The organism is Donghicola sp. XS_ASV15, assembly GCF_041224595.1.
Classification (GTDB): Bacteria; Pseudomonadota; Alphaproteobacteria; order Rhodobacterales; family Rhodobacteraceae; genus Donghicola.
Genome location: NZ_JBGFGN010000116.1, coordinates 1 through 56,663, shown reverse-complemented (window position 1 = coordinate 56,663; position 56,663 = coordinate 1). Strand labels below are relative to the sequence as shown.

Annotated in this window: 54 protein-coding genes; 21 read left to right on the top strand and 33 right to left on the bottom strand. The window is 59.4% G+C overall.

From position 1 onward, the window contains the following. Positions 1–64: 64 nt before the first annotated feature. From AB9K37_RS06025 to AB9K37_RS05965, 13 genes are all read right to left on the bottom strand, one after another. Positions 65–871 carry a heme ABC transporter ATP-binding protein gene (locus AB9K37_RS06025; RefSeq protein WP_369836030.1) on the bottom strand — a complete coding sequence of 269 codons (807 nt, stop codon included), beginning with the start codon at positions 869–871 and terminating at the stop codon, positions 65–67. Between the two features lie 12 nt (positions 872–883). Beyond that, positions 884–2,005 (bottom strand): FecCD family ABC transporter permease, encoded by a 1,122-nt coding sequence (locus AB9K37_RS06020; RefSeq protein ID WP_369836028.1) that lies wholly within the window; start codon positions 2,003–2,005, stop codon positions 884–886. Next, positions 1,989–2,852 (bottom strand): hemin ABC transporter substrate-binding protein, encoded by an 864-nt coding sequence (locus AB9K37_RS06015; RefSeq protein ID WP_369836027.1) that lies wholly within the window; start codon positions 2,850–2,852, stop codon positions 1,989–1,991. The genes AB9K37_RS06020 and AB9K37_RS06015 overlap by 17 nt, the downstream gene beginning before the upstream one ends. Then, on the bottom strand, positions 2,840–3,895 hold the full coding sequence (locus tag AB9K37_RS06010; RefSeq protein ID WP_369836025.1) for a hemin-degrading factor: 1,056 nt from the start codon (positions 3,893–3,895) through the stop codon (positions 2,840–2,842). Before AB9K37_RS06010 ends, AB9K37_RS06015 begins: the two co-directional genes overlap by 13 nt. Before the next feature lie 69 nt (positions 3,896–3,964). After that, the gene (locus AB9K37_RS06005) at positions 3,965–5,965 is read right to left on the bottom strand and encodes a TonB-dependent receptor domain-containing protein (protein ID WP_369836024.1); all 2,001 of its coding nucleotides are present in this window, start codon (positions 5,963–5,965) and stop codon (positions 3,965–3,967) included. A 220-nt stretch (positions 5,966–6,185) separates the two neighbouring features. Further along, positions 6,186–6,947 (bottom strand): Pnap_2097 family protein, encoded by a 762-nt coding sequence (locus tag AB9K37_RS06000; protein WP_369836023.1) that lies wholly within the window; start codon positions 6,945–6,947, stop codon positions 6,186–6,188. Next, entirely contained in the window at positions 6,944–8,209 is a 1,266-nt protein-coding gene (locus tag AB9K37_RS05995) for an MSMEG_0569 family flavin-dependent oxidoreductase (RefSeq protein WP_369836022.1), read from the bottom strand. Before AB9K37_RS05995 ends, AB9K37_RS06000 begins: the two co-directional genes overlap by 4 nt. A gap of 8 nt (positions 8,210–8,217) precedes the next feature. Next, the gene (locus tag AB9K37_RS05990; protein WP_072703819.1) at positions 8,218–8,505 is read right to left on the bottom strand and encodes an MSMEG_0570 family nitrogen starvation response protein; all 288 of its coding nucleotides are present in this window, start codon (positions 8,503–8,505) and stop codon (positions 8,218–8,220) included. Then, entirely contained in the window at positions 8,498–9,457 is a 960-nt protein-coding gene (locus AB9K37_RS05985) for a sll0787 family AIR synthase-like protein (protein ID WP_369836021.1), read from the bottom strand. Before AB9K37_RS05985 ends, AB9K37_RS05990 begins: the two co-directional genes overlap by 8 nt. Beyond that, complete coding sequence (locus AB9K37_RS05980; RefSeq protein WP_072703813.1) at positions 9,454–10,005, bottom strand: MSMEG_0567/Sll0786 family nitrogen starvation N-acetyltransferase; 552 nt, start codon at positions 10,003–10,005, stop codon at positions 9,454–9,456. The genes AB9K37_RS05985 and AB9K37_RS05980 overlap by 4 nt, the downstream gene beginning before the upstream one ends. Further along, positions 10,002–11,120: an MSMEG_0568 family radical SAM protein gene (locus tag AB9K37_RS05975; protein ID WP_369836020.1), complete on the bottom strand. Its 1,119-nt coding sequence runs from the start codon at positions 11,118–11,120 to the stop codon at positions 10,002–10,004. The genes AB9K37_RS05980 and AB9K37_RS05975 overlap by 4 nt, the downstream gene beginning before the upstream one ends. Next, complete coding sequence (locus AB9K37_RS05970; protein ID WP_369836019.1) at positions 11,113–12,081, bottom strand: Nit6803 family nitrilase; 969 nt, start codon at positions 12,079–12,081, stop codon at positions 11,113–11,115. The genes AB9K37_RS05975 and AB9K37_RS05970 overlap by 8 nt, the downstream gene beginning before the upstream one ends. Positions 12,082–12,148: 67 nt before the next feature. Further along, complete coding sequence (locus AB9K37_RS05965) at positions 12,149–12,631, bottom strand: MSMEG_0572/Sll0783 family nitrogen starvation response protein (RefSeq protein WP_072703805.1); 483 nt, start codon at positions 12,629–12,631, stop codon at positions 12,149–12,151. A gap of 289 nt (positions 12,632–12,920) precedes the next feature. Here AB9K37_RS05965 and AB9K37_RS05960 point away from each other — a divergent pair, with 289 nt between their 5' ends. Next, the gene (locus tag AB9K37_RS05960) at positions 12,921–14,285 is read left to right on the top strand and encodes a PLP-dependent aminotransferase family protein (protein WP_369836018.1); all 1,365 of its coding nucleotides are present in this window, start codon (positions 12,921–12,923) and stop codon (positions 14,283–14,285) included. On the opposite strand, the gene AB9K37_RS05955 is transcribed toward AB9K37_RS05960, so the two are convergent. The 5 genes from AB9K37_RS05955 to AB9K37_RS05935 all read right to left on the bottom strand — a co-directional run bounded on the left by AB9K37_RS05955 (position 14,282) and on the right by AB9K37_RS05935 (position 18,715). Continuing rightward, positions 14,282–14,662: a DUF983 domain-containing protein gene (locus AB9K37_RS05955; RefSeq protein ID WP_369836017.1), complete on the bottom strand. Its 381-nt coding sequence runs from the start codon at positions 14,660–14,662 to the stop codon at positions 14,282–14,284. The two genes, AB9K37_RS05960 and AB9K37_RS05955, sit on opposite strands and share 4 nt — an antisense overlap. Before the next feature lie 259 nt (positions 14,663–14,921). After that, positions 14,922–15,623 (bottom strand): tellurite resistance TerB family protein, encoded by a 702-nt coding sequence (locus AB9K37_RS05950; RefSeq protein ID WP_369836016.1) that lies wholly within the window; start codon positions 15,621–15,623, stop codon positions 14,922–14,924. 110 nt (positions 15,624–15,733) lie between these two features. After that, positions 15,734–16,900, bottom strand: a complete 1,167-nt coding sequence (locus AB9K37_RS05945) for a DUF2235 domain-containing protein (protein WP_369836015.1) — start codon at positions 16,898–16,900, stop codon at positions 15,734–15,736. Between the two features lie 306 nt (positions 16,901–17,206). Then, the gene (locus tag AB9K37_RS05940; RefSeq protein WP_369836014.1) at positions 17,207–17,752 is read right to left on the bottom strand and encodes a YaeQ family protein; all 546 of its coding nucleotides are present in this window, start codon (positions 17,750–17,752) and stop codon (positions 17,207–17,209) included. A gap of 69 nt (positions 17,753–17,821) precedes the next feature. Next, complete coding sequence (locus tag AB9K37_RS05935; RefSeq protein WP_369836013.1) at positions 17,822–18,715, bottom strand: LysR substrate-binding domain-containing protein; 894 nt, start codon at positions 18,713–18,715, stop codon at positions 17,822–17,824. Between the two features lie 105 nt (positions 18,716–18,820). Between AB9K37_RS05935 and AB9K37_RS05930 the strand changes: the two genes are divergently transcribed. From AB9K37_RS05930 to AB9K37_RS05915, 4 genes are all read left to right on the top strand, one after another. Beyond that, the gene (locus tag AB9K37_RS05930) at positions 18,821–19,501 is read left to right on the top strand and encodes a YceI family protein (protein ID WP_369836012.1); all 681 of its coding nucleotides are present in this window, start codon (positions 18,821–18,823) and stop codon (positions 19,499–19,501) included. 64 nt (positions 19,502–19,565) lie between these two features. Then, the gene (locus AB9K37_RS05925) at positions 19,566–20,342 is read left to right on the top strand and encodes an SDR family oxidoreductase (RefSeq protein WP_369836011.1); all 777 of its coding nucleotides are present in this window, start codon (positions 19,566–19,568) and stop codon (positions 20,340–20,342) included. Between the two features lie 226 nt (positions 20,343–20,568). Next, complete coding sequence (locus AB9K37_RS05920; protein WP_369836010.1) at positions 20,569–21,027, top strand: cytochrome c; 459 nt, start codon at positions 20,569–20,571, stop codon at positions 21,025–21,027. Between the two features lie 27 nt (positions 21,028–21,054). Beyond that, a complete protein-coding gene (locus AB9K37_RS05915; RefSeq protein ID WP_369836009.1) occupies positions 21,055–21,663 on the top strand; it encodes a cytochrome b/b6 domain-containing protein in 609 nt (202 codons plus the stop codon). A 141-nt stretch (positions 21,664–21,804) separates the two neighbouring features. Here the strand turns inward: AB9K37_RS05915 and AB9K37_RS05910 are convergent, their stop codons facing one another. The 3 genes from AB9K37_RS05910 to AB9K37_RS05900 all read right to left on the bottom strand — a co-directional run bounded on the left by AB9K37_RS05910 (position 21,805) and on the right by AB9K37_RS05900 (position 23,991). Then, on the bottom strand, positions 21,805–22,371 hold the full coding sequence (locus AB9K37_RS05910) for a fasciclin domain-containing protein (protein WP_369836008.1): 567 nt from the start codon (positions 22,369–22,371) through the stop codon (positions 21,805–21,807). A gap of 147 nt (positions 22,372–22,518) precedes the next feature. After that, positions 22,519–22,935, bottom strand: a complete 417-nt coding sequence (locus tag AB9K37_RS05905) for a thiol-disulfide oxidoreductase DCC family protein (RefSeq protein WP_369836007.1) — start codon at positions 22,933–22,935, stop codon at positions 22,519–22,521. Between the two features lie 81 nt (positions 22,936–23,016). After that, the gene (locus tag AB9K37_RS05900) at positions 23,017–23,991 is read right to left on the bottom strand and encodes a sodium-dependent bicarbonate transport family permease (protein ID WP_369836006.1); all 975 of its coding nucleotides are present in this window, start codon (positions 23,989–23,991) and stop codon (positions 23,017–23,019) included. A 98-nt stretch (positions 23,992–24,089) separates the two neighbouring features. Between AB9K37_RS05900 and AB9K37_RS05895 the strand changes: the two genes are divergently transcribed. Next, the gene (locus tag AB9K37_RS05895; protein ID WP_369836005.1) at positions 24,090–24,989 is read left to right on the top strand and encodes a LysR family transcriptional regulator; all 900 of its coding nucleotides are present in this window, start codon (positions 24,090–24,092) and stop codon (positions 24,987–24,989) included. Between the two features lie 8 nt (positions 24,990–24,997). On the opposite strand, the gene AB9K37_RS05890 is transcribed toward AB9K37_RS05895, so the two are convergent. Next, positions 24,998–25,822: an SHOCT domain-containing protein gene (locus tag AB9K37_RS05890; protein ID WP_369836004.1), complete on the bottom strand. Its 825-nt coding sequence runs from the start codon at positions 25,820–25,822 to the stop codon at positions 24,998–25,000. A gap of 402 nt (positions 25,823–26,224) precedes the next feature. Here AB9K37_RS05890 and AB9K37_RS05885 point away from each other — a divergent pair, with 402 nt between their 5' ends. Both AB9K37_RS05885 and AB9K37_RS05880 read left to right on the top strand, forming a co-directional pair. Next, positions 26,225–27,991 carry a PHA/PHB synthase family protein gene (locus tag AB9K37_RS05885; RefSeq protein ID WP_369836003.1) on the top strand — a complete coding sequence of 589 codons (1,767 nt, stop codon included), beginning with the start codon at positions 26,225–26,227 and terminating at the stop codon, positions 27,989–27,991. 242 nt (positions 27,992–28,233) lie between these two features. Beyond that, positions 28,234–28,815: a hypothetical protein gene (locus AB9K37_RS05880; RefSeq protein ID WP_369836002.1), complete on the top strand. Its 582-nt coding sequence runs from the start codon at positions 28,234–28,236 to the stop codon at positions 28,813–28,815. Between the two features lie 108 nt (positions 28,816–28,923). Here the strand turns inward: AB9K37_RS05880 and AB9K37_RS05875 are convergent, their stop codons facing one another. Further along, a complete protein-coding gene (locus tag AB9K37_RS05875) occupies positions 28,924–30,102 on the bottom strand; it encodes a hypothetical protein (RefSeq protein ID WP_369836001.1) in 1,179 nt (392 codons plus the stop codon). A 259-nt stretch (positions 30,103–30,361) separates the two neighbouring features. On the opposite strand from AB9K37_RS05875, the gene AB9K37_RS05870 reads away from it, so the two are divergent. From AB9K37_RS05870 to AB9K37_RS05860, 3 genes are all read left to right on the top strand, one after another. Further along, positions 30,362–31,651: an O-acetylhomoserine aminocarboxypropyltransferase/cysteine synthase family protein gene (locus AB9K37_RS05870; RefSeq protein WP_369836000.1), complete on the top strand. Its 1,290-nt coding sequence runs from the start codon at positions 30,362–30,364 to the stop codon at positions 31,649–31,651. 137 nt (positions 31,652–31,788) lie between these two features. Continuing rightward, entirely contained in the window at positions 31,789–32,178 is a 390-nt protein-coding gene (locus tag AB9K37_RS05865; RefSeq protein WP_369835999.1) for an antitoxin Xre-like helix-turn-helix domain-containing protein, read from the top strand. Next, entirely contained in the window at positions 32,175–32,876 is a 702-nt protein-coding gene (locus AB9K37_RS05860; RefSeq protein WP_369835998.1) for an RES family NAD+ phosphorylase, read from the top strand. Before AB9K37_RS05865 ends, AB9K37_RS05860 begins: the two co-directional genes overlap by 4 nt. A 31-nt stretch (positions 32,877–32,907) precedes the next feature. On the opposite strand, the gene AB9K37_RS05855 is transcribed toward AB9K37_RS05860, so the two are convergent. Next, complete coding sequence (locus tag AB9K37_RS05855; protein WP_369835997.1) at positions 32,908–34,398, bottom strand: inorganic phosphate transporter; 1,491 nt, start codon at positions 34,396–34,398, stop codon at positions 32,908–32,910. A gap of 78 nt (positions 34,399–34,476) precedes the next feature. Continuing rightward, a complete protein-coding gene (locus tag AB9K37_RS05850; protein WP_369835996.1) occupies positions 34,477–34,935 on the bottom strand; it encodes an NUDIX hydrolase in 459 nt (152 codons plus the stop codon). A gap of 237 nt (positions 34,936–35,172) precedes the next feature. Here AB9K37_RS05850 and AB9K37_RS05845 point away from each other — a divergent pair, with 237 nt between their 5' ends. Together AB9K37_RS05845 and AB9K37_RS05840 are read left to right on the top strand one after the other, a co-directional pair. Further along, the gene (locus tag AB9K37_RS05845) at positions 35,173–36,246 is read left to right on the top strand and encodes an NAD(P)H-dependent flavin oxidoreductase (protein ID WP_369835995.1); all 1,074 of its coding nucleotides are present in this window, start codon (positions 35,173–35,175) and stop codon (positions 36,244–36,246) included. 229 nt (positions 36,247–36,475) lie between these two features. Further along, entirely contained in the window at positions 36,476–37,825 is a 1,350-nt protein-coding gene (locus AB9K37_RS05840; protein ID WP_369835994.1) for a dicarboxylate/amino acid:cation symporter, read from the top strand. Between the two features lie 79 nt (positions 37,826–37,904). Here AB9K37_RS05840 and AB9K37_RS05835 read toward each other — a convergent pair whose 3' ends face one another. The 3 genes from AB9K37_RS05835 to AB9K37_RS05825 all read right to left on the bottom strand — a co-directional run bounded on the left by AB9K37_RS05835 (position 37,905) and on the right by AB9K37_RS05825 (position 41,675). Then, positions 37,905–38,963, bottom strand: a complete 1,059-nt coding sequence (locus AB9K37_RS05835) for an MBL fold metallo-hydrolase (RefSeq protein ID WP_369835993.1) — start codon at positions 38,961–38,963, stop codon at positions 37,905–37,907. A 227-nt stretch (positions 38,964–39,190) separates the two neighbouring features. Further along, entirely contained in the window at positions 39,191–40,081 is an 891-nt protein-coding gene (locus tag AB9K37_RS05830; RefSeq protein WP_369835992.1) for a DUF6635 family protein, read from the bottom strand. Between the two features lie 169 nt (positions 40,082–40,250). After that, on the bottom strand, positions 40,251–41,675 hold the full coding sequence (locus AB9K37_RS05825; protein ID WP_369835991.1) for a DUF6880 family protein: 1,425 nt from the start codon (positions 41,673–41,675) through the stop codon (positions 40,251–40,253). 282 nt (positions 41,676–41,957) lie between these two features. Between AB9K37_RS05825 and AB9K37_RS05820 the strand changes: the two genes are divergently transcribed. From AB9K37_RS05820 to AB9K37_RS05795, 6 genes are all read left to right on the top strand, one after another. Further along, the gene (locus AB9K37_RS05820) at positions 41,958–42,437 is read left to right on the top strand and encodes a hypothetical protein (protein WP_369835990.1); all 480 of its coding nucleotides are present in this window, start codon (positions 41,958–41,960) and stop codon (positions 42,435–42,437) included. Positions 42,438–43,075: 638 nt separating this feature from the next. Continuing rightward, entirely contained in the window at positions 43,076–45,562 is a 2,487-nt protein-coding gene (locus AB9K37_RS05815; protein ID WP_369835989.1) for a TonB-dependent receptor, read from the top strand. A 75-nt stretch (positions 45,563–45,637) separates the two neighbouring features. Then, a complete protein-coding gene (locus tag AB9K37_RS05810; protein ID WP_369835988.1) occupies positions 45,638–46,321 on the top strand; it encodes a Fe2+-dependent dioxygenase in 684 nt (227 codons plus the stop codon). Position 46,322: 1 nt separating this feature from the next. Then, on the top strand, positions 46,323–47,207 hold the full coding sequence (exbB, locus tag AB9K37_RS05805) for a tonB-system energizer ExbB (RefSeq protein WP_369835987.1): 885 nt from the start codon (positions 46,323–46,325) through the stop codon (positions 47,205–47,207). 3 nt (positions 47,208–47,210) lie between these two features. Further along, a complete protein-coding gene (gene exbD, locus AB9K37_RS05800; RefSeq protein WP_369835986.1) occupies positions 47,211–47,699 on the top strand; it encodes a TonB system transport protein ExbD in 489 nt (162 codons plus the stop codon). A 3-nt stretch (positions 47,700–47,702) separates the two neighbouring features. Then, on the top strand, positions 47,703–48,554 hold the full coding sequence (locus tag AB9K37_RS05795) for an energy transducer TonB (RefSeq protein ID WP_369835985.1): 852 nt from the start codon (positions 47,703–47,705) through the stop codon (positions 48,552–48,554). On the opposite strand, the gene AB9K37_RS05790 is transcribed toward AB9K37_RS05795, so the two are convergent. Next, positions 48,539–49,621, bottom strand: a complete 1,083-nt coding sequence (locus AB9K37_RS05790) for an alpha-hydroxy acid oxidase (RefSeq protein ID WP_369835984.1) — start codon at positions 49,619–49,621, stop codon at positions 48,539–48,541. The two genes, AB9K37_RS05795 and AB9K37_RS05790, sit on opposite strands and share 16 nt — an antisense overlap. A gap of 249 nt (positions 49,622–49,870) precedes the next feature. Beyond that, entirely contained in the window at positions 49,871–50,494 is a 624-nt protein-coding gene (locus AB9K37_RS05785) for a CGNR zinc finger domain-containing protein (protein WP_369835983.1), read from the bottom strand. A 234-nt stretch (positions 50,495–50,728) separates the two neighbouring features. Between AB9K37_RS05785 and AB9K37_RS05780 the strand changes: the two genes are divergently transcribed. Both AB9K37_RS05780 and AB9K37_RS05775 read left to right on the top strand, forming a co-directional pair. Next, positions 50,729–51,358, top strand: a complete 630-nt coding sequence (locus AB9K37_RS05780; protein ID WP_369835982.1) for an FMN-dependent NADH-azoreductase — start codon at positions 50,729–50,731, stop codon at positions 51,356–51,358. 184 nt (positions 51,359–51,542) lie between these two features. Further along, the gene (locus AB9K37_RS05775; RefSeq protein ID WP_369835981.1) at positions 51,543–52,604 is read left to right on the top strand and encodes a site-specific integrase; all 1,062 of its coding nucleotides are present in this window, start codon (positions 51,543–51,545) and stop codon (positions 52,602–52,604) included. A gap of 123 nt (positions 52,605–52,727) precedes the next feature. Here AB9K37_RS05775 and repC read toward each other — a convergent pair whose 3' ends face one another. The 3 genes from repC to repA form a co-directional block, all read right to left on the bottom strand. Continuing rightward, a complete protein-coding gene (repC, locus tag AB9K37_RS05770) occupies positions 52,728–53,789 on the bottom strand; it encodes a plasmid replication protein RepC (RefSeq protein ID WP_369835980.1) in 1,062 nt (353 codons plus the stop codon). A 175-nt stretch (positions 53,790–53,964) separates the two neighbouring features. Further along, on the bottom strand, positions 53,965–54,927 hold the full coding sequence (gene repB, locus AB9K37_RS05765) for a plasmid partitioning protein RepB (RefSeq protein WP_369835979.1): 963 nt from the start codon (positions 54,925–54,927) through the stop codon (positions 53,965–53,967). Between the two features lies 1 nt (position 54,928). Further along, positions 54,929–56,107, bottom strand: coding sequence for a plasmid partitioning protein RepA (repA, locus tag AB9K37_RS05760; RefSeq protein ID WP_369835978.1), 1,179 nt, complete (start codon positions 56,105–56,107; stop codon positions 54,929–54,931). Between the last annotated feature and the right edge of the window lie 556 nt (positions 56,108–56,663).

The window sequence follows — 56,663 nt, the reverse complement described above, 5'->3', positions numbered from 1 at the left end:
CCAAATAAATAAGCAAATATTGCGCAAATAAAATTAGAGAGGTGAATTACGCTTGTCTACAGCTTTAGGGGGCAAAAGCCCGACCATTCGCGACTTGGGGCAAAAGCCAAGCTCCTGTTGCCGGCGCTTGTCGCGTGACCACCGCGCAGCCATAGGCGCGGGACAGCGGCTCATCGGCCAGAACCTCTTCTGCCGCGCCTGACGCCGCAACCTGCCCCCCTTGCATCAGCAACACCTGATCCGCGAACATCGACGTGAGGTTGAGATCGTGCATGACGGCAATCACCCCGCCGCCCTTGCGTGCGAAGTCCTGCGCGATGTCAATCACCAGCAACTGATGGGCGATGTCCAGCGCCGAGACCGGTTCATCCAGAAAAAGCCAGCGGGGTAGATCGTAGAGAGTCGACTCCCAGACCTGAAGCAACACGCGCGCCAGTTGCACCCTTTGTTGTTCGCCCCCAGAGAGCGTCTGATAGCGGCGAGGGGCATAACCCCCAAGTCCAACGCGCTCTAGCGCCCGTTGGACCAAATCATCCGAGGCCCGACCTTTGTCCATCGCCACACCAGAGGTCAGCGCCAAGCTGACGACTTCGTGCACGGTGAACGGGAATGACAGCTCGATGGCTTGGGGCAAAACCGCGCGCCACAGCGCCAATTCCGCTGGAGCATAGCTGTTTATATCCGCGCCATTCAGGCTGATCGTGCCGGAATACCGATATTCGCCGGTCAAGCATTTGAGCAAAGAGGTCTTGCCCGAGCCATTCGGTCCGACAATCGCAGTGACCTCGCCCGCCGTCGCCTGAATGGAAACGCCCTCTAGAATGCGCCGCCCACCAAGATCCAGCGAAAGGTCTTTGGTTCTTAGGTCCATCAGGGCCACTCCTTATAACAGATGCCGGTTGCGCATCAGCACCGACATAAAGAACGGGCCACCAAGGGCCGCAGTCACAATCCCGATCGGCAGCTCTGCGGGCGCGATAAATGTACGGGCCAGCATGTCAGCCCAAAGCAGCAGGATCGCCCCCAAGAGCGCCGCATTCACAAACAGCCCCCGATGGTCAGGCCCCTGAACCAAGCGCAGAAGATGCGGCACCACGATCCCGACAAACCCAATCCCGCCCGTAATCGCGACCGAAGCGCCTGTCGCTCCGGCGACGGTCAGAATGGCGATGCGTTTGGTGGCTTGGGTGTCGATCCCCAAATGCAGGGCCGCCGCTTCTCCGAGCGCCATGGCATTCAGCGCCCGCGCAAGGAATGGGGCGGCGCACAAGGCCCCAAGCATCATCGGCGCAGCGACGAACAGCTGCTGCCAACTCGCCCCTGCGACGGACCCCATGCTCCAGAACGTCAGATCGCGCAGTTGGTCATCGGTTGCGTAGTAAACGACGATCCCGGTCAAAGCGCCGGTCAGCGCCCCCAAAGCGATCCCGGCCAGCAACATGGTCGCCACCGAAGTGCGGCCCCCACGGGTCGCCAGAGCAAACAGCAAAAGGGTCGCCCCCCATCCCCCCAAGAAGGCGAATGCAGGAACGAGCCACCGCCCAAAGAACCCCGCGATCGCGGCAGGCAAGACACCGCCAAGCACGATCGCGACGACCGCGCCCAAGCCCGCACCGGCGCTGACACCGATCAGGCCCGGATCCGCAAGAGGGTTGCGGAACAGCCCCTGCATCACCGCCCCTGATACGGCCAGTGCCGCGCCAACCAGCGTCGCGGTCAGAACTCTGGGCATACGGATGTCCCAGATAATCACGGTGTCACGCAGACTGGCCTCGGACCATCCAAATTTACCAAGGAGTGCGGGGATGACCGCGACCTCGTCTGCGGCCCCCCATCCCAGCGAAAGCGCCATAGTCACGATCAACGCAGCGGCCAAGATCAAACGGAGGAGCAGCGCGACAGCCCTGCGATCCCCCGCCGAAAACAGCGCTCTCGTGGTCTGCGCAATGCCCCAACGGCCGCGCTCGGAACGGTCGAGGGCCACCATCTTACTGCGCCCCGCCATACATGTCCTCTAGGAGAGCGAGAGCAAGCGCCGGAGTGCGCGGACCAAATCCCAAGGCCGCAGCGGGCACTTGTCTGATCGCTGAAGCCGCACCAGCGGCAGTCGGCAAAAGACCGGGATGGGTCTGCAGGTCCGCAGGCGTCAGCGAATGATCCGTTCCCGGTCGCGGCGCGAGCATCAGCACCACGTCGGGGTTGGCGGTCAGAAGGGCTTCGTTGTTCATCAGCTTGTAGCCGTCGAACCCATCAGCCACGGCATTGATGCCGCCCGCCATAGTGATCAACCCATCCGCACCCGTGCCCCGACCCGCGACATTCAAACGCCCCGCATCGGCAGACAGGACAAAGATCACGCGCTTCTTCTCGGTGATTTCGGCCCGTCTTTCGGCCAGCGCGTCAAGATCGGCCTGAACGGTGGCCGACAGTTCTGCCGCCTTGGCCGGCACGTCCAGCGCAGCACCCACCGTGTCGATCGCGGACAGGATGGCATCTGGGTCAAAGGCATCGTGCACCAGAACCACGGGGATGCTCGCGGCTTGAAGCTGCTCCAGCACTTCGGGCGGGCCAGAGGTGTCCCGCGCGATAATCATGTCCGGCCCGACAGACAGCACACCCTCGGCAGACAGACGCCGCATGTAGCCAACATCGGGAAGCCCAAGGGCCTCGGGCGGATAGACCGAGGTCGTATCGCGGGCGATCAGTCTGTCCTGTTCTTCAAGGGCAAAGATAATTTCAGTGATCGGACCGCCAACAGAAACCACAGCATCCTGAGCACAGACACTGCTGCCTGTCATGCCAAGAGACGCTGCCCCGCACAGCAGAATGGCAGAGAGTGTTAAACCGCGCATTGTGCGACCTCGGACAAAGTGGGCAGGGCGGACACAAGCTCGGCCCATTTCTGACCATGGGGATCGCTGTCGGTCTTGCGGCCGAACACCTGTAGGATCAGCGCGCCCTCGGCGTCAAAGGCTTCGACGCTGATCGCGGGTCCGCGTTTGGTCGGCTTCTCGATCGCATAGACCTCGGCCACGTGGTCACTGCGCAGATGCAAGTTGAAGCGCGGATCGAGGACATTCATCCAAGGGCCCATCGCCTTGACAGTTTCGAGTCCGCCCCAGTGGATCTGGATGTTCCCCTGATTGCCGACAAACAGGATCGTCTCTGCCCCCGCCGCGCTGACGGTCTCGATCAAGCGGTCGGTGGCATCAATGGCCAAAGGACGCACCCAACGGCCCCCAGAGGCCATGCGATAGGCCCCGAGCCGGTTCATTCCCAACTTCGAGGTCAGGCGCAGGAACTGATGCGTGTCGGTCAGCTTGGCCCATTCATCGAGCAGGATGTCCGACTTGGCGGGATTGGTCTTTGCGGGTTCAACAGGCGCGCGCTCTGCCACATCCAGCGTTTGCGCCGGATCATCAATCATCAAAGACCCGACCACGTCGATCCATTCTGACAGTTCCGACGTCTCTCGCAGGAACACCTTGTGGACCGCGTCCCCCGCAGCATCGAACACCTGCAAACTCCGGCGGCGTCCTTTGTCTGTCTCTTGATCGATGGCAAATCCATAAACCCAATGCCGCGGGAATATCCGCAGGTCGATTTCGTCTCCCAATACCATCGAAGCATGGGGACCGGCGCGATATTCGCCATAGGTGCCAACCCGTTCGTGGACCGCAGAGGCATTGCGGGTCAGGGCCATCACCTCTCCGAGCCGCGAGATTTGGGGCATCAGATCGTCAGGGTTCGCCGAGATGCGTGTCACCCCGTGGCCCACATGGGCGGCCACAAGCTCTGCCTCGGAGATGCCCAGAGACTCGGCAAAGTCGCGATCTCTGGCGTTCGGGGTTTCGGCGCGCGCAGCGCGGATCGCAGAAGGATCGGGTTTGGTCATAGCAATTCGTCCTTGATGGAAACACAACTGTGACCGGCCCACGTGTAATCGCGGGCCGGTTCTGGTCGATCAAAAGGTCTTGGCGATCGACAGCTTCAGATTCCGCCCTGTGGCGTAGCTGGACGCGTCGGTCAGATAGGGGCGATAGGCCTCGTCCGTCAGGTTCTCGACCGAGGCACGGAATTCAAAGCCCTCCAGCGCCCCGCGATTGGGGGTGTAGGCCGCCGCGACCCCATAGGTCGTCCAGTCGTCAGAAGGCGCAACCGCGCCGCTGGTGCCGCTGGTCCGGTCATTGCCCCAAGCGTGCTTTGCCTCGAAGCTCAGGTCCAGTTGGTCGTCAAACAGCCGCTTGCCCAAAGTCAACTGCGCCGTATCCGCAGGCGCATAGTTGAAGTTATCGTCGGTGCTGTTGATCGTGCCGCGGGTCATGGCCGCGTTGAAGTCCGCGTAGAAGGCAGGGTGGGCATACGATGCTTCAAACTCGACGCCGCTCAGGTCCACTTTTTCGATGCCTGAATAGGTTGTCCCGTCCCAGATCCGTGTCTGGAATGCTGTGAGTTTGAACCGAAGCGTATCACCGCCCGCAAAGGCATCCATCCGGTCGAAGGACAGGCCGACTTCTTGGGTCACACCCTTTTCTGACTGCTCGATGTTGTCCTCGTTCCGCAGGTCATCAAGAATGGGCAGGTTTTCGTTGTAGGCCACAGAGCCGAACACCGCGAGATCGTTCGAGAAGGCATAGCGGCCGGACAGCGCCCCGGTCCATGCTTCGCTTTCCCAGCTCGTGCCATCCTCGATCGCGGGGGTTGTCACGCAATAGGTCGGCCCATAGCAGGTCTGGGAGTCGTTGTTGTTGTCTGACGTCAGCGTTTGCTTTTCAAAGCGGATCTGCGGGGTCAGGGTCAGGCGCTGCCCAATCTCCATCCGGTCTGCCAGATAGACGGCGTAGCTCTCGTCGGTCCCACCCGGTGCGCTGGAATCGTTGTCGCCCTGATAGGTCCCTGTGCTGATCGTGCTGGCGCGGCGGCGTTCTTTGACTTCGACACCGGTTGTCAGGGTATGGTTCACAATTCCGGTCGCAAAGAGCGCTTCGTTTTCAAGGCGCAGGCCCCGCGTTTCGGTGCTGTGATGGGTGTTATACAAATTGCTCGACACCGTGTCCGAAGACAGCTCCATATCCTCGTACTTGTAGGTCAGACGCGCCTCTAGGTTCACAAGGGCATTGTCCACAGGGTTGAATCGGTAGGCCAGATAGGCTGTCGTGTCCTTGGTGTAACGGTCAACGAGCACGTCGCTCCAATCCGGATTGTAGACGTCATAGGGCACGTCGGACTGGGGGATTTCGTTGTAGCTGTAGCCAAAGGTCAGGGTGCTGGCGTCGTTCACGTGGTAGTTCAGCTTGACCAAAGCAGAGGGCGCATCGAACCCGGACGCATCCAGAGTATTCCCATCGCCGTCGGTCCGGTCCCCAACCGAGCGCTTGCCATAAAAGACCAAGGCATCGAATTTCTCATCCGGCGCAAAAGCGAGGATGGTCGAGCTAAGCCAGCCTTCGCCATTGCTTTCCGACCCAATCTTCTGGCGCAGAGCAAAGGCGTCCCCGCCCTCTAGGAAGTCACTCGCATCTTTGGTTTCCGCCTCAATCGTCCCACCCATCGCGCCGGACGCATAGCCAAAGCTTTCACCCGGTCCGCGGGTGACGGTCACTTCGCGGAAAAGCTCCGGCTCCAAAGACAGCATCGAGCCGTTGCGGTAAATTTCTTCGGCACCGCTGCTGACACCATCAACGATGACGGCGACCTTGCCGTCGGTGCCATAGGTTCCTGCATAGGTTCCCAGACCACGGATGGAGACCGCCGCGCCTTGGGGGCTTGATCCGTTGACAAGGCTGACATTGGGCGTGGTGTCCAGCAATTCGACCAAGGTGCTGGCCTGACGGGCCTCGATCTCTTCGTCCGTGACAACAGTCGTAGAGGCCGCCGTATCCGTCTGAATCCCGCGGCGGCTGGTCTCCAGTTCAATCGTGCCAAGGTCGGTGCTGTCTTGTGCAATCCCTGCACCCGCTACCATCGTTACCCACATCCCACTCAGGACTGTGGTTCTCATTAATGAGCCACGCGTCATCGTACCCTCTTACTTCAAGATGATGTTTGACGCTGGCTGAGAGATGCGGGCTGATTTTCTGCGGAATAATATTACCTACTTTTTCTGTCAAGTATTCTTGGGGCCGTTTTGGCGCGGTCGAGAAATTGTGATCAAGGCTTAAGGGTGCTCGTGCGATCTCTGGTCTTTAGGCGCGGCACGACACAGCCCCTATCAAGCGATCTCCGGTGTACAGAAGCAAACCACTCTCCGATTTGAACGCACAAATACGGTCGTCCAGATCGACATTGCCCATGTAAATCACGTCCCGTTGCCTGAACCCCTGCGTCGGAGACGCCAACTCTGCGATCTTGGAAAATGTCGGAAAGTAGAGAAGCCCAACCGCATTGAAGTCCAGAGCGGGGTTTGGCGTGTAGTCAAATACCCGATCACCTCGGGTGCTGGACCGCGCCTCTCGCGCTGTTTGCCGCGCGGTCTCGCTGAACTCCATCAAGCTTTCTGGCGCAGGCGGCAGGTCTTGCAGACCATTCAGGCTCGTGCGCAGGAGTTGCCTGTTAGAGCCGCTTTCGTCGTGCCGCAAAAAGCAGGTGATCATTTGAACGCGCGCGAGTGTGCCCTCTGACCCGACGAGCAGATGTTCCGAGCCGATGCGCTGAGGGGCCACTTGAAACAGCGAAGACAGAATACGCGCCTGCCCGCCAAGCGTTGGCGCGGCGTCATAGGCCACCGACGTCGCGCAAAAGGCGGCATAGACAGGATGCCCCGTCTCGTCGCGAAACGCCATGGATCCGCCAACGGACTCTGCGATCAGACCCCAGTGGCGATCCCCGCAATCCCGCAGCAGCCATTGTTCCGACACCCCAAAAGGCGAGAGCTGCGCCATGCCAAGGGTGATCTGCTCCGAACGGGTCGGAGCAGTGCTCGCGCGATCCAGTCGTACAACGTTCATGCAGAAACCTTGGTCATTTGAGCGGCGATCTGATCGGCCAAGTAGCGGCTGTCTTCCTCGATTCCCAAGAAGCGGCCAGAGCCCCACGTGTTCAGCCAGCCAAGCCCGATAAAGTGCAGACCCGTTTGGGCCGTGACGCCGCGATTAAAGACGGGTTTGCCACGGTCGTCGAACACGTCTGCCTCGATCCAGCTGTAGTCCGGACGAAAGCCAATGGCCCACAGGACCGATGTGATCCCAGCATCCGCCAGATCCAGATCGGTGCGTTCGGCCTCCGGTTGCCAGACCTTTTCAAAGGGGGGCTCGGTTGGGGCATCGATCCCGTTCTTCTCGATATAGGCGTCGATCTGGTTGCGGATGCCGACATAGGATTTGTCAGCGTCGTCCAGATTTTTCGCCAGATCGGGCAGGAAAGACACCTGCGTTCCGTTCATATTGGCCAGCGACCCGTACAGCTCGACCCCGTGGTCCAGATGCCAACGGCGCAGGTCGATCTCTTTGCCGCCATCGCGCCCTGACATGTAGTGGTTCGTCTGGGTCATCGCCTTGTGCGGGTCGGGGTGGGTGTCGATGGTGATCGCGTAGTGACCTGCGTCATAAAGCCAATCGGTCGCGTCCCGACCGCGATATTTGCGGGGGCTGCGGGGTGCGGGGCCAACGGCCAGATGCACGTCGCGGCCGGCGCGGGTGAAGTCCTCCATCAACTGCACACCGGACTGACCGGTGCCAACGATCAGCACGCCGCCATCGGGGAACTGGTCCACGTTGCGGTAGTCCACAGAGTGCATCTGGAAAATCTCGGGCGACAGATTTTTTGCGTAGTCCGGCTCGATCGGGCTGTCATAACCCCCCGTCGCGATCACTACCTGCTCGCACTGCCATGTCCCGACCGAGGTTTCGACAACATAGCCGTGGTCCATGGGGGTGACGCGGGTGACCTCGACCCCTTCGCGCAGGTCGGGCTGGGTCATCTCAGCAAAGGCGTCCAGATAGTCGGTGATCTGATCTTTTAGCATGTAGCCGTCAGGGTCGGTGCCGCCGTACTCTCCGGAATAGTGAAAATCGGGCAGGCGGCATTGCCAGTTCGGAGTCACAAGGCAAAAGCTGTCCCAGCGGTTTTTGCGCCATGAATGGAAACGGGCGTGCCGTTCCAACACGACACTTCTGATGCCCTTTTGCTTCAGGCACCACGCCACGGACAGGCCTGCCTGTCCGCCGCCCACAATCACCACAGGAACTTCGTTGGTTTGCGTATCTTTCATCGGGGGCCTCATTGGGTGATTTTCAAGCAAGTGACTTCGGGGGCCGCCGCCATGTCGAATTGGGCGACGCGGGCTTCGATCCGGTCTAGTTGTGCCATCGCGGACGAGCAGGCGAAGCCATATTTTGCCGCGACGCGATTTGACGCGCGCTCCATCGCGATGCGGGATCGGTGTAGGAAGTCCGGCAGCGGATAGGCGGTGCCGGGCGTGAACAGTTCGGCCACGACCGAGGACGGGGAATAAAGCGCCTCTTCGGTGCCGTCAGGCCAGCGGACGGTCCAGTGGGTTTCAGGCATTTTGGCCTCCGAGATTGAGGTATGGGGTGACGGCGTGATCCCAGAACAGCGCAGCCTCAGACCCTTGGGTCAGGGTCAGAGCAGAGCCATTTGTGATCCGTCCGATGGGGGCTGCATGGATATCGCGATCGGTGAAGTGGGCGCAGACTTTAGCCACATCATCAGCGCGCACGCAGAGCAGATACCCAAAGCTGGGAAAGCTGTGCAGCCAGCGTTCTTTGGCGATGCAAACGGGCGGCGCGATGGCGGCGAGGTCAATGTCGATCCCCACGCCCGAGCACTCGGCCAGCATGAGCGCTGTGCCGACAATGCCCCCTTGGCTGATGTCTTTGCCCGCTTTGGTCAGGCCGTTCTCAGCGAGGGTTGGCAGGATCTCCAGATCACCGCGCAGGCGCTCGGGCGGCGCCTCTAATGCCGCACAAAAGTTGTCAAAATTCCGATAAGCCCCGCGATGATCGATGGCGGCGATCAGGATGTCATCCGGCGCTGCGTCAAAGCTGGTGATCAAAGCGTTGGCACGTCCAAAAACCGATGCAGACAGGCCCAGTTCTGCGGCGTTCAGATTAGTATGCCCCCCGACCAGCGGCACACCGTACGCTGCGGACGCGTCGCGCAGACCCTTTAACAAAGGCGCGGCGGCGTCGGCATTCGGGGCCCAAATGTGATCGACCATCGCAACCGATCGCCCACCCATGGCGGCGATGTCCGACAGGTTCACCATCATCGCGCACCAGCCTGCAAACCACGGATCATCCTTGACGAACGCAGGGATAAAGCCTTCGCCCGCGAGCAGGTCATATCCGCCTGCGCGTGGCAGCGGCGCAGCATCGTCCCCAGGGCGCCCCGCCGATTGAGCATTCAAGCCCAAAGCCAATGTGGCCTCAGCAATACCGGTTTTCGACCGGATCGCAGGATGTGTGTTCAGGCGCTGCGCGAGGTCTTGGAGGCTCATTTTCGGACCTGACGAAAGGATGGTCGGTGATACCAGCCCGCCACAGGATCGGCGCAGGGCGGGTAGTGGTTCAGGTCAGCCTCCATCTTCATATGGGGGGTGCCATGGATCATGACTTCGCCAAGGGGCTTCCAACGCAGGCGGCGGAACAGGATCACGTTTTGCATCTGCACATGGGCCAGAAACCGGTCACAGCCGCGGGCATTGGCGGTGCACACAGCGAGCCGGATCAGTTCTGCCCCAAGGCGTCCCACATTGCGAAAGGTCTGGTCGACCGCCAGACGTGATCCCCACCAAAGGCGCGGCGTCTCTTCGTGGATGCGGACGGTCCCAACGACCTGATCGGCCTCATGGGCATAGGTGGACAGAGCGACCAGATGGGTGGCGATCAGGTCTGTCTCGTCGCGGTCGTGGTCGGGGAAGATGCCTTGTTCCTCGACGAACACGCGATGGCGCAGGGAGGCGGCGCCTGCGGCCTCGAACGGTTTGCTGGCCGCCCGAATGTAATAGCCGGGGCACTGAAATTGACGCGGTTCAAGCTCGATCATGCGCTGGCCCTCGCCGGAACTTTCAGCTTTTCGTAGGTCGACAGGGCCGAACATGCGCCGCAGCGTCCGCAGCCTGCCTTCATGTCTGATGACAGGATGCCGGCCTCGGCGATCATCTGGCCTAGGGGGCGCAGGATCGACGCCATGAATTCTGCACTCGGGGCAGGGTGGCTTTCCAGCGGGGTGCCCGAGATCGGCACAAAGGGCACAACAAAGGGATAGACCCCCATGCGGCACAATTTCTCGCTCATCTCCAGAATGGCTTCGGGTGTATCGCCAAGACCCGCGAGGATGTAGGTCGAGACCTGACCCCGTCCGAAGACCTTTACCGCGGCCTCAAAGCTAGAGAAGTATTTTTCCAACGGCACACTGGCTTTGCCCGGCATGATCCGTTGACGGACCTCTGGCGTCACTGCCTCTAGGTGCATCCCCAAGGCATCGATCCCTGCGTCGAACATGCGCTGGTGCCATGCGTCGTCCTCGGGCGGTTCGCACTGGCCTTGCAGCGGCAGATCGACCACCGCCTTGATGGCACGGGCGCTGTCACACAGGACCTGCGCCCCCCGATCTTTGCCTGCGGGTGTGCCGGTCGTCAGGATCATGTGCTGCACGCCGTCCAGAACGACGGCGGCCTTTGCGACCTCGGCTAGTTGTTCGGGGGTTTTGTGGGCGATCGTGCGACCCGCCGCCAAACTTTGCCCGATGGAACAGAACTGGCAGGTCTTCTTGCGGCTCTCGTAGCGGATGCAGGTTTGCAGGACGGTCGTGGCCAGAACGTCCTTGGAATGCAGGGCCGCAATGTGGCTATAGGGAATGCCGTCTGCAGTGGACAGCTCATAGAACCGCGCCCGCTCTGGGAAACGGATATGGGCGACCTCGGCCCCGTCACGCAGCAGGCGGGACGCGCCAGAGCTATCGGGCTGTTCCGCCAGAAATGGGCTGTCAAAGGACGGCGCGGTGTGAACGGGGATCATCACGGTGCGGTCGGCAATCGTCACCGCCTTGTGGTCCGAGGGGCCCGCCCCGCCGCGGCGGCTTTGCTGCCCCGCGCGAGGATCGACAAGGCGCATCCCGTGGGTTTGCAGTTCGTTGATCAGGGTCGCGGTGTCATACATCCTCGTCTGCCTCTTCGGGGGTGGATAGGTCATCGGTCACGTGGCGCGTCAACGCGGGCCGCATGTCGTGGTTCAGGCTCAGAAGTTCGGGGCGGGCATAGTGCCCGACGCTGTCCATCATGCGTTTGCGCTTGGCAATCAGGCGCATGTCCAGATCGGCGATGGCGATACCTTCGCCCTCGGTAATTGGGTCGGTCAGATGGCGGCCTTCGGGGCTGATGATGCAGGTCATGCACCCGTCACGCATGGCCTTTTGCAGCTTGGGATCAGGGTGCAGCGAAGTGATCTGTTCCTCGGTGAGCCAACCAGTGGCGTTGACGACGAAACAGCCTGCCTCTAGCGCGTGGTGGCGCATGGTGACCTCGATCTGTTCGCCAAATATCGGGCCGACCAGACTGCCGGGGAAATGACCTGCGTGGATTTCTTCGTGCTGGGTCATCAGGGCGTAGCGGGCCAGCGGGTTGTAATGCTCCCAACAGGCCAGTGCGCCCACGCGGCCCACGGCGGTCTCCACCACCTTCAGGCCCGCGCCGTCGCCTTGGCCCCAGACCATGCGTTCGTGATAGGTGGGCGTGATCTTGCGCCGTTTCAGCGCCAGCGTACCGTCTGCGTCAAAGATTAATTGTGTGTTGTAGAGCGAGCCATGATCCCGCTCGTTCACCCCCAGAACCACCACAACACCGCGTTTGGCGGCGGCATCCGCCACGGCCTGCGTCTCCGCAGAGGGCACGACGACCGCCTCTTTCATCAACTCCAGATGGGGTGCGCCTTGCTGCACGGGGGGCAGGACAAAGCTGAAATAGGGGTAGTAGGGCACAAAGGTTTCGGGAAAGACGATGAACTGCGCGCCTTTGTCTGCGGCCTCGGCGATGGCGTTCAACACGCGCTCGATGGTGCCGGCGCGGCCCGTCAGGTCGGGGGCGATCTGCACAGCGGCCGCGCGGATGGTGTCTGTTCTCATGGGCTTGGCTTTCAAGGCTGGGGTCAGCAGGGGCAAAGCGGTCGGGGCCGCTTTGCCGGTTCGCGGATCAGACGGTCCAAGTGTCGAGGATCACCGCGTTCGCCTTCTTGTGCAGCAGGATGCAGTCCAGCACGTCTTGCGGCGCGATGGGCGTGATGCCGGGCAGAAGCGAAGGCTCGCCATGGCCATACAGAGCCTGAAGGGCAAAGCGGCAGGCGTAGACCTTGCCGCCTTCGCCCATGAATTTCTTGAGGTTCACGGCAAAGTTCTGATGCCCGGGGAAAGCCTCGTCCCCGAGGGTCGGGAAACCGCGTTGAATGCCCAAGGTCACGCCGGGACCATACAGCAGGATCGAGGTCTCGTACCCTTTGCGGTTCAGGCGGATGGCGTTCAGGATGTTGACCAGCCCGATCGAACCTTCGAAGGCGACGGTATGGAAGGTGACCAGCGCCTTTTCGCCTTCGTCGGCTTTGACATCTTCAAAGACCTTTTCCTCGTAGTTGACGAAGAAATCGCCGTCTTTGTGCATTTCTTTGGTGACTTCGGGCATACCCTTGCTCCTGTCCTAGTATTGCGTTCGTAGGGACAGGCTGACGCGTCTGGATTGATGGAATCAAATTGCAGTCTATTTTGCATACAATAATTTGGCTCCGATTTCGCAAAGACTCGGCCGGTCTGCACATTTTCCCAGCAAAATCGGTCAATCTACATACATTGACATTCGAAATACCGAATGCATGAGGACAAATTTTGCCGCTCTGACGATCCATACAATTTCCGCTTCATTGCCGAATCAATTTGATCTACAGAGGGGCACGTTCCAACCGAAGGGCCATCTGATGCATTGGACTCCGAACACCTTGGAAAGCGGTAAGCCCCGCTACCTCGCTATCGCCGACGCCATCGCGCAAGATATCAAAGAAGGCCGGCTCAAGGATGGGATGCGTTTGCCGCCGCAACGCAAACTCGCCGATGCGCTGGGGATCGACTTTACCACGGTCTCGCGCGCCTATGCCGAGGCGCAGGCCCGCGGCCATGTGGAAAGCCATGTGGGGCGGGGCACGTTTGTCCGCGGCAGTGTGGTGTCGAACCGGCCCGATCCGGCGCGGTCCAGCGATGCGGATCTGTCGATGAACATGGCGCCCGAACCCACGGACCCCGAATTGCTACGCAAGATGGAGGCGGGTCTGGGATATGTCTCGGCCAACCTGATTGATCTGTTGCGCTACCAGTCGCCCGTGGGGGCCGAAAGGGACAAGGTCGCGGCCTCGAGCTGGCTGTCGATGCGCGGCATGGTTCCGTCATTGGAACGCGTCGCCGTGACACCCGGCGCTCATGCAACCATGGCGGCGATCTTCTCGATCATCACCAAACCCGGCGATGTCGTGCTGTGCGAAGCGGTCACCTATCCCGGTGTCCGCAACGTCGCAGGCCGGTTCGGCGTGCGCTTGGTCGGGGTTGAAATGGACGACGATGGCGTGATCCCCGAGGCGCTGACTGCGGCGATTGCCGAACACAAGCCCAAAGCGCTCTACCTGAATCCGACATTGCAGAACCCAACGACCCTGACGGTTCCCGCGCAGCGGCGCGAGGCGATTGCCAGCGTGATGCTAAAGCACACTCTCTTTCTGATCGAGGACGATGCCTACGGGTTCATTCCCGCCAAAGCGCCTGCACCAATAGCGCTTTCGGCACCGGAATTGACCTGGCATATCGGAGGCTTGGCCAAGTGCATCGGAGCAGGACTTCGGCTTGCTTACACGATTGCGCCGACAGCACGATGCGCAATGCATCTGTCTCAGGCCATTCGGGCGCTTTCGGTTATGCCGTCGCCGCTGTCGATCGCACTGACCACACAATGGATCGAGGACGGCACAGCAGACAGCATCCGGCGGTTCATCCGCGCCGAAACTGCGGCCCGACAGTCCATCGCAGCAGAGGTTTTGGGGGACTTCACATACCGCTCCGCGGACAATGCCTTCAATCTATGGCTCACCTTGCCCAAGGGCGCTTCGCGTGCGGACATCGTTGCACGCATGGCACGGCGCCAGATCGGCTTGATGCCGTCTGACGCATTTACCGTCCTCGGAGCCCCGAAAGAGCAGATTCGCGTGGGCCTAGGGGGCGCGATCACACGCGACGCGCTACAAGAGGCCTTGCACGGCCTCTCGAACGCGTTGGTTCCAAACACATTTATGGGTTAACTGGCAGGCTTTGCCTTGCCAAAGCCGTGCATCCCTTTGGCCCATTGCATCGCCACAAAGGCCCCCTTCACGGGCGGAAGCATAGCCAAAGACAGCGCTACGGCACCCAGACTGATGATCAAAGCAGGCACCAGCGGATTGTCCAGAAATGGTTTGTACATCAAGTGCATCGCGACGCCCGCAATGTGACAGACCAGCAGGATAACCACATAAGCTGGCCCGTCATCAGCGCGCTGGGGCGTGAGGTCCAACCCGCAAGCGTCACAGCTGGCCTTCACCTTGAGGTAGCTTTGAAACAGCTTGCCTTCGCCGCACTTCGGGCAACGCGAACGCAGGCCGTTCTTGAGGGCTAATTTGGTATCTCTGCTATCGCACATGGGCTGTTTCCTTTGCCTTTGACGCACGAACCATACATCGCTTTATGTCTCGCGCCCTGTTTCCCCGCTCAGATATGCGCACGATATGATGCAATCAATGCGACATTTTTGATCCAATCAATTGTGCAGTCAATTATCTGACGCGCCAACTGGACGCACACAGCCCGATGCCAAAGCTCGGGACGTTCGGTGAAACGCGTGCGCCCGCCATGATGACGGGCGCTTGGGAACCAAAATCAGCGTTGCGAGAGCTAGGTTGTTAACCCACTTCGCTACGCACAGCGGCGGCTTCGGCATCCAAGTGACCCCGCAGACCCTGAGGGAGCGCCATGTGATCCGCGAGCGCCTTCAAATAGGATTGCTCCTCGGCGGTGTCGGGATCAATGGACAGGCAAGACGCCAAGTAAATCTCTGCTTTCTGCTCATTTGTGCGCGCCAGCGCGGCAATCGCCGCCGGATCAGAGGGCTGAGCGAAATACTCATAGAGCATCGCTTTCTCTTCTGCTCCCAAACCCAGAGCATCCACCTGCGCCCGAATGCGTTTGTGTTCCTCTGCATCAATGTGATTGTCGCAATTGGCGGCAGAGATCATGGCCCGCATCAGTCCAAGGCGTAGGTCATGTCCCGTAGCATCATGGTCATTCTCGACATCGAACCCAGAGTCCGGAGCCGGTTTGGGCAGAGCCATGGGAGAGGGCTCTGTACCCGACGGTTTCTGGGTCTGCCAGTCATTATAGGCCTTGTAAGCAAGGCCCGCGACCGCTGCCATGCCGCCGTATTTGATCGCCTTGCCGCCGAGTTTACGGGCCTTCTTGTTTCCGGCCAAAAGCGCGATCAATCCACCGGCGGCCGCCCCACCAACAAGACCCGAAGGCAGACCACTTTGCCCACCCGTGCTTTTGCCCGGGTTTGCGGCCCCTTGACTGCCCAAAAAGCTCTCGACCAGTTTCGATACATCCATGACATCGCCTCCAAATCAATTCATCACAAAGATGTGGACGCAATGCGGTTCGAACAAGTTTTGAACACGCGCCATGGCGGAGTTGTGATCACGCCAGAGGCGCGCAGGGGCTATGCGAATTTTCGCGATCGCTCTTCGGCAAGGGCGGCCAGTTTCACCTCGACCCTTTTCAGACTGCCCGGACGATAATCGGGATCGTCTAACCATCTGATCAGCGGCGCGTCATGCATTTCAGATGTATCTGACGGTCCTTCGCGATCCTTCTGGGACCGCCGCAGCACCTTTTGGAAAATCCCGTCCGCGGGGGTGCTTGTATTGATCAACGGGCCCATGGCGTCCGTTTCGCGTTCAATCACCTCTAAATGCTGTTGGTCAAACGACAGACCTCTTAGCCGCGCCCCTTCGAGCACCCAGCGCAGAGCGATATTGGACAGGTGTGTCAGATCGCCTCCGCCCCCCACAGACCCATGATCGCCCGCGAAATAGAGCTGTTGATAGTTATGGATCGGTGCGCGATTGCGCTGGTTCAAATTGTCCAAATTCGACCAGAGGGTAGGGGGGAATGTCGCACGTCTTTCATCCAGAGCAACCGCATGGCGCGCCGCGTGGACACTGCTGGACAGCTCCAGATCATGAAATCCGTACTGACCACGGTTAAAGAGCCCGGCAATCGACAGATGAGAGGGGACACCCAATGCCCCAACCGTGTCCCAAATGCCGACATAGGTGATGCGCAGCAGGTAGGGTTCCTCCAGACCTTGTGCCGCGCGCCACGCGACCTCGGCCTCACTGGTGGCAACAGACGGAGAGACTTCGGCTCGGAACGCGTGGCTTTCTTCGCTGCTTGGCTTGGTGGTCGGATCGCCCACGGTTTTATAGCGCAAGACCGCGCGAGGGATGTGATCGAGCCTGTCTCTGGGGATAATCCCCGTAGAGCGGATCATTCCGGCCAGAGACCGCGCCGTGTACGCCCCACGCGAGAACCCAAAGATATAAATCTCATCACCGGGCTCGTAGGTGAATACCAAATGGCGATAGGCTTCGGCGATGTTGTCGAGCAGGCCCCATCCCAGCGCCCCGCCCAATGTCTTGTCCGCAAACCGAGAGAGCGCCGTCACACCTTTGCCGGTGCCGACCCCCGGAATATAGATGGGCACCTGACACACACCATCCGGCCCCGCTGGTTCAAGACATTGCGCGGTCTTTACCACGTTGGTCGGATGACGGCTGTCGGCGGAATTCCAAGTCCCATCGCAGAGTAGAACAATACGTTTCACGAATGCCTCTTAGGAAGAGCGGATCAAAAAATTTACTGTGTCTCGTGGAAATTGAGCACTGAAATGGAAATGGGATGTGCTCCAAAGTCTTGGAAGACACCCGTTACAACTAATATCACAAGGGAACTAAATAGCGCCCAAACAGTCAAGCAAATAAGGCGACTGGCACGTAGCACGGTGGGCGATGCCAAGCCATGCAGCGCATCGGGTTTTGGCCTGTAATCTGAATTATGTTAATAATTTTGCAGAACCCGCGTCATCCAAGCGGAAAATTCGAAGGCGCCTGTTGGACGCCCGTGACCGCGCTCAGGCGCTCGCCTTCCAGCGGGTTGGAGTGACATAAACGATGGAGTCGCCCACGCTCACCATCACTTCGCCATCTTGAATGTTGACCTGCATCTTCATGGCACGGCTCGCCATTTCAGACAGCGCGTGCACGTCGTTGTCGGAAAATGCGGTGACGTCCAGATTGTCGAACCGTGTCGTGCTGCCCTTGACCTTGTCCCACCAGATGTCGGCAGCGCGCCCGCCATAGGGATAGACCGCGACTTTGGCAGATTTGCTGCAAGATTGGCGGATGACCTTTTCACTCGGAAGGCCCAAGGCGATCCAAAGATCAATTTCGCCGCTCAGGCTTTTCTGCCAAATATCCGGTTCGTCGTCGGTTGACAGCCCCTTGGTCATCTCTAGGTGCTCGTGAGCATTCAACGCAAAGGCAACAAGACGCAGCATGAGCCGTTCGTCCGTCTCCGAAGGGTGCTTGGCAATGGTGAGCTTGTGGGTCTCGTAGTAGTGCCGGTCCATGTCAGAAACAGAGAGCTCTACTTTGTAGATTGTCGCGTTGAGTGCCATCGTCTCTGCCTTTGCTCTTGGGTGTCGGGCTTGGCCTACCCTGTTGCCGCAGGAATGGAAAGCAAACCGTCACACGCTGTCGCGGATGTAGTCCAGAAAGGCACGCAGCCGCGCCGACACGTAGGCGCGACTGGGATAGACCGTCCAGACGGCCGTGTCGAAGTCCATCGCGCTGCCTTCGAAATCGGGGAACAGATCGACCAGTTGACCGGATTCGAGATCCGCTTGGATCGTCCAATCGGCAAGCAGGGCGACGCCCAAACCCTCTTGCGCGGCACGGCGCAAGGCGAGTGCGTTGTTCGTGCTGAGCGCGGGCTTGGGAAACACCTCTTGCGGAGCGGCATCAGCCGCGCGTCGAAAGCGCCAACGCATGCCATAAGACGGCAGGGAAAAGAACAGGCCGTCATGCGCAGCCAAGTCAGCTGGGGTTTCAGGGCGCCCGTTCCTGCGAAGATAGGCAGGCGATGCGACCGCACGATATCTGACGTCAAAGAGCTTGGCCGCGACGAATGTGCCCCGCACCTCTGGCCCTAGGCGCAGGGCGACATCAATCCCTTCGGCCGCAATATCGATTTGCGCGTCAGTCAGGATCATCTCGAGCTGAATCGCCGGATAGGCTGCCCGAAATCCCGCCAAGCGCGGTGTTAGCCAACGTTCCCCAAAGGCGACCGACGTGGTGACGCGCAAAAGGCCCGAAGGCGATGCGACCATGTCACGTGCGGTGTCAGCGGCTTCGGTCAAGGAGTCCAAGATGGCGTCGATCCGATCTAGGTAGATGCGTCCAGCCTCGGTCAGGGACAGCCTGCGCGTGGTCCGCTCGAACAGGACAAACCCAAGCGCCTGCTCCAACGCCGCGATGCGCCGTGACACGGACGACGGATCAACGCCTTCTTCGCGCGCGACCGCTGCAAAAGAGCCGCGCCGCGCCACCTCGGCAAAAGTCTGGAGCAGGGACAGATCCATAGGGTCAACATTCGTGCAGATGATGCACGAGAGAATGTCATTTGGCCTGATTTCCCGCAAGCCACTCATGAGCAAAAAAGGCTCTATCGAAACAGGAGCCCTCTTATGCTGAAAACGTTCTTGCCCCCTTTGATTGCGCTGTGCGTTGCCGCGCCAGCCTTTGCTGAACCACAGGAATGGACCCTTGATCAGGGTCATGCCCATCTAGGTTGGGAAATCGATCACATGGACCTGTCCCGCACCGTGGGTCGGTTCGACCGCTTCACCGGCACCTTTTTGATCGACGAGGATATGCCCGAAAATTCGCAGATTTCGGTGGTGGTCGATGCCGCTTCGGTCAATTCAAACCATGTGGGACGGGACAACCATATCCGCAATGCAGACTACATGAATGTCCCTGCGTTTCCGACGGTGACCTTCACCTCTGGCCAGATCACCATGCTCTCCGAAAAGGCCGGGACCATGGAAGGCACTCTGTCGATGCTGGGGGTCGAAGCCCCGGTCCTGCTAGAGTTCACACTGGTCACGGACCGTGCCTATCCTGACTTTATCCCGAACTACAACGAGATCCGCACCCTGTCTTTCGAGGCGACAGGAACGATCAACCGCACGGACTGGGGCATGGATTTCATTGCATTCCCGAACTCCCCGACCGGAACAGAGATCGACCTCGATATTCACTTCGACCTTGTGGATTGTGCGGGGCTGCCCGAAGACGCGGCGGCCACCAACGTGCCTTGCAACTGGGGCTATGTCTACGGTTTCAAAGGTCCGAACGAAGGCTGATCCCAGCCATCCCCGCCGCCCGTTCTGTCGGGCGGCACCCTCTCTCTGACGATGAAAGACTTTCATGACACATTCACCTGATCTTTCGGGCCAAACAGCTATTATCACAGGCGCCTCTCGCGGCATCGGCGCGGCAACCGCCCGTCATCTTGCGTCACTCGGCGCCCATGTTTTTCTGGCGGCACGGTCACCGGACGCGATTCAGCAAATCGCGGACGAGATTATGCAGGACGGCGGCAAAGCAGAGGCCGCTGCGACCGACGTGACCGATGCCCAAGCGGTAGAGCAGCTGGTCCACTCCGCGACCCGGACAACAGGGCGGCTGGATCTGATGGTCAACAATGCCGGCCGCATCGACCCCATTGCGCGCATTGTGGACAGTGATCTGACAGCGTGGAGCAACGTGATCGACGTGAATGTCAAAGGCGTCTTCTACGGTCTTCACGCTGCAATCAACGTCATGCGCGAACAAGAGAACGCCGGCACCATCGTGAACATTTCGTCGGGCGCTGCGAATTCATTCCTCGAGGGATGGTCCCACTATTGCGCCTCCAAGGCCGCTGTGCAGCGCCTGACCGGCGTCGCCCACAAAGAAGCACACAAGATGGGGGTCAGGGTTTTTGGCCTGAGCCCGGGCACGGTCGCAACAGAAATGCAGGAACATATCCGCGCGTCCGGAATCAATCCGGTCAGCAAGCTCGCTTGGGAGAGCCATATATCGCCGGACTGGGTGGCCAAGGCGATTGCCTACCTGACCACCCCCAAAGCGGATCGCTGGCTTGGAACCGACTTTTCGTTGAAGACAGAGGAAGATCGCGCTGAGATTGGAATGACGGGATAACAGGCAGCATCATGTGCCAATTCTGACGCGAGACGCCCGATCCCGCGATGGCACGCGGTTTCGCGGCATACTCACGGAAATGGGATGGGCTGTGACTATCTCTTGTTACAGACTGCCCCTAAGCTGAAAATATTGGACGAGGCGACTGGTTGTTTTTGGTCGCCGGTCCCTTTTGCAGCCTCTGAGAATTTCCAAGAGATTTTTGGACAACCTACGGATATATGCCATGTACAAGCTTCTATTGACCACAGTGACGATCGGCGCTCTCGCCACGTCTGCTCTGGCCCAATCGGCCACGGACACAGCCAAAGCCCGCCGCGCGTTTTTCACCTTGATCGGCTACGAAATGGGGACGGTCGGCGCGATGGCGCAGGGCAAGATGGACTACGACGCCGAGGCTGCCTCGGCCGCTGCCGCAGACATGGTCGCACTGACCAAATACACCATGTCGGATCTGTTCGCGCCCGGCACATCCTCTGATGACGTTCCCGGCGAGACCCGCGCACTGCCCGCAATCTGGGAGGATATGTCCGGTTTTCAGGCCGCTGGCGAAGATTTCACTGCCGCTTTGATGGAGCTGAACGCAGTCGCGGGCGATGGTCTGGATGCTCTGCGCCCCGCCGTTGGCAAGCTAGGCGGGACATGCAAAGCCTGCCACGATGAATACCGCGCCAAGAGCTTCTAAGCTGGCCTGCCCATAAGGAGCGTTGTGATGTCGGAGCCTTTGCACAAGACGTATGTTTGGGATCCCGTTGTCCGGATTTTGCATTGGGCCCTTGTGATCGCCTTTGCGACCGCGTGGGGCTTGGGAAAGTTCGGGCCGGACATCATGACGCTTCACTTCTATGCTGGATATACAGTCGCGGGCATCGTGGTTCTGCGGATTCTATGGGGGTTCGTCGGCTCGTACACGGCGCGCTTCCGTAGCTTTGTGCGGGGGCCTTCTGCGGTCCTGAAATACGCCAGTTCCTTGCCGTCGGCCAAGCCGTCTCACCGATATGGACACAACCCGGTCGGAGCCCTGTTTGTGGTTGGCGTCCTGCTGGTTTTGCTGATGCAGATTGCGTCGGGCCTGCTCGCTGATCCCGAAGATTACATCAATGCCGGACCTTTGTCGCAGTACGTTTCATCAGACGTTGCACGGCAGGCTCTGGCCTTGCATGAACCGCTGTCGACGCTTTTGTTGGTGATGGTTCTCATTCATATCGGCGCGGTCGCCTACTACAAGCGGCGCAAGGGCGAAAACCTGATCAAGCCGATGGTGACGGGATATGCGGATCTGCCCCCGAACGCTCAGGGGCTGCCAAAACAACAAGGGTGATGCCGCGCTGCTTTACGCGGCGAAGCGAAGGCGCTGCGCTACGATTGAGGTTCATAGCAAAGATGCCTGCCATTCGTAGCGTGCAATAAAAAGGCCGCGGCAGAGCAATCTGCCACGGCCTTTGTTGATTGGATTTACGCCTTATTTCGGCAGCAGAACCTTGTCGATCACATGGATCACGCCGTTCGACTGACGGACATCGGCGGTCGTGACTTCTGCGGCGTTACCGCTTTCATCATAGATGAACACGCGCCCCGAGGGCGTCAGCTGCGCGGACAGTGCATCGCCCGAGACCGCGTTGAAGTGGTAAAAGCCATCCGACGACATCTTCACCGCAGAGGTGATGTCCTCGGCGCTCCAGTTTCCAGCGACCACGTGAGCCGTCAGAATTTTCACCAGCATGTCTTTGTTTTCAGGCTTCAGCAGGGTCTCCACCGTGCCCGCGGGCAGCGCGTCAAACGCACTGTTTACAGGGGCAAAGACGGTAAAGGGGCCTTCGCTTTGCAGGGTGTCCACCAGACCGGCAGCTTGAACGGCGGCAACGAGGGTGGTGTGATCTGCGGAATTCACAGCGTTCTCGACGATGTTCTTGTCCATGAACATCGGCGCGCCGCCAACCATCGGGTTTCCGGTTTCCGAATGGGACGCGGCAAAGGCAGCGCTTGCACATGTCAGGGCGAAGGCGGTTGCTGCAATTAGGGTTTTCATCGAATGTCTCCTCCAAGGTTCGTGCTTCTTATACGGCGGCAACCGAGGAAAAGATGTGGGCGTCCGATCACATTAAAGTATTCTTTTTCAGTGGATATTTTTGTAGGCCGGACTAACGGGTTTATCCCCTGCCCGACGCTGCTCCCTTTAGCGTCGGCACGCGCACTCATTCGCAGGACGCGCCCCAAGACGCGTTGCGATCTGTGACAGCAATGGCCGCACTGGCAGAAACAGGCGATAGGCAACCTCCATCACCGTGGGGACACCGGGCAAACTGCCGATCCGCGCCGCCCACCGCCAGCGGGGCAGAACCTGCCAGATCGCGACAAAGCCCCTTGCCCCTGACACCAGCCCTCCATCGGCCCGCCGCACGTGGAAACGGCGCATGGCATCACGCGGGCTTAGGTCCGGACCCGGGTGCGTGCCCTCTTGGGACACGTCGACAAAGTTCAGGCAATCCGCCCCCTCTTGCCGCTTGTAGTGATTGATCTCGGCGGTGCAGAGCGGGCAGGAGCCATCGAAGTAGACTGTCAGCGTTTCGTTAGGTGCAGCAGGGGTCGGCACAGCGTTTCCTTGGGCTTAGGGATGTCCTTTGGACTGAAGCTGTGCCCCGACATGCGATTGGCAAGTCCTGCGGCGATTTGATCAGCCCCCAAGCCCCGCGAGCCACAGGTACAGCGGCAGCCCCAACGTGATGTTGAAGGGGAAAGTCACGCCAAGCGACAAGGTCAGATAAACGCCCGCCTCGGCTTGCGGCAGCGCGATCTTCATCGCCGCAGGGACCGCGATATAGGACGCCGACGCCGCCAGAACCATCAGCAGAAACAAGCTGCCCGTTTGCAGACCGATCACCGACCCAAGGCCCCATGCAAGCGACGCCCCGACCACTGGCATCACCAGTCCAAAGGCAAAGAGGCCCGTGCTGAGCATGTGCTTGTTCTTGAGCAGACTACGCCCCGCCGACAGCCCCATATCCAGCAGGAACAGACACAGAATCCCCGTGAAAGGTGTGACAACAAAGGGCGCGATCATCTGCATACCTTTGTCCTGTGTCACCGCTCCGATCACAAAAGCACCGCTCAGCAAGACGATAGAGCCGTTCGCGAACAACTCGCGCATGGGCACGCACTTCGTGTCCCCTTGGGACCGGCCAAAACGCGCGGCAATCCACAGAGCTGACAGGATCGCCGGAACCTCCATCGCGGCGGCGACCGCCACCATGTAACCGTCTGCGGCAATCCCCGTCAGGTCCAAGAGGCTTGAGGCCGCAACAAAGGTCACGATCGAGATTGACCCGTAGTGCCCTGCCACCGCCGCTGCGTTCATGGCATCTAGCCGCGTCATCACCCGCAGCAGCATAAACGCGATAAACGGGATCAGGAACGACAGGATCAGCCCCGCCCCGATTGCCAGAAACAGATCAGCGCGCAGTCCGTGCTGCGCCAGACTGTGACCGCCTTTGAATCCGATGGCGAGCAGCAGATAAAGCGACATGAACTTCGCCGCGCCTTCGGGGATGGACAGGTCACTGCGGACGACTGCGGCCAGCAATCCAAGGGCAAAGAACATAATTGTCGGCACCATAAGGTTGCCAACCAGGCTGTCGAGAATAAGCGGCATATGCGGTCTCCTGATCTGAGGGCTGCCGCCTCTTGCCGGAAATTCTGCGATAGCATAAATACAATCTGGTCTTCATTTTTATAGCTTGAGGCTATGATATGCGCCCTACCCTGCGTCAGATGGAATACGTGGTCACGGTTCACCAGCTCGGGAATTTCGGGTTGGCCGCTGATGTGCTGCACGTCAGCCAACCCAGCCTCTCGAACCAAATTGCCACGGTCGAAGCCGAGCTTGGCGTCCGCCTGTTCGAACGGGGCCGCAGCGGTGTGACGACGACGTCCCAAGGCTTGGAATTCGTTTCGCGGGCACGGCGCATTCTGTCGGAAGTCGAGGCGCTTAATGCCGCTATGACCAGCAACCTGCCCTTTGGCGGGCGTCTGCGTCTGGGGGTTCTGCCCTCGATCGGGCCATATTTGCTGCCTCAGGTCGTGCGCAGCCTGCACCAGAGCCAACCTGACCTGCGCGTCGCCGTGCGCGAAGAGAATACGTTGGGCTTAGATGAAGGGATCCGGAACGGGCGCTTTGATGCCATTATCTCGACCCCCGAAGACCACCCGAACACTCAGCAACATTTTCTGTTCACAGAGCGGCTGTGGGCCGCTGTGTCCCATGACCACCCCTTGGCTGGAATGGCGCAGATCACATCGGACCATCTGAACGGCCAACGCTTGCTGACATTGGATACGGGCCACCGGTTGGCGCGGATCGTCTACTGGATTGCGGGGCAGAACGGCGGGATCGTCTCGAACGATTACGAAGGGACCAGTCTGGACTCGATCCTGCTCATGGCCGCGACGGGTGCGGGTGTGGCGGTCCTGCCCGATCTGTTCGCCCGCCGTCAGGCGGTGCACCGGGAAGAGGTCAAGGTTATTCCCCTTGCCGTACCCGACGCCGACCGCGCCATTAGCCTGATGCTGCCAGAGCGCACGACTGGCGGCCAAAGCACTGATCTACTGATGACCGCTTTGAAAGCGGCCGCAACACAGTTCGGAATGTAACGGCGCGCCTAGAGCCGCGCGAGCAATTCCGTCTTTTTCGCCGTAAACTCCTCGTCCGTCAGAACGCCCATCTCTTTGAGTTGCCCCAGCTTTTCTAGAGCAGAAAAGATCGCGTCACTCTCCATCGAGGGGCCTTCGGATGCGGGTGGAAGAGAGGCTGTCGCCGCAGGCTCGGGGATCGGCGCAGCGACCGGTGCGTCTGGCTCAGCCTCGGTTGTTGGCACCTCTGGTTGCGCCTGGTGATCCGCTTGCGGCGAGACGACCGGCAGTTCGGCCAAGCGCACCGTTCCGTATTGACTGGTGAAGGTCCAGCTTGCGTCACCCGATTGCTGTTGGCTGATGCCACTGATGTTATGTTCCAAGGTGTCGTACACCGTGACACGTCCCTCTAGATTGACGGCCAACCGACGGCTTTGGGGAAAGATCGCGTAGCTTAGCGTATTTTGACTGCCCGACGACGCAGGCTGTCCCAGCTCTGCAGGCCACCACGTCCCGCCTGACCAAGTCAGCGATGCCCCGTTGCCCTGAGCCTGCCAATTGCCCGCCGAAGGGGGCTGCTTGAACAGAGGCTCTTGCCAATACGCGTTGGAAATTTCGCCGCACAGGTTTGCCACCGTGGCCTGCAAACCGGTGTTGAACATATCCCCAACCATGGTCATGCCGCCCCGGGACCACTGGCCCATGCCCCCCAATTCGGGGATCGAGAATTGCGCCTGCGAGCCCCCACCGCGCACGACCGCGTCGGTCATCGCGCGGACCGAAGCTTCGGAGAGCCCGTAGCGCTGGCTTAGGTCAGAAACGAGCGCAGCGCCTGCTTGTGTCAGTTGATCCATAACGACTCGCCGTCGCAACGGCGCCTTTCTCCTATGAGACGAGTAGACCTCTAGCATGTTGACCCTATGGCGAACACCCTGCCTTGGGATTTGCAGGACATGGGCCGCGCTTTTCGTATCGCGTGCAATCAAACGGCCTTTGGCGCGGCACGTATTTCTCCTCTGGAGAGTGGGCGATAAAATGTTACAGTCGTAATGGCTTATTTGAATCGATTATCTGATGTGCCCTGAATTGCCGTGCGGCGTGGGGCACATGACACCAGACAATCCGAGCATCTTTGGCAGCAGGCAAAATGCCTGTGATCACGCGAAAGCACCCCATCGGGTCCGCTGCGCGCGCAGGTCAAAGGTGATGGGTTGGCGGGATTTGAAGGTCTAGGAATTGGTCCTTGGGAGGGGGCGATGAGCGATACAACAGAAGAGATCAGAGATCTGACGGCCAGTCAGCGCGAAGCCGCAGAGCGGTTGTTAAACCTGACGCAGCGGATGATGACAGCTTTGTCGCGGCGCAAGGCGCCAAACCCCGGCATCGAAGCGCCCGGTCCGGATTTGTATGCCAAGACCGCCGCCGCTTGGTGGGAACAGGTTCTGACCAATCCGACCCGAACAGCAGAACAGGCCGCCGGATTTTGGGAGAACTCCTTTAATGCTTGGCTTGGCGCAATCCAGCACTCGACCGAGGGGCCCGGAACCGAAAAGGACAAGCGCTTCGCCGATGAGGGGTGGGAAGCTAATCCGTGGTTCGACTATCTGCGCCGCCAGTACAAAGTGACCTCTGGCGCGATGCAACAGGTGGTCGCAGATCTTGATACGATGGATGAAACCGACAAGCGCCGGCTGCGGTTTTTTACCGACCAGATGGCGAACATGATGGCGCCAAGCAACTTCTACAACACCAATCCGGCGGTGTTGCGACGCGCCATGGAGACCGAGGGCGAGAGCTTGCTCGATGGTCTTGAGAACCTGGTGAACGACCTCGAGGCCAATGATGGCGAACTCTTGGTCAAACTGGTCGATGACAGCGCCTTTGCGGTTGGGGAGAACATCGCGACCTCTCCGGGTCAGGTCGTTTTGCGCACCAAGATGATGGAGCTTATCCAGTACGCACCTTCGACCGAGGACGTTCACGCCCGACCGATCGTGATCTTCCCTCCTTGGATCAACAAGTTCTACATTCTGGATATGAAGCCCCAGAACAGCATGATCCGCTGGCTGGTCGACCAAGGGTACACCGTGTTCGTCGCGTCTTGGGTCAATCCGGATGCGTCGCTCAAGGATGCCGGTCTCGAAGATTACATCACCGATGGCTACCTGCCCGCGATCGAGACCGCCAAATCGATTTGTGAACAGGATCAGGTGAATGTCGTCGGCTACTGTATCGCAGGCACGACCCTATCACTGACGCTGTCCTATCTGCACCAGATCGGCGATACCTCGGTGAACGCGGCAACATTGTTCACCGCCCTGACGGATTTCTCGGATCAAGGAGAGTTCACGCCCTTCCTCCAAGAAGATTTCGTCGAAGGGATCGGGGTCGAGGTTGACCGAACCGGACTTTTGCCCGCGCGGGTCATGTCGCGCACGATGTCCTTTTTGCGGTCCAATGATCTGGTCTACGGACCTGCCATCAAATCCTACATGATGGGCGAGACCCCACCCGCGTTTGATCTGCTGTTCTGGAATGGGGACAGCACGAACCTGCCCGGCCGGATGACGATGCAGTACCTTCGCGGGCTCTGCCGCGCGAACCAGTTCTCCGAAGGGCATTTCGAATTGATGGGGCGCAAACTATCACTGGCCGAGGTGACAGTCCCCCTGATGGCCATCACAGCCGAGAACGACCATATCGCCGCATGGAAAGACTGCTATCGCGGGGTTCAGGCCATGGGATCAGCGGACAAAACCTTCGTACTGTCCGAGTCGGGACATATTGCGGGCATTGTGAATCCGCCATCCAAAAAGAAATACGGCCATTACACCAACGCTGATCTGTCGCTTCCTGCCGCAGACTGGCGCAGCTCTGCTAAATTCCACGAAGGGTCGTGGTGGCCACTCTGGGAGAGTTGGCTTGCACCGCGCTCTGGCGAGTTGGTGCCTGCGCGCGAACCCGAGAAGCTGGGTTTGGGCGCCGCCCCCGGAAGCTACGTGAAATCGCGGGGCATTTCGTGATTGGTCTGATTGACCGTATGTGCTGACAGCAGGTCGGTTCGGGACAGACGCCTCGGTCGTGCAGACGATCGGGGCATGTTTCTCCCGAACCGATCTACCTTGCCAAAGCCATCCGCACAGTTGGTGATCGCGTCTGCGCCCCGCCAGAAATCTGCGGCACATTCGGTATGATCAATATTGTGTCCGACCGACCATGTGTCTGGTAGCCTCTGTTTCATTGATGTAGAAAACGGACACGTGACATGAAGGTATTCCTGATCGCTTCGGCGCTTATCAGTGTTGGGGCAATCGCTGCGGCCCAAACAGACCATTCTGGCCATAAGCACGGGATGGATCACAGCATGGAAACGCCTGCACCCGCCGATGCGACTGCCGTGCTGACCGAACCGGGCCAAGGTGCGTTTGCTGCGCTGTCCGAAGTTGTCCGTGTCTTGGAAGCCGATCCAGAGACCGACTGGACGCAGGTCGATCTAGACGGTCTTCGGGCGCATCTGGTCGATATGGATCGTCTGGTTTCGTATGCGCAGGTCGAAACGACCCGGTTGCCAGAGGGCCTTTCTGCCTTCGCAACCGGAGACACCGAGACGCTTGGCTCTTTGCGCCGCATGGTTCCGGCACACGCGGCCCAACTCGCGATGGACGACCGCTGGCAGGTCGAGGCGACAGATCACGGTGACGGCGTCGAACTCAAAGTCACGAGCAGCGATCCCCAAGTGGCCGCGCGCATCAAAGGGCTTGGCTTTTTCGGACTGATGGCAAGCCAAGATCATCACCGCGAACATCACCTGATGATGGCAATCGGCGAAGAGGCACACGCGCACTGACGACAAATCGCCGAGCGGGGTGAACTTCTCGACCTACTCGGTGCGCGCACGAGGTCAGACCACAGATGCTTGGTCGACGACCGCCCCGTCGACAGGGGCGTATAGTGATCAGAGTTTCCGAGCGCTCAGGACCTCATCAGCGCGGGCAAGCGCTCTGTCCAATTCGGCCAGAACGCTCTCTTCGCGAGCGGCTGCAGCATCGGTATCGTAGCGCATTCCAGGACGGACGCTCAGATCGCTCTCGGTCCCGCTCTGCCCCTGTTCTGCAAGCCGTGCGGCTGACATGCGGGCACCGGGCATCGGACGGCTTTTGATCCGGTCGGCCAGAAAGGGAACCGCCCATACCCGATAGGTCTTGCGCGCTGTGATCCGGCTCAGGATGCCCGCCTCTTCGGCCTCGTCCACCAGATTATACGCCGCCCGCTGCTTGAGCCCGAGCCCATCCCGGATCATGCTCACCGTCAGAACAGGACAGTGCGTGCTCAGGGTGACCACGTCCTTCAGGCGGGATTTCCCATGCTTGCCCGCAGCATATTCCGTCGCGCGCGACACCCACCGATCCAATTGCGGGATCGCGCCCAACGTTCGGGCTTGCTCTGCCAGCAAACCACCTATCAATTCCCGAACACCCACAGGTTGCATGGGCGACCAACTGCGAAAGCGCCCTTGGCTGAGTGCGGTCGCGGGCAAGTATGTCCACCGCGCGCGCATCCCACTCAAGAGACCAAAACCAAAGGGATTGTCCTGCTCCGCCTCGCCCCACGGGCGGGTTTCCGTCTGGCGCACCGAATGCTCTGCCGTCACAAAGATCAACCGATCAGACGTCGGGCTCCAGCTTTCGGTCAACTGACGAAACCGGATCGTCGCCTTTAGGGCGGCCAAGAAGGGCGTCGGGCTTTCTTTGACGGCTGCCCTTATGGACTGGATGTCGTCGGACCCAAGCGTCAGGGGCGCGTCGCCGTAAGAAACATCTTTGATTTGCACCGATGCCCGACAGGCCCGCGCCACCGCGCGTTCGGGATCATCCAGCAAAGACCCCGGCGCGCGCAGTACGGCAAGGGTGTCTCTGGCGGCATCGACACCGCGTGCAGTCTCGGCAGAGGTGGCCTGATTTTCCGCCAGACGCAGGACCAAGTCCCCCTCGTGGATCTGGATATCTTCCATGGCGACCGTCCGGGCCGCCTCGACCAAAGCGGACTGGACACGCCACAACCGCCCGATGTCAGGGCGGGCACTGAAGATCCCCTCGATCCGGCCAGCGTTGGCCTCTAGGGTTATCAGGTCCATTGGGTCGAACATTACAAATGCCAGTCTTTTTCGAAGGCTCTGGCACGAGTATCTGCAAATCCGAGAAAAGGTAAACTTGATTAGCACGTGGTGTCGGGGGACGCGCGGCCAAAAACACGCCAATGCGCAAGCATCATTTACGCATATCTCTGCCTCACTTCGGCGCTGTGCCGCCCCTGACATCGTTCTATGCGAATTGCGATTGCGAAGATGCAATCCGCTCGTCTACGCTCGTTTCTAGTAGAGGAGGAGTTCTCAAATGTCCGAAGAAACACTGGGCCTATCCACGCTGGCCGTACATGCCGGATACGAGCCTGATCCCGCCACCGGCGCGCGTCAGGTGCCGATCTATCAGTCAACGTCCTACGTGTTCAAAGACGCAGAACACGCGGCGCGTTTGTTTAACCTCGAAGAGGTTGGGTACATCTATTCGCGCCTCACCAACCCCACGGTGAATGCTCTGGCCGCGCGCGTCGCTGCACTCGAAGGAGGGGCCGGTGCGGTTTGCTGTTCTTCGGGGCACGCAGCGCAGATCATGGCCCTGTTCCCGCTGATGGGTCCGGGATGCAATGTGGTGGCGTCCTCGCGTCTGTATGGCGGCACAATCACCCAGTTCAGCCAGACAATTCGCCGGTTTGGCTGGTCAGCAAATTTTGTGGACACCGACGATCTGGACGCGGTCAAAGCGGCGATCGACGAGAACACCCGCGCCATCTTCTGCGAAACCATCGCGAACCCCGGCGGCTATGTCACGGATCTGGACGCCATGGCCAAGATCGCTGACGACGCAGGGCTTCCGTTGATCGTAGACAACACAACGGCCACCCCCTACCTGTGCCGCCCCATCGAACATGGGGCCACGTTGGTCGTGCATTCGGCCACGAAATATATGACGGGCAATGGCACGGTCACCGGCGGTGTCGTCGTGGACTCGGGCAAGTTCGACTGGTCGGCATCGGACAAATTTCCGTCCCTGTCTGCGCCTGAACCGGCCTATCACGGTTTGAACTTCCACGGCGCTCTTGGGCCGATGGCGTTTACCTTCCATTCGATTGCTGTCGGGCTCCGCGATCTGGGGATGACCATGAACCCGCAGGGGGCGCACTACACACTCATGGGGATCGAAACCCTGTGCCTGCGCATGGAACGCCACATCCAGAACGCCAAAGCTGTCGCAGAGTGGCTCGAGTCTGACCCGCGGGTCGAGGCAGTGACCTATGCCGGGTTGCCAAGCTCTCCTTCCTATGACCGCGCACAACGGATCGTTCCCAAGGGGGCCGGCGCGCTGTTCACCGTCGCGGTCAAAGGCGGCTACGATGCCTGCGTGAAGCTGGTCGAGAGCCTGAAACTCTTTAGCCACGTGGCCAACTTGGGGGATACACGCAGCCTGATCATCCATCCTGCGTCCACCACCCATCGCCAGCTCGAAGAGGAGCAACAGATCAAGGCCGGGGCCGCCCCCAATGTGGTCCGAATTTCGATCGGCATCGAAGATTTCAAGGACATCATCGCGGATCTGGACCAAGGGTTGGCCGCTGCAACGGCCTGACGCGCTGCTGTGCTTTTATGAAATCCAAGAGCGGGCGCCATTTGGGGCCCGTTTTTTATCTCTGCCTGACTCCATCCGCTCATATGGTCTTGCATTTCAGTCCATATGACCCATATTGAGGTCAGAGGAGTGCCGAGATGCAAGTCGCCGCGAAAACCCGAGAGCCATCAGACCTGACCACCGTCGCCCTAAAGGCTTATGCGCGCATCGCCGAAGCGTGGGGCCTGAGCGTCCGAGAGGCGGCGAGCCTTGCCGATATGTCCGAAAGCACTTGGAAGCGCGCCAAGAAACCCGACTTTGCAGGCGAGTTGACCAAGGATCAGCTACTTCGGCTCAGTGCAGTGATTGGCATTTACAAGGCTCTTGAACTCTACTTCTCCGACCCTTTGGCCAAAAGCTGGTTCACACGCCCCAACACAGGCCCTCTGTTTGCAGGGCTGCGCCCGCTCGACAGCGCGATAGAGGGCGGGCTGCCCCAAATCCTATCGATCCGGACCTATCTGGACGCGCTGCGCGGTGGTGCATGAAACAAACAGAGATTTCCGATCGCGGTCTCTCGCGTCTGTTGCCTGCGACCTATCACAAGCCCCCTGCCCTGCGCGGACTGGTCGACAGCGACGAAGAGATGGATCTGCTCTCTGAAATCGAAGGTTTGACCAGTGGACGGTTGCAGGCAGAGCGTGGCAGAAATCCCCATCTGGACCCACGCGAATTGGCGTGGCACCGCCGCAGCCGTGATCTGCGCATCTACGGGGAGAGCCACGTCAATGCTGCTTTTACCTACACGCGCAAGGGCGGCAACCGCTTCAATTCCGATGATCGGGGCGCATGGTATTGCGCTTGGGATGTGATGGTTTCCGTCAGCGAAGTTGCCTTTCACAGAACCCGCGAGCTTGGCTTTACCGGCTGTTACGAAGACACCGCGCGTTATGTGGAACTTCTGGCCGACTTTATCGGAGTGTTCGACGACCTGACCGACGAGCCGGACCACCCCGCCCTGCATGACGTCCCAGAGGTCGGCTACCCCGAGGGACAGCGTCTCGCTCAGGATTTGCGCCGCAACGGCTCTCGGGGGTTGATCTACCCGTCAGTCCGCGCCCCGGCACCGGGCGGCAATTGCCTGGTGTGTTTTGAACCCAGAGCGATCCAGAATGTGCGGCCCGGCGCCTCTTGGGATCTGATCTGGGAGGGATCGCCCGACTATACGCTCTGCGCTGTGGGGTGACAGGACGGGCCGCACCCCCCATTGCATGGGTTTACGACGTTCCCATCACGCCGTTGATCACGATGAAAATCCCCGCCGACAGCAGAGCCGCCGCAGGCACAGTGATCAGCCACGCGGCAATGATTGTCATGAAATGGGAACGACGCACCAATTTGCGACGGACACGCTCTTCGGGTGCAAGCTCGTGACCTTTGGGAATGGTCGCTCTGGCAGCACGCATACGGCGCGCGGCATCCCACTCGCGGAAAAAGCCAACGCCAAACACCCCGCCCACCGCAATGTGGGTCGAGCTGACCGGCAGGCCAAGCCAACTGGCGACGATCACCGTGATGGCCGCTGACAGAGCCACGCAGTAGGCGCGCATCGGATTCAGCTTGGTAATCTGGTTGCCCACCATGCGGATCAACTTGGGGCCGAACAGGAACAGACCGAACGAAATCCCCAGTGCCCCGATGATCATGACCCACATCGGAATGCCAAAGGCATGGGTAAAATCACCAGTGGTTGACGCTTGGACGATGGCCGCCAGCGGGCCGACCGCATTCGCCACGTCATTCGCACCATGAGCAAAACTCAAGAGCGCCGCGGACACGATCAACGGAATGCCGAACAGGACTTTCAGGGATTTATTGCGGTTCTCCAGACCTTCGGATTGGCGTTTAACAACGGGGATCATGACCAGCCAGATCACCAGACCCGCCGCCAAACCGATCATAAGCGCATCTGTCATCTCGATCTTTACGATCTTTTTCACGCCTTTGACCGACAGATATGTGGCAAACGCTCCGCCCATAATGCCCACGAGCACCGGCACCCAGCGGCGCGCGGCCGCGATCTTGTCTTCTTTGTAGACGATGTTCGACTTGATGAACCACAAGAAGCCCGCCGCGATCATCCCCCCCAGCAACGGAGAGATCACCCAGCTGGCTGCGATTGCGCCCATTTTGCCCCAGCTTACAGCGGCAAAACCAGCGGCCGCGATCCCTGCCCCCATGACGCCGCCCACAACAGAGTGGGTGGTCGAAACCGGTGCACCGATCCACGTCGCAAGGTTCACCCAAAGCGCAGAGGCCAGCAAAGCCGCCATCATCGCGGTGACAAAGGCACCGGAGGCGCCCATGCTTTCGGGGGCGATGATCCCTTTCGCAATGGTCGAGACCACGTCCCCACCCGCGATCAAGGCGCCAGCGCTCTCGAACACCACTGCGATGGCAATTGCGCCGCCCATGGTCAACGCATTCGCTCCGACCGCCGGACCCATGTTGTTTGCGACGTCGTTTGCCCCGATGTTCAAGGCCATATATGCGCCAAAAGCTGCGGCAATCACGACAACCAGCGTGTTGCTTGCATGGCCAAAGATCACTGCCGCCACAAGCGCGGCGAACACCACAAACAGCAGACCGACCCCTAGACCGATCATCGGCCGACTGACATAGGCCGTGGCTTGTTCCAGCGTGGACAAGCGCCCAAGGTCCCGATCGAGTGTCTCTAGGTGGCTGGGAGCAAAATTGTCGTTCGACATAGGTCCTCCTGACTACGGGAGGGGCGCTATTCCAAATGTAACAGTTTTACAACTTTTTTGTTACAATGCGGCATCCCGTCAGAAATCCCTAAAGATCGCCTGAAGCCCCGGCTCTGCCACCATCTTTTCGGCCTCTCGGGGGCTGACCCATCGACGTCGTCTTTGACCTGCTTCGGGAAATTCATCCTCTAGCGTTTCCACTTCGACCGCATAGACCAACACGTTCACGCGGACCGGCAACCCGCTGCCTTTGATTTTACGATAGAGAAATTCCCCGATTGGCGCATCGGGCGTTGCGACGGGGCGCACACCGGCCTCTTCCCACGCCTCGACGACTGCGGCGCTCGCAGCGTCCAAACCACGCATGGTCCACCCCTTGGGAATGACCCATCGGCCCGTCCCGCGACTGGTGATCAGCAGGACCTGCTTTTCGCCCTTTTCGATCCGGTAGCACAACGCCGCAACTTGCAAAGCGTCGGGCCGCTGGACCAATGGACGAACATAGTTTTCGACAAAGCCGCCAAACGTGTGCTTCAAAATTGAACCTCTGAAATTGCGTTAACGCATGAAGATAGCCGCGGGCCGCCGACATGCAAGCTGCGCCACCCTAACCACGATCTTCTCAACGGATTTTTCGCACAACCTTACCTCATGTGATTAAGAATTCATCACTGATCACTCCCAGCGCGACCTTTCCCTGCTCTTGATCGCGCCCCTCAGATGATCAAATCTGCCGTGAACCGCAGCGGCACCGGCGCAATGGGAGCATACAGGATGACCTTTCTTTCGGATTTGGGGCTGTCCCTGCCTTTGATACAGGCCCCGATGGCGGGTGTTGCGACGCCCCAGTTGGCGGCGGCTGTCAGCAATGCAGGGGCGCTTGGGTCCATCGGTGTCGGCGCTACCGATGCAAACGGGGCCAGCCAGATGATCGCGGCCCTACGGGATCTGACAACCGCGGCCTTTAACGTAAACCTATTCGTTCACAAAAACCCAGAGCCGGACCCTCTCATCGCGCAGAGATGGTGCGCAGCCATGTCCGCCGCATTTCACCAGTTCGAAGCGCAACCGCCATCAGATTTGCAGATCATCTACCAAAGCTTTGCGACAGACGATGCGATGCTGCGGGTGTTGCTGGACCACGCGCCTGCGGTCATCAGCTTTCATTTCGGACTGCCGGATGAGAGCAGGATCAAAGCGTTGAAAGAGGCCGGATCGATCCTGTTTGCAACCGCCACAAGCCTGACCGAAGCGCAGAGGGCGGAACGCGCTGGCATCGACGCAATCGTCGCACAAGGCTACGAAGCCGGAGGACACAGGGGACTGTTCGACCCGTCCCAGCCAGATGAGCGCCTTGGGACCGAGGCATTGACGCGCTTGCTTGTGGCCAACCTCCGGTGCCCTGTGATTGCGGCGGGTGGGCTGATGAACGGTGCGGACATTCGCAAAGCATTGGACTGGGGGGCCGTGGCGGCGCAGCTTGGCACAGCGTTTGTCGGCTGTCCTGAGAGCGCAGCAGACACCGGATATCGGCGCGCTCTGACCCAAGCGGCAGAGCGCGGCACCATCATGACCAAAGCGCTGTCAGGACGTCCGGCGCGATGTCTGGTCAACCGCTTCACCACATGGGCCCAAGACCAAAATGCGACAGTGCCTGCCTACCCGATGGCCTATGATGCGGCCAAATCCCTACACGCAGCCGCCAAAGCCAAAGGCGAATTCGGCTTTGGGGCGCAGTGGGCCGGAGCGGGCGCAGGGCAGGCACGTTTCATGCCCGCAGCAGAGCTTGTCGCGACCTTGACCAAAGAGTTTCAGGCCACTGGCAACGCAGCGCCCCAGACACCGTGACATAGGATCAGGCAGAGAGTCCGTGTGCATCAGCGCACGCTGCAAACACACACTCAAAAATCATCATACTGCGACAATCCCCCTGAATCTCGCCATATAATTGCACCGCAAACCCGTAGTTGCGCCAAAAAGTGCGCCCCATGCCCCCCGTCCGCTTTGCATTCACGTCCCGCGCGTCCTTCAATGAATAGGCCGCATGGCAGATGTTTTCACAGCGCGGGAGTTTCCGATGAGTCAGACAGCTACAGGGATCAAGGGGATGTCCCTGACCACAAAAGTCCTGATTGGCATGGGGGCCGGCTTTGTTCTCGGGGTGATCCTGAACGCGCTCCAGATTCAGGCGATCAACACGCATTTCGTCAGCGGCTTCTTGGGGATGATCGGGCGGATGTTCGTGAACGCCCTGTCGATGCTGGTGGTGCCGCTGGTGTTCTTCTCTTTGATCTGCGGGGTCGCGGGCATCGGGGATATTCGCATTCTGGGACGCGTAGGCGGCAAATCCTTTGGCCTGTACCTACTGACAACGGCGACGGCGATTGCCGTCGCGATCGTCATGGCGCTGGTTGTCGGTCCCGGAAATGGTTTTGTGATGGAGGGGGTCGACACCTCTGGCGTGACCGCACGCGACGCCCCTTCGGTCTGGGAAACCTTTGCCGCGATCGTGCCGCGCAATCCGGTGGCCGCGTTTGCGGGCGGCGAGATGCTGCAAATCATCTTTTACACCATCATCCTCGGCGTGGCTGCGCTGATGCTGGGAGAGCGGTCAAAACCCTTTGTCGAAGCCTGCGAATATATGAACGAACTGATGATGAAGGTCGTTCAGATCGTGATGGCCTTTGCCCCGATCGGGGTCTTCTGCCTGATCTGCAAGACATTCACAGAGCAAGGCATCGGGCTGTTCATCCCCGTGCTGACCTATGTGCTGGTGCTGGTGGCCGCGCTGCTGCTGCACCTGTTCGGCACGCTGATGCTGTATCTCAAACTCTTCTCGGGTCTGAGCCCAATCATCTTCCTGAAGAAGATCCGCCCCGCGCAGATCTTTGCCTTCTCGACCGCATCGTCCAACGCCACCATCCCTGTCACCCTGCGCTGCGTGACCGAACGGATGGGTGTGAACAACTCTGTGGCCTCGTTCACCGTGCCTTTTGGCGCGACGATCAATATGGACGGCACCGCGATCATGCAGGGTGTCGCAACCGTGTTCTTGGCCAATGTCTATGGCATTGATCTGGGGGTCGGTGGCTATTTGACCGTCATTGCTATGGCTGTTCTGGCCTCTATCGGTACCGCGGGCGTGCCCGGTGTTGGCCTTGTGATGCTGACTATGGTGCTCAGCCAAGTGGGCCTGCCCCTCGAAGGGATCGCCCTGATCCTAGGCGTTGATCGCCTGATGGATATGATCCGCACCGCCGTCAATATCTCTGGCGACGCGGTCGTGACCACAATCGTGGCCAAAACCGAAGGCAAGATCGATATGGATGCCTATCTCGATCCGGCCACGGGCGAGCGCGTGGATGACAACCTAGAGATTGATCCCGCCGTCGAGGCCGAATTGGCGGAACTCGCCAAGCCGCATTAACCATTCTCCAAAGCGAAAAGAGGGGGCAGTTCGGGTCAATCTGAGCTCCCCCTTTTGAATTTAACGCGCCCCAAGGCGGTCACACTGGGGGAATCTCCCAGAACTCTCCGGCCTCTAGCGCCCGAAACCGGTCCGCGCGAAGCTCATGCTGGATCAACGCCGCTTCCAGCGCGAATTTGGGATCGTTCCGCCCCTCGTTGGTCAACTGGATCGTGCCCCAATGGTGCCCGATTGCATAAGCCGCTTTGGACAGCAGAAACCCTTGGACAGCCTCTTCGGGGTTTTGGTGCTGGTCGGCCATAAACCAGCGCGGATCATAGGCCCCGATCGGCAACAGCGCCGCGCGGATCGGGCCGAATTGACGATCCAAATCACGATACGGGCGCCCCCTGTCAAAGCCCGTATCACCGATAAAGACAACCGCACCGCCGGTCCCGGTCAGCACGAACGTGCCCCACAGCGCCATAGAACGATCACCAACCCCGCGTGCGCCCCAATGATGACAGGGCGTGCAATGCACTCCGAGTCGCCCGAATGTGGTGGACTGCCCCCAATCCAACACTTCCGTCCGCAAACCCGTCTCGGCGATAATCGTGTCGTTGCCCAAGGGCGTGATCACCAGCGGGTCATGCTCTGCCTTCAGGCGCGTCAGCGTGGCCAGATCCATATGATCGTAGTGGCAATGGCTCAGAAGAACGAGGTCAATGGGCGGCAAATCCTCGAACGGAATTCCGGGGACTGTCACCCGTTTGGGCCCCGCAAAAGACACTGGCGATGCCCGCTCGGACCAAACCGGATCGGTTAGGATGTTCAAACCCTGCATCTGGATCAGCATGGTCGCGTGTCCGACCATGGTGATTGTCAGATCCTCGACCCGCCTGGCAGGACGCACCGTGACAATGGGCACGTCGCTTGGCCAGTCGGCAGGAGCCTCGCCCATGCGCCACTTCAACAGATCGCGAAACCCTTTGGGCGGGCTTCCATCGGGGTTAAAGAACCTGACCCCGTCAAAATGATCGGAAACCGGCCCATCGTAATAGCGGTTTTTGCCGGTGCGCACTGCGGCCGCTGTGGCCCCGCCGACCGCCGAAACCCCAAGCACCGCCGCCACGGATTGAAGAAGGCTACGTCGATTCATTTCGGACTCCGGTTCTGTGCGGCTATGGCGCGGGCTGGTGCTACAAGGCCAATGTATAGGCACTCTCTTAGCGGATGACCTGTGTTTGCAGCATAGGCAGCCTGTATCTTTAGTCCTAATTTTCTGTTGCCAAGAGCCACTTCGGACAGAAACCAGTGATCAAGAACGCCTATGCCGGGCCAAAGGTGCTGCGGTTTAGCGACAGCCAGACCTGTCACCCAGGCACATTACCCCCGCAGCATCTTGAGCAGGGACATGGCAGCATCCCAAATATCGAAAACACGGGCTAGAAAATGCTCTCTGGCGACAAAGCGTTTTTCCTGCTGGCCGCCGATCTCTGCCTCGAATGTTTCGACCAAACGTCGCAGGCGCCTGTGATGGATCCCGAGCCGGCTTTGGACCGGGTCCGCAAACACACCTGCGAAACTGGTCACCAGTGCGCCGAGTGCCATCAGCACACAGACCGTTACACCCAGTTGCAGCGGGGTGGGGTCCACCGAAAACACCCCGTACCACCCTGCCCCCAAGGTCGCACCCAACGGAAAATTCGCAATCGCATCGCCCCGCGCGACCTGAGCTGCCACGCCAGGCGCCATGGAAATTACGCCGGGGGTCAGGGTTTGGAACACAAGCGCACCGATCCCGAGCGTGACAAGAGCCGTCGAAAACTCTGCAATCGCAGAGCGCGTCCCCGAGTACTCGGTCACGGCATCCAAAAGGCGGTCCGCCAAGGCGGGCCCCTTGTGACGGATCGCAGAGCGAAGATGCGGCGCGCCAAGGATCGCCTGTTGCAGATCGGCCCGTTCCAGTGGTCGCCGACTGGCAGGCATCGGGATCTCCAAAAGCTCGGACAGGATCAGCGTTTCGACCCGCGCCGCCACCGTGGTCCGCAACAGAAGCCGCCGGCTGGCCAACCAACGCGCTGCACGGCGCAAACCGATCTTTGCCAGTGCCCAAGACAGCAGACGTACGATCAGCAGAACCGGCGAGAGCAAGGCGTTTGCCGGCGCGCGCAACAGATCCAAACCCACCGCCGACCGGTGCAACCGCAAGCTGCCCCAGACCGAAAAATGCCGTGCAACAAAGCGATCCACACGCGCGTCTTGCGCAGCGAACATGCTGTGCCTCTCTGGCTGCGAAGGAGAGTCGATCTGTCTCACGGTTTGCGGGATATCAGACAAAAGCCTCTGCGCCATCAACCTAAGGTGGCTGGCCAGAACAGGCAGGCGATCAAAGGCGATTTTCCGCTCTTTCGCGGTTCCGAACCGTCCGACCTCCAGTTGGCATCTAGGGGTCCAGCCGTTCCCAGAAGGCGGCTTTGCGCCCGTGGTTCCGGCGCAACCCCTCGACATAGTCGAAATGGGTCGGGTGGCCTTGGTAGTCCACGATCTGCATATCCGCAGTAGCACAGCTTTCCAGATGCTTTACCGCATGGCCAAACCGTGCAGAGCGCCCCTTGCGGAGTGCGAAATCGATCATCGACCGCCAGATCACCACAGCCGCGAGCGGGTGATGCGCCTCTAGCCCCTCTGCGAGCGGCGAAAGAAGCTCATAGGCCTCGCCATCAATTTCGGTATGCCGCTCCATGACCAATTGCGCCGCCAAAGTCATGTCCTGTGCCCGCTGAGAATACAGAAGCGCAGGCGCAATCGGACGGTACGCCAAAACATGGGCACGGGCGCGATCTGCTGCTTCGATGTCATCAAAGTCTGGCAGAAGCTTCAGGTGACGTTGCAATGCATCAGGGCATAGATGGGTCTCGAATCTCTGCCACAAAGCCTCCTGCAAATCATCCTTGCGCCCCAGCGCATCGAGGCAGGCGAAATATGCCTCGTCCAAATCGGGCCGATCCCGCCCGTTGTCCCGCGATCTGGCCTCGAGAACCAGCCCCAAGGCTTCTTCGGCACGGCCCGCCAACCGCAAGCGATCTGCCGCAGCGGGCGCCACGGTCGGGCTTACTAGTTGCGCTTCTGTGAATTGGTCCAGCCAAGCGTCCACGTCCCCTTCCAGATCGGCCAGATCCTGAAGCAGCAGATGCAAGCGCCTTTGACGTGCGGCCTTGGCGCGCGCTTCGGACCGAGACGCGCCGGTCAAAACGGCATAGAGCGCGATTTCAGCCTCTGGCGCGGGCGCTTCGGCGGCCTCGGAAGCCAGCGTTTTCAGACGCTTTAGCCCTGCGGTGCCCAACGCCTCGGACACAGCCCGAACCCCGTACTCGAATGTCCCGAACACGTCAGAGACAACAGCGTCAAACACATCTTCGGCCAGATCCTCTGCCGGTTTTGACATCGACGGAGTCACCCGCGCCACGGCGTCCATCGCCTGAGTCATCACATCGCGGATTGCGCTCCATGCGTCATCCGTCCTTTGGTAGATCCCGTGGGCCAGATGCAACTGTTCCCACAGCAGCTCAAAGGCCAGATTGGGATCAGCCTCTGCGATCCGGGCTTCAATCATCTCGGTCAACTCAGCCAATTCCTTGGCCAAAACCCTCTGCTTTTTCCGAGAGATATAGCTGCGTCCTTTGCGGATCGTGGCAAAGCGTTTGCGCACATCCATCGCGATCGCCTCTGGCCCCTGATCCGCAGCCAGCACCAGACGGACCCGCCGCTGACGTGCGGCATCCCCTTTGACAGCCTCCAACAAAAGCTCTGCCAAGGTTTCCTCTCCCAGCGCGATCAAGTTCGCTTTGTTCAAAGCTTTTCCAGCCATATCCGCCCTATTCCAGTCCTCGTGCCAGCCAGCCCGCCGCAGCGCTCGTCGGTGCCTCGGGCAATTTGCCTAAGCTAGTCTGCCGGGTGTGCAACGCCAAACTCTTCTAAACCGCCCAAATCTGTCAGGTGTCGTTCGGGGTCTGGAAATCCATACAAATTGCAGGACAGCCGTATTCTTCATTGCGTGCAAATGCATGCGGTCTCTACACCTTGGACCAACCGGTGAAACGGACCCTGCCATATCTCCCCCGATGCCCAGAGGGGGTTCATAGGACAAAATATGAAACAGATCTTCCTTGCCCTCGTATTTTCTGCCGCAACAACGACAGCCGCTCTGGCGGGCCAATACTGCACATTGGACGAAAGCGTTATGTTTGCCTGCACCTTCAATGATGGCAAAAAAGCCGTTGAGGTGTGCGACACGACCTACTGGGCTGAGGGCGACAATGCGGCCTATGCCTTTTTCAAGACCACTGGCGAGGTCGAGAAAGAGATCATCACCGACAAGGCCAGCCTGATCGCCACGCCTTGGAACGGGGTCGGAAATACAATCTGGGAGACTGTGACCTTTTACTCGGACGACTACGGTTACGAGGTATGGTGGTCCATTGACCGAAATTCCGACGCTGTGCCTGTGGGCGGCATCAACGTCTTGCAAAATGGGGCGACGCTCGCGGAATTGACCTGCGACGCTGGTTCGGTGCAGCAGAATCTTGGCACCTTGGTCGAAGCTGTTGAGGCCGCTCAAGTATCACCTTGATATATTTTAGGGCTCTGGGAATCAGCAGGACTCACAGGGCGGACCCGCACTCAAGGCGCTTTGGTCTGCTACCACCGCGCTTGGCTGCTGAAGAAACGCCTCGTTGCAGCCCTTGGGTCAGGGATGCGCTTAGGGGTTAAGCCTCTGATAAAATTATGAAACCTACCTGATTGATCCGAAAACCCGTACTTTTGATTGATATTTAGGCACTAATTTAGATATTCCGCTAGTGCATAGCCGCACTGCAGCATTGTCCATTGTCAGAATGGACGGGATCGCTCATGTTAGAGACATAAGCCGTCGCCTCTCCTCCTCCCTGGCGACGACTTCGAATTTTGGCGGCACACATCTCCTCCTCCCTTGTGTGCCGCCTTTTTCTTTCCCGAACCAAGATTTTGAGCAGAGATGCGGCAGCCCGTGTGGGCCGCTTCTAGGACAATAATGTCTTGGCCGGTGGGCAGATCCCCCATTTCGCCCGATGGCGCGAATGTGCTGCTTCGCTGCAACGGCACATCAAGCACAGGTAAATTTCAGTCACGAAATCTTTACACGACTAAAAGACTCACCTAATAGGCGGCCAACCGCTAGCCAGATCTTATCAAGCTCGCCGATAATCTTATCAAAATTTGTGAGCGACCATGAAAAAGGATCTCCTGACGGTCTCTGCGCCTGAGCAGAGCAAGTCATCCACTCTCGGCGAAGTTCTGGGTCTATCGATTGCTGCTGCGTGTTTCGCGACCGCAGGCGCAAGCAGCGCCTACGCGCAAGAAGAAATCGTCCTGCCGACTGTAAACGTCGAAACCACCGAAGAAACCCCAGCAGCGCCTGCGGCCCCCCGTCGGACCACCAACACGCGCCGCGCTGCGGCTCCGGCTGCACCGCAGACCTGTACCCCCGAATTCGCGGGCACACCGGTCTGTGCAGCCCAAGAAGCTGCCGAAGCACAAGCGGCCGCAGAAGCCGCTGCCGCAGCCCAAGCCGCAGCTCAGGCATCGGCCGGCACAAACCCCTATGCTGACCCCGATGCGCCCTTCAAGGCCGACACCCTGTCGAACAGCAAACTGCCCGGCGAGATCATCGATACTCCCCGCACCGTGACCGCGATCACCAAAGAGGTTCTGGACACCACCGGTACCACCAGTGTTCGTGAAATCGCGCGCAGCACCCCCGGCATCTCTTTGGGCTTTGGCGAAGGCGGCAACAGCTACGGCGACAACCTTTACATCCGTGGCTTCAAGTCGACCAACGACCTCTATCTGGATGGCGTCCGTGACCCCGGCACCGCGATCCACGAGACCTTTAACACCGAGCAGATCGAAATCGTCAAAGGTCCGGCCAGTACCGTTGGCGGACGCGGCACCGCTGGTGGCGCTATCGACGCTGTTTCCAAGAAACCGCAGGACGTCGATTTCAACAAGGTGACCGGCGAAGTCACCAGCGCAGGCACCAAGCGCGTCACCGCTGACGTCAACCGCGCTGTGAACGACCGCTTCCAGTACCGCCTGAACGGCATGTATCAGGACGGCGCAGTCGCGGGCCGCGAGAACGTCGAAGATGATCGTCTGGGTGCGTCGATTGCGACCCGCTACAAGGTGATGGACAACTTCACGCTGGAACTGGACTACAGCTACACCAAGATGGACGGCCAACCTGACTGGGGCGTTCCATACATCGCAGGGCGCGGCCCGATCACCTCTTTGGGTGTGGATCGCGACACGTGGTACGGCATCACCGATCGCGACTTCCAAAAGAGCACCCAGTCGGTCGGCACTGCGCGCGGGATCTTTGAATTCGACAACGGCATGACCCTGACGAACACCCTGCGCTCATCGACCTCGATCCTCGACTACGTGGCTTCGGTTCCCAGCGGCATCGAAACCAACGACTCCAAAGACCCCGATGACTGGCTCGTCGCGGTTGGTGGCAAATCGGTCTATCAGGAAACCTACGTGCTGTCCGATACGCTGGAACTGACCGGCGAACAATACTGGGGCGGCCGCAAGCACGCGCTGACCTTTGGCGCGAACTTCACCGAAGAGAACGTCAAGAAGTGGGGCTATGACAACCTGACCTCCGAGGATTATCAGGCGCCCGACGGTTTCCGCGGCTGTGCCGTCTCGGCCACCGACCCTGACCAAGAAGCCGAGGGTTGCTGGAATGGCGACGATCCTGTGCGTAGCTCCAACGGGACCGAGACCAACGTGATCACCCACTCGCTCTATGCGATGGACACCGTCGAACTGAACGACCAGTGGCAGATCAACGGCGGCGTTCGCGTGGACATGTATGACATCACACGCAAGGGAACCGACTTCCGCTCTGGCGAAGCCTACGAGTATGATCGCAAAGACACCATGTGGAACTGGAACGCAGGCGTCACCTACAAGCCGCAGGACAACCTGAGCTTCTACGGTGCGGTTGCGACCTCGACCACGCCCATGGGTCAGGAAATCGCGTCGGGCGGCAGCTCTTTCTACGGCGGTCTGGATGAAAACGGTCAGGACCTGAAGCCCGAGCAGAACACCTCTTACGAGATTGGCGCGAAGTATTCGTACAACGACAATCTGCTGCTGACCGCTGCGCTTTTCCAGACCATTCGCGAGAATGGCCGCGAGGATGTGACCACTGTCGATCCCGTGACCTTTGAGCGTTCGAGCACCACTGACGATACCCTGAAGTACAAAATGGAAGGGATCGAACTGGGGGTCTCCGGCCGTATCGGCGACAAGATCGGCCTGTTCGGTGGCGGCACCTGGATGCGCAGTGAAATTCTGGACGCCAGCACCGACGACTACAAAGGCAAGCGCCTGCCCAACATCTCGCACTCGCAGTTCAACCTGCTGGGAACCTACGACTTCACAGACGAGCTGATGCTCGGCCTGCGTGCGAACTTCCAGGGCGAAAAAGATCTGGGGACCACCGTTCCCAACGGCAACACCCTGCAAGAAGCGTGGACCTGGGACATGGTCGGTTCGTATGACATCAACGATCAGGCAGAGGTGCGCTTTGGCATCACCAACCTGACCGACGTCACCTACTACGACTCCGCCTACCGTTCGGGCAGCCCGTTCACCTACGTGGCCCCCGGCCGCGAAGTCTCGGTGTCGATCGACTTCCGCTTCTGATCTTGTCCTAAGATTTCCCTCGGTGGGGCTGCCCTTGCGGGTGGCCCTACTCCAGTTTCACACAACAGGTGCACCATGCTGATCACGATCCCCCAAGTGCTCTCGAAGGAAGAAGTTGCCCACTGCCGCGGACTGCTGGACGCTGCCGACTGGCAGGATGGCAAATCGACCGCAGGTGCCCAATCCGCAGAGGTCAAAAAGAACCAGCAGCTGGACCCCACCAGCGAACTCGCGCAAAAAGTGGGACAGTTCATTCTGCAAAAACTGGGTCAGAACCCGACCTTCGTGTCGGCGGCTCTGCCCAACAAGATCCTGCCGCCCATGTTCAACCGCTACGCCAGCGGAGAGACCTTTGGCCTGCATGTGGACAATGCAATTCGTGTAAACCCCCTCACGCAGGACCGCCTGCGCACAGACTTGTCCATGACCCTCTTTTTCGCCGAGCCCGACGAATACGACGGCGGCGAACTCTACATCGAGGACTACTACGGCACCAAAGAGGTCAAACTCCCGGCCGGCGACATGGTCCTCTATCCCTCAACCAGCCTGCACGAAGTGCGCCCGGTGACTCGCGGTGCCCGCGTCTCCAGCTTTTTCTGGCTGCAAAGCATGGTCCGATCCGACGAGCACCGCCGCGTTCTCTTTGATCTGGACCAGACGATCCAGACATTGGCGATGCGCAACGGCGCTGACGATCCCGAAGTCGTCAAACTGACAGGCATTTATCACAACATGATCCGCATCTGGGTGGATACCTGATATGAAACGCATTCTCCTCATTCTTGCGGTGTTCGCCGCTCTTTTCGCAACGCGCGCGGTCGCTGCGGACCTGTCCGCATTTGCCGACCCACAGCAACTGCCCGCATGGGCCAAGCCGATGTATTTCGACATTCTGACCTGGCTGGACGAAAACAGTCAGGATCACATGTCCCCGGTGGGCATGTTCATGGCCGCCGACTGGGTGGTCAAAGGCGTGATGCTGTCGCTCGCCTTTGCCTCTGTGGTCACCTGGGTGATCTTTATCGGCAAGATGGCGTCCCTGATGCTGGCGCGCCTGTCCATGACCCTGAACTACCGACGCCTGGACAAACTGGCGACCCTGTCCTTGGGCGATCAGCCGCGGCTGCGCGGTGTCGTGGGCCGCATGGCCAAGGCGGCCCGCAAAGAGCGTGACGCCTCTGAAACCGTCAAGGCCACCAATGTCGGCGGCATCAAGGAACGCGTCTCCGCCGTACTTGTCCGGATCGAAGCAGGCTCTGCCCGCCGCATGTCATCGGGTACCAGCATTCTGGCGAACATTGGCTCGACCGCGCCTTTTGTTGGCCTGTTCGGCACGGTTTGGGGCATCATGAACAGCTTTATCTCGATCGCAGAAAGCCAGACCACCAACCTTGCCGTTGTGGCCCCTGGGATCGCCGAAGCGCTGCTGGCGACCGCGATCGGGCTGGTTGCCGCGATCCCTGCGGTGATCTTTTATAACGTCATCACCCGCAGCCTGAGCGGCTACAAAGTCATGCTTGGCGATGCGAGTTCACTGGTAGAACGGACCCTGAGCCGCGATCTGGACAGCGCTGCCCCTGCCGTGCAGCAGACCCAATCCGAGCCGGCGATGCCCCATAACGCAGCCATCACAGCGGCGGAATAACCCATGGGAGCCAAGCTGTCCGATACGGACGATCTGTCCGAAAACCACGACATCAACATCACGCCGTTCATCGACGTGATGCTGGTGCTGCTGATCATCTTTATGGTGGCCGCGCCCCTGTCCACCGTCGACATTCCCGTCGAGCTGCCCGTCGCTGTGGCAGAGCCCCCGACACGCCCCGAAAAGCCGGTGTTCATCACGATCCAAGAAGACCTTTCGCTTTCCGTGGGCGAGGTCGGCATCACGCTGGATGAACTGGTGATGGAGGTCGGCATCGCGACCATGCTCAAGCGCGACACACGCCTCTACATCCGCGCGGATGCGTCCGTCCCCTATGGCGAGTTGATCAAGGTGATGAACATGCTCAGTTCCGATGGTTACCTAAAGGTTGGTCTGGTGGGGCTTGACCCTGCATCCGCCGGCCCCGAAGCCGCCGAGGCCGCAGGCGCCCTGCCCCCGACGCCCCCCGCTGCTGCGCCGAGTGCCGAGTGAGCCATGTCTCTTGCTGATCCCATAACCCGCCCTGCCCCGCTTCTGTGGTCTGGCGCAATCGCTGCGGGCGTCGGTCTGCATCTGCTTGTGGGGGCCGCGATTTTTCGTCAGGCCCCCGAAGCCCCGCCACCTGTTGTCGAAACCGCAGAGGCTTCGATCGAGGGGGCCATGTTCTTTGACCTGTCGGATATCATCGCAGCGCCCGAAACCACCGGAGAGGACGCCGCCGCAGTCTCTGCCGCCGAGGATGCCCCCACCGTCACCGAAAGCGCCGAGGCCGTTGATCCCGCCAAGGCCGCAGACGAACCGATCCTGAACCAAGTCCCTTATGACGTCGAAGATGACGAACTGAAATTCGGCGTTGCCAGCCCCGACCCTGCAACGGACACCGAAGAGATCGCACACGAAACGGCAACCGAGTTCGATGAAGAACAGATCGAAGCCGAGAGCCAACTGGGGTCCGAGGCACGCGATGCCTCTGCCGGTTCGGTGTCGGGCGTTGACGCCCCCGAGGTCGCCGAAAAGGCTCAGGCCAAAGAAGAGGGGCTGAGCGCTGAAGCCACCGCAGAAATCATGGACTGGCAAAAAGACGTGGTGCTGCGCATCGGCAAAGCGCGCAAATACCCCGCTGAGGCCCGCAAGCAAAAGATCACGGGGACGGTCAAAGTCCGGTTCACCATTGATCGCTATGGCAACATCCAGTCCAAGGACATCGCAGAAAGTTCGGGCCACACGGTACTGGATAATGCTGCGCTAAAGGTTCTGGAAGACGTGGGCAAATTGCCGACCCCGCCGGTGCACCTCCGCGGGGACAGCTTCACGCTTGTCGTGCCCCTGAACTACCAGTTCAAATGAACCTTCTCTGGCGTGATGTCGGCACATGTCCGGCATCCCGCCAGCATCATGGCAATCTCGAACTCGTCCTGTAGCAGCCGCAGGACATGAGAGGCCCCCGCCGCTCCGGCAACGGCGAGCCCGTGGATCACAGGGCGCCCCACCATGACGGCATCTGCGCCCAAGGCCATGGCCTTGAACACGTCGATCCCGCGGCGCACGCCCCCATCCATCAGAACCGTGAACTCCGCGCCCACAGCTGCCCGCACCGCAGGCAAAGCACGCAGGCTGGCAATCGCCGCGTCCAGAACACGCCCGCCATGGTTGGACACAATCACCCCCGTTGCCCCGATCTGCTGTGCCTGCTTCGCGTCGTCAGGGTGCAGGATGCCCTTGATCATCACAGGTAACGGGGATGCCTCGATCAGCCACGCGACGTCCTCCCATCGCGGTGCGACATGGGCAATACGGTCGAAAATCGCGCTTTCTCCGTCATCAAGCGGCGCAAATTTGGGCGGCTCCACCCCCTCCAGATTGACCGCCCGCGTGCCTTCGGGCAGTACAAAGCCCGCTCGGATCTCTGAATCCCTGACGCCGTGGACAGGGGCATCCACTGTCAGGACGATTGCTTGAAATCCGGCATCCGCCGCACGCTGGCACAGCCCGAGCGTCGCCTCTCGCGTCCCAAGCCAATAGAGCTGGAACCAGAGGCAGCTTGCCCCGGCTTGGCGCACCATTCGCATGTCACAGGCAGATTGGGCGCTCAGGGTCATGAGCGTCCCTTGCGCCGCCGCTGCTTGGGCGGTTGCGACCTCTCCGTCCGGACAAAGCAACGTCTGATAGGCAAAGGGCGCTATGATGATGGGATGACTCATCCGAAGAGAGGCCACTTCGACAGCGGCACTCCCCGATCTAAGGTCACACAAGTGGCGCGGGATCACCGAGACCTGGTCAAAGGCAGCACTGTTTGCAGCCAAAGTCTTCTCGTTGCCCGCACCGGCAAGAAAGTAGGCTTTCACATCAGGGGCAAGGCAGTCGGCCGCTTTGGCCGCGTAGTCCGCAAGGGTGGGTTGCAAGTGTGTCGTCACCGCGTCCTCGGAAACTGGATGAACTTTGTTGGGCCGTCTTTAGACCCTTTGGGACCTAGCACAGGGGGTCGGCCACTTTAACCCTGCCCTCTTCGGTTGACTGCATTTAATGGCGCCCCATCGTCTCCAGCGGTACAGCCGCCAGAACGGCGTGAACGGCAAGGGAAACACCAGCGGGTTTTCGGTGCATTTCGCCTCGGCCTGAAATTGTCTGCTGACAATCGGCCGCGCCCTGCCCCGCCGCAGAAGCTAGGACCGTTTTCGGAACGCGGCCGCCTTGGCGCGGTTGCCACAGACCTCCATCGAGCACCATCGGCGCTTGTGGTTTTTGCTCACATCCAGAAAGAACAGCGTGCACCCCTGCCCCTCGCATTTGCGAAGATAGCGGAAGTCGGCCTCGGCGATCAGAGACGCGATAGAGAAGCCCAGACGCACGATCAGATCCACCGGTGCCCCCAAGGGGTGCACCTCGCGTTTCACGTAGCCCCTGCCCTCGCGACTGGACGTATCAGCCGGCATGAGTTGCCAATACTGCGGTCCGCGCCTGAGAAGCTCATTCAGCGTGGCAACAAAGGGATGATCGGTCGCTGTTAAGGCAGATCCGTGAACATCCTCGATAAACTCACGAAACTGCTCTCGCAGCCCGAGGATTTGCATCCGGGCGTCTTCCAATTCTGTTTCACAGTCGGGACGCCGGAAATGCGCCAACTCCGCCTCGGTGGCCAATCCAGCCGCCACCAGCCAATCCAAGAGATCCGCGCCTGTCGCCAGCCACTCGAATTGCTCCGACCGGGGCTTGGCCACGGTGTTCAGGAAATCAAGCGCAGGGCTCTCACCTACAAAGAATGGCGCTGGTCTGGTCTCTTGGGGCATGGCTCTGACGTCGTGACGGAATCCTCCTCTGTTAACCGTCTTAGGCAACTTAGACCAGTTACATCTGAACACAGGCCTTCACATTAAGTTTGCTGTTTCGATGGATTTTCATCCGCTACCAGATAACCGTTGATTGATCATTTTAACAGTTACTATTGGCCAAACAGGCCAACGGCATTTTTTTCACCGATCTTTCGACAGCCCGTTTTTTTGAAACATGCAAAGGATGTACGAATGACAAAATTGCTCTATGTCGCCGCCTCTCCTCGCGGGACCAATTCGCAGTCAGGCAAACTGGCCGACGCCTATCTCGACGCGCGGCTTGCTGGCGAACCTGAACTCGTGGTGGATCGACTGGATTTGTGGTCCGCTGATCTGCCCGAATTTGATGGGGACAAAGCCGCCGCTAAAATGACCTTTTTTGGCTTGGGCCAGATGGACGCGCCCCAGCAGACCGCGTGGGACCAGATCGTTGCGATCACCCAACGCTTTACCGACGCGGACGAGTACGTGTTCTCTGTCCCCATGTGGAATGGCGGAATTCCCTACAAGCTGAAACAATACATCGACATCATCACCCAGCCCGGCTTGCTCTTTGGATTCGATCCCGAAGCGGGCTATAGCGGGTTGCTCGAAGGCAAAACGGCTCAGGTCTTCTACACTTCGGGCGTCTATGCGCCGGGTGCTCCGGCAAAGTACGGAGCCGACTTCCACGCGACCTATCTGGACTGGTGGCTGAATTTCATCGGCGTCACCCAAGTGAACGTCACGCGGTTCCAGCCTTCGCTTCTGACCGCCGACCCGCAGGGCGATCAGGCCAAAGCCATCTCTCGGGCGCGGGAAATGGCTCTGCAACCCGCATAAGGTCACCGCCTTAGATATGGGTCGCACCCCAGCCGGTGCGACCCATCGTAATCCTGATTGCCCAATCGCCGCAGCGGCGCCCCCTGTACGGCTGACAATTCTTGGGTTGATCCCCAGCGCGTGATGACATCGCCCTCCGTTTGGCTTTATCCTCGGACTTCAGGCAGACGCAAAACGGGCACCCATGTCTCAGATTTCTCATATCCCTTCGACCGCTCTCACGCTTTCTGATGCGGACCAGCAGGCGCTTACGGACCTATATGTTCGGGGCACGCCTGCGAACACATTGCGCGCCTACGAAAGAGATCTGATCTACATCACCGCATGGAAAGCTGCACGGTTCGCCGCGCCTCTGGACTGGCCAGAGAAAGAGGACGTCGCCATCGCCTTTATTCTGGATCATGCGCGGGATCTCCGAAATGTGGATCGCAGTGATCATGGTCGGAATGCCGCTGCTGCGTTGATCACGGCCAAGCTTCGGAAGTCACTGGCGTGTCCCGCACCATCAACGCTGGAACGTAGAATTGCCTCTTGGCAAGCCTTCCACCGGATGAAGAACATAGCTTCGCCATTCGACATGCCAATGGTGCGGCAAACCCGCGCCAAAGCACGGCGTGCGGCGGCGCGAACCCGTGCGCCGAAGTCAGAGAAGCCGATTGTTCGCGATGTCTTGCAAGACATGTTGGCGACCTGCGAAGGGCAGGGCATTCGTGGTCGCCGAGACAAAGCAATCCTGTTGTTGGGGTGGGCCTCTGGCGGGCGTCGCCGGTCAGAGATAGCAGGTCTCATGTACGAAGATCTGGAACTGTCCGATTTCGCCGAAGAGGGCCTGATCTGGATTCAACTCGTTGGGACCAAGACCACCCAGAAGGGACGCACACCTAAACTCGTTCTCAAGGGGATCGCAGCGCGCGGATTGATGGACTGGTTGATCGCGAGTGACATCACAGACGGTCCATTGTTCCGACCGATTAGCAAATCCGGGCGGCCCTTGGCGCGTCCTTTGTCGGCGGATGGCGTCTATGAAATCGTCAAGAAGCGTCTTTCTCTGGCAGGTCTGCCTCGGAACTTTGCGAGCCCCCATGGATTGCGCTCTGGGTTTCTGACGCAGGCCGCTTTGGACGGGACCCCGATTCAGGCGGCGATGCGTCTCAGCCTTCACCGTTCGGTGGCGCAAGCCCAGAAATATTATGACGACATCGACATTGCGGTGAACCCAGCAACCGATCTTCTGGACAAGGACTGACGGCAAATTGTCAGCTGACAATCAAGGGCGCGCTAGAGCGCAGCAATGCCTGCGTTTCTGGAACAGCGCTTTGAAACGCATGACCTCGGAACGCTGTGCAGACATCTGAATATTGCCGGATTGTCAGCTGACAATCCCATTGACGGTGCGCAGCAAGCATTTCAAATCGAACTCGCCCGCCTTGGCCTGTTTGGTAAGATGCCGCAAATATCCGCCTGGATTGTTGATCTGCTCAAATCTTTCCAAAATGCACAGCACAGCAATCGGGGCGATATGCGATCCAAGATAGCGCTTTGCCACTTCGTAGACTGGCGCATCAATTCCCATCATTGGAACAAGGCTGGTCGCCTGCCGCGTGACATCAAGCCAATCACTTGCGCCATCTGGGAACATTTTTTTGTACTCTGGGAAATGGGCAAGCGTTCTTTCAAGGCAAGGTGCTTCGCTCAAATCTTCTTCTGAATCAGAGTTAATATTTTTTTCCTTATGTTGGTGGCGCTCATTTTCGCTGTCACTGACGCTCAAAACCGGTGAGGATGATGCGTTTTCAAATGCCTCCAACAGCACGCGGAGCTCTTCGTTGTTGTCCTTGCGGCGCAGCAGAAGCCGTGCTTGTGCGAAGAGGGGGCTGAGGGCGTGGGGCGCTTCGGGATCGATACCTTGGTCGATCAATGTGCCAAGCAGGTTTTGGCGAAGGCACAGGATCCGAGTCCGAAGAAGGCTGTGTTCTTCCAATCGCTGCTCTTGGCGCTCTGCTGCGCGGCGGAGATCAGCAGACAGCATCGCCAGAGGTCCAAGATCGAACCCAAAGGCACAGGCAATCCCTGAACCAAGCTTCTTGGCATATCGCTTGCGGTTTGGGCTGTCGAACCGAGCAATCACGCCGGCTTGAACCAGCGCGGCCAGATGACGGCGCAGTGTGCTTTCTGGCATTCCGCCGAGACGCGTGGACAAGGTCGCATTCGAGGCAAAGACGATCGACTGACCAAGACGGGCAGGGAGATCGCGCGCGGGAACAAAGGTCAAAAGACTGCGCAGAACGGCGATGCTGCGGTGGGACAATCCAAAGTCAGCGGCCGCGCAGGTCAAATCGTCGACCAGAGCCCATTTGTCATGGGCCGCTGGCCGATTGTCAGGCGCAGCCGATACCGGCCGCCCGACAAATCGGGTGGTGAGTGCTGTCATTTTCTGATCACGAAGGACGCAAAAATCCAGCCCCTGCCAAGCGACAGAGTTGACGGATTCGTTCGGAAGCTGTATCTCGAAGATGCTAAAGACGAGAAGGGCCTTCCAACTAGCTTGGGGGGCTTTTCTTATTTCGGGGTCCTAGAGTGTGCCTCCTTTGGTTATCTGCTCGTATTTATTCGCTTTGATCTGTCGACTGGTCTGATTGCCAGCGGGCAAACCATTCGTTCATCAACTCGCTGGCATTTTCTTCGATCCAGCGGTCGAAACCGGGTGTTTTGACGCTCAGGCTCAGCCCTTTGTCCGTCGCCTTGACCGTGGCGATTGCAGCGCCATCGGGGCTCTGGATCGCAGCTTTGCGGGCGGGCGCTTTGGGGGCAGGGGCCGTCGTGCGGTGTTTGTTCTGCGCGGCCAAAAGTACCGCTTCGAAACGGGCATCTGTCGCGAGGCTGGTGAACTCGGGCCGGCGCATGTAAATTTTGGCGCGGCCGCGGGCAGCCTGATCTGCAAACAGATCGACCAGCATCATCCAGCGCTCCCGGCCGATAGAAGGAGCGCGGCCAATCTCGCGGAGAAAATCCATCTCGAACGCCGTGCCAACCTTGAGCATACGGCTCACCATGGGCAAATCGATCGCCAGAGCGGCCGCAATTGTGGGCCGGTCATAGCCAGCATTCTGCAATTGGGCCGCGAAACTGGCTTTCTCAATAAAACTCAGGTCTGTGCGGGTGTTGTTCTCTTGGCCTTGCGCCATAACGAGCGCGTGGTCGTCCAGCTGGCGGACCATCGCTTTGACGGGCAAGCCCAGATCACGGAGCGCGGCCAAGCGGCGGCGGCCATACACGATCTCGAACCGTCCTCTGGAGGTCGGATGCGGTCGCAACAACACCGGAACTTGTTGCCCGTAGGTCTTCAGGCTTTCTTTCAGGCGCTCTTGCTCGACCGCGTCCAGACCAAGGCGGTCTTCGAAACCGGCATTGTCGATAAGCGCGGTGTCGATCTCTTGGACTGCGTTTTCCTGCATGCGGTTCAGACTGCTTTGCAAAGCGCCGACCGCACCTTGGGGCATCAACCTTTGGCGCTGCGGTGCGTCGCCCTTGGGAGAGATGTTGGTGTTCAGAATGCCTTTGCGTGCCATCTTAGCGACCCCATGCTTGTTGGATGAGGGACTCGACTTCATCATTCACGTCATTCAGTGAATCCACCGCACGGTCATACGTATTTCGGTTGAATTGACTGCGTTCGACTTCGTAAATTGTTTGATGCGTCAATCCTGCGTCAGAGATCGCAGTGGATTTCAGCATCGAGGCGGTCATGACTTCTTTGCCAAAAAGGTTGCGCAAGAACGCCACAACCTGCTGCTGGGGTCCATCATTCGGCTCGAGCCGGTTGATGAGGAACCGCATGAAATCATAGTCCATTGTCGCGCCTGCGTCCGACACAACGTCCAGCAGGTCCGCACTCATTTGCAGGAACTGGGACATAGAGGCGACGTCCAGCATGTTCGGCACAACAGTAATAAAAAGACCAGTCGATGCACAAAGCGCCGACATGGTCAGGTACCCCAATTGGGGTGGGCAGTCGAAGAGGATCAGATCGTAGTTGCCTTCGACCTCGGCAAGAGAGGCTGCCATGCGGGCAAAGAAGGCAGGCTGGACGTTGTCCATCAGTGCACGGGGCGTTTCATGCTCGAACTCTTGCAGCATGAGGCTCGCCGGAGCCAGATCAATCCCGGTAAAGAATGTCTTCTGGATCACCGCCGAGAGGGGCAGGGGATCATCATAGCGGATCGCGTCATAGATCGTGCCGACTTCGGCGAAGTCGACTTCAGGACGATACCCGAACAAAGTCGTCAGCGAGGCCTGCGGGTCGATATCGACGCACAGAACCCTGTAGCCCTTCAGCGCCAGTCGCTGCGCGGTGTGAATTGTGCTGGTGGTTTTTCCCGAGCCGCCCTTGAAGTTCAAAAAGGACAGGACTTGGATTTTGTCACCGGGGCGCCGCCCCTTGCGATAAGTCCCGGGAACTTTGGCCGCGCTGTCCAGATAACTTCGGATCGCCTCGAGATCGTCGGCGCTATAGGATCGACGGCCACCCGCACTGGTCAGCACCTCGTCGATTTTTTCTTCCATGTGCAGCTTGCGTAGGAAAGAGGTCGAAATTCCGAGCAAATCCGCCGCTTCGCCCGCCGAAAAGAGCCGCAGCTCCTTGCGCGCGTCCGGTGCGAAGGCAGTCATCATGTGGTTTTCAAGCGCAGCAGTGATGTTTTCCGCATTCATACGGATCCGTTCATTGATGCGGATTGAAGTATCGCTCATAGTCCCACCAGTCGCGCAGACATACGGGATTTGTGGATGCGCATCCTGCGCTCTCCCTTTTGCCTGCTTCTTGTAGTAACGCTGTTTAGCGCCATGCTCATTTTTAACGTTTCTATAGCGGGCATTTCCGAGTCGGCGCAAACAAATTCTGTAATGTCAGCTGTATTGTGTCCGAAGGGGACAGGCGCATCTCTTCACCCATCTGCTGAGAAAACGCGCCTAAGTCCAAGAAATTATGGGAAAAAGCTGATCTAGGCGGCGTGGCGTGCGCTTGGCCCCGTTTTGAGGCCGCATGGCGCGCAGGGCTGCCCGATGCGGTCTGCCAGAGAATCGGTGCATACTGGCGGGCCAGCCGTCACCTTTGGATGTTAGCGACGGACCGTGCGGTCAATTGAGCCTGCGCGCTCTCGACCTTCGGTGTGAACGGCGGAGCAATACTCGGCCACGGTAGCGACGGCATAGTGTTGTCGCGGGCGGCGTAAAAGTCGTCCACTTTTGCCCTTTCGGATTTCGGGAGGGCTTGGGGATATACACCGTGGACTTGTATTTGAAGGTG

Bases quoted from the DNA above. Each gene is read 5' to 3' on its own strand.
- AB9K37_RS05985 (WP_369836021.1), bottom strand. From the start codon at position 9,457: ATGAGCCTCCAAGACCTCGCGCAGCGCCTGAACACACATCCTGCGATC.
- AB9K37_RS05810 (WP_369835988.1), top strand. From the start codon at position 45,638: ATGCTGATCACGATCCCCCAAGTGCTCTCGAAGGAAGAAGTTGCCCAC.
- AB9K37_RS05865 (WP_369835999.1), top strand. From the start codon at position 31,789: ATGCAAGTCGCCGCGAAAACCCGAGAGCCATCAGACCTGACCACCGTC.
- AB9K37_RS05975 (WP_369836020.1), bottom strand. From the start codon at position 11,120: ATGTATGACACCGCGACCCTGATCAACGAACTGCAAACCCACGGGATG.
- AB9K37_RS05875 (WP_369836001.1), bottom strand. From the start codon at position 30,102: ATGGACCTGATAACCCTAGAGGCCAACGCTGGCCGGATCGAGGGGATC.
- AB9K37_RS05845 (WP_369835995.1), top strand. From the start codon at position 35,173: ATGACCTTTCTTTCGGATTTGGGGCTGTCCCTGCCTTTGATACAGGCC.
- AB9K37_RS05785 (WP_369835983.1), bottom strand. From the start codon at position 50,494: ATGCCCCAAGAGACCAGACCAGCGCCATTCTTTGTAGGTGAGAGCCCT.
- AB9K37_RS05840 (WP_369835994.1), top strand. From the start codon at position 36,476: ATGAGTCAGACAGCTACAGGGATCAAGGGGATGTCCCTGACCACAAAA.
- AB9K37_RS05930 (WP_369836012.1), top strand. From the start codon at position 18,821: ATGCTGAAAACGTTCTTGCCCCCTTTGATTGCGCTGTGCGTTGCCGCG.
- AB9K37_RS06020 (WP_369836028.1), bottom strand. From the start codon at position 2,005: ATGGCGGGGCGCAGTAAGATGGTGGCCCTCGACCGTTCCGAGCGCGGC.
- AB9K37_RS06000 (WP_369836023.1), bottom strand. From the start codon at position 6,947: ATGAACGTTGTACGACTGGATCGCGCGAGCACTGCTCCGACCCGTTCG.
- AB9K37_RS05920 (WP_369836010.1), top strand. From the start codon at position 20,569: ATGTACAAGCTTCTATTGACCACAGTGACGATCGGCGCTCTCGCCACG.
- AB9K37_RS05995 (WP_369836022.1), bottom strand. From the start codon at position 8,209: ATGAAAGATACGCAAACCAACGAAGTTCCTGTGGTGATTGTGGGCGGC.
- AB9K37_RS05855 (WP_369835997.1), bottom strand. From the start codon at position 34,398: ATGTCGAACGACAATTTTGCTCCCAGCCACCTAGAGACACTCGATCGG.
- AB9K37_RS05830 (WP_369835992.1), bottom strand. From the start codon at position 40,081: ATGTTCGCTGCGCAAGACGCGCGTGTGGATCGCTTTGTTGCACGGCAT.
- AB9K37_RS05925 (WP_369836011.1), top strand. From the start codon at position 19,566: ATGACACATTCACCTGATCTTTCGGGCCAAACAGCTATTATCACAGGC.
- AB9K37_RS05935 (WP_369836013.1), bottom strand. From the start codon at position 18,715: ATGGATCTGTCCCTGCTCCAGACTTTTGCCGAGGTGGCGCGGCGCGGC.
- AB9K37_RS05955 (WP_369836017.1), bottom strand. From the start codon at position 14,662: ATGTGCGATAGCAGAGATACCAAATTAGCCCTCAAGAACGGCCTGCGT.
- exbD (WP_369835986.1), top strand. From the start codon at position 47,211: ATGGGAGCCAAGCTGTCCGATACGGACGATCTGTCCGAAAACCACGAC.
- AB9K37_RS05895 (WP_369836005.1), top strand. From the start codon at position 24,090: ATGCGCCCTACCCTGCGTCAGATGGAATACGTGGTCACGGTTCACCAG.
- AB9K37_RS05960 (WP_369836018.1), top strand. From the start codon at position 12,921: ATGCATTGGACTCCGAACACCTTGGAAAGCGGTAAGCCCCGCTACCTC.
- AB9K37_RS06015 (WP_369836027.1), bottom strand. From the start codon at position 2,852: ATGCGCGGTTTAACACTCTCTGCCATTCTGCTGTGCGGGGCAGCGTCT.
- AB9K37_RS05990 (WP_072703819.1), bottom strand. From the start codon at position 8,505: ATGCCTGAAACCCACTGGACCGTCCGCTGGCCTGACGGCACCGAAGAG.
- AB9K37_RS05890 (WP_369836004.1), bottom strand. From the start codon at position 25,822: ATGGATCAACTGACACAAGCAGGCGCTGCGCTCGTTTCTGACCTAAGC.
- AB9K37_RS05980 (WP_072703813.1), bottom strand. From the start codon at position 10,005: ATGATCGAGCTTGAACCGCGTCAATTTCAGTGCCCCGGCTATTACATT.
- AB9K37_RS05780 (WP_369835982.1), top strand. From the start codon at position 50,729: ATGACAAAATTGCTCTATGTCGCCGCCTCTCCTCGCGGGACCAATTCG.
- AB9K37_RS05870 (WP_369836000.1), top strand. From the start codon at position 30,362: ATGTCCGAAGAAACACTGGGCCTATCCACGCTGGCCGTACATGCCGGA.
- AB9K37_RS06010 (WP_369836025.1), bottom strand. From the start codon at position 3,895: ATGACCAAACCCGATCCTTCTGCGATCCGCGCTGCGCGCGCCGAAACC.
- AB9K37_RS05795 (WP_369835985.1), top strand. From the start codon at position 47,703: ATGTCTCTTGCTGATCCCATAACCCGCCCTGCCCCGCTTCTGTGGTCT.
- AB9K37_RS05940 (WP_369836014.1), bottom strand. From the start codon at position 17,752: ATGGCACTCAACGCGACAATCTACAAAGTAGAGCTCTCTGTTTCTGAC.
- exbB (WP_369835987.1), top strand. From the start codon at position 46,323: ATGAAACGCATTCTCCTCATTCTTGCGGTGTTCGCCGCTCTTTTCGCA.
- AB9K37_RS05880 (WP_369836002.1), top strand. From the start codon at position 28,234: ATGAAGGTATTCCTGATCGCTTCGGCGCTTATCAGTGTTGGGGCAATC.
- AB9K37_RS05815 (WP_369835989.1), top strand. From the start codon at position 43,076: ATGAAAAAGGATCTCCTGACGGTCTCTGCGCCTGAGCAGAGCAAGTCA.
- repC (WP_369835980.1), bottom strand. From the start codon at position 53,789: ATGACAGCACTCACCACCCGATTTGTCGGGCGGCCGGTATCGGCTGCG.
- AB9K37_RS05820 (WP_369835990.1), top strand. From the start codon at position 41,958: ATGAAACAGATCTTCCTTGCCCTCGTATTTTCTGCCGCAACAACGACA.
- AB9K37_RS05835 (WP_369835993.1), bottom strand. From the start codon at position 38,963: ATGAATCGACGTAGCCTTCTTCAATCCGTGGCGGCGGTGCTTGGGGTT.
- AB9K37_RS05970 (WP_369836019.1), bottom strand. From the start codon at position 12,081: ATGAGAACAGACACCATCCGCGCGGCCGCTGTGCAGATCGCCCCCGAC.
- AB9K37_RS05860 (WP_369835998.1), top strand. From the start codon at position 32,175: ATGAAACAAACAGAGATTTCCGATCGCGGTCTCTCGCGTCTGTTGCCT.
- AB9K37_RS05950 (WP_369836016.1), bottom strand. From the start codon at position 15,623: ATGGATGTATCGAAACTGGTCGAGAGCTTTTTGGGCAGTCAAGGGGCC.
- AB9K37_RS05900 (WP_369836006.1), bottom strand. From the start codon at position 23,991: ATGCCGCTTATTCTCGACAGCCTGGTTGGCAACCTTATGGTGCCGACA.
- AB9K37_RS05965 (WP_072703805.1), bottom strand. From the start codon at position 12,631: ATGCCCGAAGTCACCAAAGAAATGCACAAAGACGGCGATTTCTTCGTC.
- repB (WP_369835979.1), bottom strand. From the start codon at position 54,927: ATGGCACGCAAAGGCATTCTGAACACCAACATCTCTCCCAAGGGCGAC.
- AB9K37_RS05885 (WP_369836003.1), top strand. From the start codon at position 26,225: ATGAGCGATACAACAGAAGAGATCAGAGATCTGACGGCCAGTCAGCGC.
- AB9K37_RS06005 (WP_369836024.1), bottom strand. From the start codon at position 5,965: ATGGTAGCGGGTGCAGGGATTGCACAAGACAGCACCGACCTTGGCACG.
- AB9K37_RS05915 (WP_369836009.1), top strand. From the start codon at position 21,055: ATGTCGGAGCCTTTGCACAAGACGTATGTTTGGGATCCCGTTGTCCGG.
- AB9K37_RS05775 (WP_369835981.1), top strand. From the start codon at position 51,543: ATGTCTCAGATTTCTCATATCCCTTCGACCGCTCTCACGCTTTCTGAT.
- repA (WP_369835978.1), bottom strand. From the start codon at position 56,107: ATGAGCGATACTTCAATCCGCATCAATGAACGGATCCGTATGAATGCG.
- AB9K37_RS05910 (WP_369836008.1), bottom strand. From the start codon at position 22,371: ATGAAAACCCTAATTGCAGCAACCGCCTTCGCCCTGACATGTGCAAGC.
- AB9K37_RS05825 (WP_369835991.1), bottom strand. From the start codon at position 41,675: ATGGCTGGAAAAGCTTTGAACAAAGCGAACTTGATCGCGCTGGGAGAG.
- AB9K37_RS06025 (WP_369836030.1), bottom strand. From the start codon at position 871: ATGGACCTAAGAACCAAAGACCTTTCGCTGGATCTTGGTGGGCGGCGC.